This window comes from Actinomadura sp. SCN-SB, assembly GCF_043906805.1.
Taxonomy (GTDB): Bacteria; Actinomycetota; Actinomycetes; order Streptosporangiales; family Streptosporangiaceae; genus Spirillospora.
Map to the genome: position 1 here is coordinate 1 of NZ_JBIMPP010000003.1, position 56,231 is coordinate 56,231.

The 56,231-nt window shown below is 71.6% G+C and carries 50 protein-coding genes, 3 tRNA genes and 1 pseudogene (1 of these 54 running past the window's edge); 27 read left to right on the forward strand and 27 right to left on the reverse strand.

Features of this window, described 5'->3' with window-relative positions:
- The 6 genes from ACGWYJ_RS02515 to ACGWYJ_RS02540 form a co-directional block, all read right to left on the reverse strand.
- Positions 1-939: carbohydrate ABC transporter permease (locus ACGWYJ_RS02515; RefSeq protein WP_395103848.1), on the reverse strand; the 939-nt coding region annotated here is incomplete at its 3' end.
- Positions 940-941: 2 nt separating this feature from the next.
- Positions 942-2,222 (reverse strand): extracellular solute-binding protein, encoded by a 1,281-nt coding sequence (locus tag ACGWYJ_RS02520; protein ID WP_395103849.1) that lies wholly within the window; start codon positions 2,220-2,222, stop codon positions 942-944.
- Positions 2,223-2,314: 92 nt separating this feature from the next.
- On the reverse strand, positions 2,315-5,038 hold the full coding sequence (locus tag ACGWYJ_RS02525) for a family 78 glycoside hydrolase catalytic domain (RefSeq protein ID WP_395103850.1): 2,724 nt from the start codon (positions 5,036-5,038) through the stop codon (positions 2,315-2,317).
- 227 nt (positions 5,039-5,265) lie between these two features.
- Entirely contained in the window at positions 5,266-6,684 is a 1,419-nt protein-coding gene (locus ACGWYJ_RS02530; protein ID WP_395103851.1) for an FGGY family carbohydrate kinase, read from the reverse strand.
- A 14-nt stretch (positions 6,685-6,698) separates the two neighbouring features.
- The gene (locus ACGWYJ_RS02535) at positions 6,699-7,700 is read right to left on the reverse strand and encodes a 2-hydroxyacid dehydrogenase (RefSeq protein WP_395103852.1); all 1,002 of its coding nucleotides are present in this window, start codon (positions 7,698-7,700) and stop codon (positions 6,699-6,701) included.
- A 55-nt stretch (positions 7,701-7,755) separates the two neighbouring features.
- Positions 7,756-8,544, reverse strand: a complete 789-nt coding sequence (locus ACGWYJ_RS02540) for a DeoR/GlpR family DNA-binding transcription regulator (RefSeq protein WP_395103853.1) — start codon at positions 8,542-8,544, stop codon at positions 7,756-7,758.
- Positions 8,545-8,787: 243 nt separating this feature from the next.
- Between ACGWYJ_RS02540 and ACGWYJ_RS02545 the strand changes: the two genes are divergently transcribed.
- The 3 genes from ACGWYJ_RS02545 to ACGWYJ_RS02555 all read left to right on the forward strand — a co-directional run bounded on the left by ACGWYJ_RS02545 (position 8,788) and on the right by ACGWYJ_RS02555 (position 13,020).
- Entirely contained in the window at positions 8,788-10,263 is a 1,476-nt protein-coding gene (locus ACGWYJ_RS02545) for an FGGY-family carbohydrate kinase (RefSeq protein ID WP_395103854.1), read from the forward strand.
- A gap of 6 nt (positions 10,264-10,269) precedes the next feature.
- Entirely contained in the window at positions 10,270-10,884 is a 615-nt protein-coding gene (locus tag ACGWYJ_RS02550) for a histidine phosphatase family protein (protein ID WP_395103855.1), read from the forward strand.
- 132 nt (positions 10,885-11,016) lie between these two features.
- Entirely contained in the window at positions 11,017-13,020 is a 2,004-nt protein-coding gene (locus ACGWYJ_RS02555; protein WP_395103856.1) for a DNA/RNA non-specific endonuclease, read from the forward strand.
- Between the two features lies 1 nt (position 13,021).
- On the opposite strand, the gene ACGWYJ_RS02560 is transcribed toward ACGWYJ_RS02555, so the two are convergent.
- Genes ACGWYJ_RS02560 through ACGWYJ_RS02570 form a run of 3 tightly spaced genes read right to left on the reverse strand, consistent with a single transcriptional unit; the run spans position 13,022 to position 17,791 of the window.
- The gene (locus ACGWYJ_RS02560) at positions 13,022-14,527 is read right to left on the reverse strand and encodes an AMP-binding protein (RefSeq protein WP_395103857.1); all 1,506 of its coding nucleotides are present in this window, start codon (positions 14,525-14,527) and stop codon (positions 13,022-13,024) included.
- The gene (locus ACGWYJ_RS02565; protein ID WP_395103859.1) at positions 14,524-16,935 is read right to left on the reverse strand and encodes a CoA transferase; all 2,412 of its coding nucleotides are present in this window, start codon (positions 16,933-16,935) and stop codon (positions 14,524-14,526) included. The genes ACGWYJ_RS02560 and ACGWYJ_RS02565 overlap by 4 nt, the downstream gene beginning before the upstream one ends.
- Before the next feature lies 1 nt (position 16,936).
- Positions 16,937-17,791: an alpha/beta fold hydrolase gene (locus tag ACGWYJ_RS02570; RefSeq protein WP_395103860.1), complete on the reverse strand. Its 855-nt coding sequence runs from the start codon at positions 17,789-17,791 to the stop codon at positions 16,937-16,939.
- A 131-nt stretch (positions 17,792-17,922) separates the two neighbouring features.
- On the opposite strand from ACGWYJ_RS02570, the gene ACGWYJ_RS02575 reads away from it, so the two are divergent.
- Genes ACGWYJ_RS02575 through ACGWYJ_RS02585 form a run of 3 tightly spaced genes read left to right on the forward strand, consistent with a single transcriptional unit; the run spans position 17,923 to position 19,600 of the window.
- Entirely contained in the window at positions 17,923-18,702 is a 780-nt protein-coding gene (locus ACGWYJ_RS02575) for a class II aldolase/adducin family protein (RefSeq protein ID WP_395103861.1), read from the forward strand.
- The gene (locus ACGWYJ_RS02580) at positions 18,699-19,181 is read left to right on the forward strand and encodes a MaoC family dehydratase N-terminal domain-containing protein (protein ID WP_395103862.1); all 483 of its coding nucleotides are present in this window, start codon (positions 18,699-18,701) and stop codon (positions 19,179-19,181) included. Before ACGWYJ_RS02575 ends, ACGWYJ_RS02580 begins: the two co-directional genes overlap by 4 nt.
- Entirely contained in the window at positions 19,178-19,600 is a 423-nt protein-coding gene (locus ACGWYJ_RS02585) for an acyl dehydratase (RefSeq protein WP_395103863.1), read from the forward strand. Before ACGWYJ_RS02580 ends, ACGWYJ_RS02585 begins: the two co-directional genes overlap by 4 nt.
- Here ACGWYJ_RS02585 and ACGWYJ_RS02590 read toward each other — a convergent pair.
- From ACGWYJ_RS02590 to ACGWYJ_RS02610, 5 genes are all read right to left on the reverse strand, one after another.
- Positions 19,585-20,550 (reverse strand): zinc-binding alcohol dehydrogenase family protein, encoded by a 966-nt coding sequence (locus ACGWYJ_RS02590; protein WP_395103864.1) that lies wholly within the window; start codon positions 20,548-20,550, stop codon positions 19,585-19,587. The genes ACGWYJ_RS02585 and ACGWYJ_RS02590 overlap by 16 nt on opposite strands.
- Entirely contained in the window at positions 20,547-21,371 is an 825-nt protein-coding gene (locus tag ACGWYJ_RS02595) for an ABC transporter permease (RefSeq protein WP_395103865.1), read from the reverse strand. Before ACGWYJ_RS02595 ends, ACGWYJ_RS02590 begins: the two co-directional genes overlap by 4 nt.
- Complete coding sequence (locus tag ACGWYJ_RS02600) at positions 21,368-22,276, reverse strand: ABC transporter ATP-binding protein (RefSeq protein WP_395103866.1); 909 nt, start codon at positions 22,274-22,276, stop codon at positions 21,368-21,370. The genes ACGWYJ_RS02595 and ACGWYJ_RS02600 overlap by 4 nt, the downstream gene beginning before the upstream one ends.
- The gene (locus ACGWYJ_RS02605) at positions 22,273-23,262 is read right to left on the reverse strand and encodes an ABC transporter substrate-binding protein (protein ID WP_395103867.1); all 990 of its coding nucleotides are present in this window, start codon (positions 23,260-23,262) and stop codon (positions 22,273-22,275) included. The genes ACGWYJ_RS02600 and ACGWYJ_RS02605 overlap by 4 nt, the downstream gene beginning before the upstream one ends.
- Before the next feature lie 155 nt (positions 23,263-23,417).
- Positions 23,418-24,188 (reverse strand): SDR family NAD(P)-dependent oxidoreductase, encoded by a 771-nt coding sequence (locus tag ACGWYJ_RS02610; protein ID WP_395103868.1) that lies wholly within the window; start codon positions 24,186-24,188, stop codon positions 23,418-23,420.
- Positions 24,189-24,333: 145 nt separating this feature from the next.
- Here ACGWYJ_RS02610 and ACGWYJ_RS02615 point away from each other — a divergent pair, with 145 nt between their 5' ends.
- From ACGWYJ_RS02615 to ACGWYJ_RS02645, 7 genes are read left to right on the forward strand one after another with little or no spacing between them, the layout of a single operon-like run.
- Positions 24,334-25,551, forward strand: coding sequence for a Rieske 2Fe-2S domain-containing protein (locus ACGWYJ_RS02615; RefSeq protein ID WP_395103869.1), 1,218 nt, complete (start codon positions 24,334-24,336; stop codon positions 25,549-25,551).
- A gap of 6 nt (positions 25,552-25,557) precedes the next feature.
- Entirely contained in the window at positions 25,558-25,683 is a 126-nt protein-coding gene (locus tag ACGWYJ_RS02620) for a hypothetical protein (protein WP_395103870.1), read from the forward strand.
- Positions 25,680-27,035: a M20 family metallopeptidase gene (locus tag ACGWYJ_RS02625; protein ID WP_395103871.1), complete on the forward strand. Its 1,356-nt coding sequence runs from the start codon at positions 25,680-25,682 to the stop codon at positions 27,033-27,035. Before ACGWYJ_RS02620 ends, ACGWYJ_RS02625 begins: the two co-directional genes overlap by 4 nt.
- Complete coding sequence (locus ACGWYJ_RS02630; protein ID WP_285699904.1) at positions 27,032-27,973, forward strand: hypothetical protein; 942 nt, start codon at positions 27,032-27,034, stop codon at positions 27,971-27,973. Before ACGWYJ_RS02625 ends, ACGWYJ_RS02630 begins: the two co-directional genes overlap by 4 nt.
- A gap of 16 nt (positions 27,974-27,989) precedes the next feature.
- A complete protein-coding gene (locus ACGWYJ_RS02635; protein WP_395103872.1) occupies positions 27,990-28,847 on the forward strand; it encodes an alpha/beta fold hydrolase in 858 nt (285 codons plus the stop codon).
- Positions 28,844-29,623, forward strand: coding sequence for an alpha/beta fold hydrolase (locus ACGWYJ_RS02640; protein ID WP_395103873.1), 780 nt, complete (start codon positions 28,844-28,846; stop codon positions 29,621-29,623). Before ACGWYJ_RS02635 ends, ACGWYJ_RS02640 begins: the two co-directional genes overlap by 4 nt.
- Complete coding sequence (locus ACGWYJ_RS02645; RefSeq protein WP_285699908.1) at positions 29,620-30,429, forward strand: IclR family transcriptional regulator; 810 nt, start codon at positions 29,620-29,622, stop codon at positions 30,427-30,429. Before ACGWYJ_RS02640 ends, ACGWYJ_RS02645 begins: the two co-directional genes overlap by 4 nt.
- Before the next feature lie 47 nt (positions 30,430-30,476).
- On the opposite strand, the gene ACGWYJ_RS02650 is transcribed toward ACGWYJ_RS02645, so the two are convergent.
- On the reverse strand, positions 30,477-31,952 hold the full coding sequence (locus tag ACGWYJ_RS02650; protein WP_395103874.1) for an aldehyde dehydrogenase family protein: 1,476 nt from the start codon (positions 31,950-31,952) through the stop codon (positions 30,477-30,479).
- 148 nt (positions 31,953-32,100) lie between these two features.
- Between ACGWYJ_RS02650 and ACGWYJ_RS02655 the strand changes: the two genes are divergently transcribed.
- The 3 genes from ACGWYJ_RS02655 (at position 32,101) to ACGWYJ_RS02665 (ending at position 33,906) form a co-directional block, all read left to right on the forward strand.
- Positions 32,101-32,718, forward strand: coding sequence for a LysE family translocator (locus ACGWYJ_RS02655; RefSeq protein ID WP_395103875.1), 618 nt, complete (start codon positions 32,101-32,103; stop codon positions 32,716-32,718).
- Positions 32,719-32,805: 87 nt separating this feature from the next.
- Positions 32,806-32,955 carry a hypothetical protein gene (locus ACGWYJ_RS02660; RefSeq protein WP_395103876.1) on the forward strand — a complete coding sequence of 50 codons (150 nt, stop codon included), beginning with the start codon at positions 32,806-32,808 and terminating at the stop codon, positions 32,953-32,955.
- A gap of 717 nt (positions 32,956-33,672) precedes the next feature.
- On the forward strand, positions 33,673-33,906 hold the full coding sequence (locus ACGWYJ_RS02665) for a GntR family transcriptional regulator (protein ID WP_395103877.1): 234 nt from the start codon (positions 33,673-33,675) through the stop codon (positions 33,904-33,906).
- Positions 33,907-33,969: 63 nt separating this feature from the next.
- Here the strand turns inward: ACGWYJ_RS02665 and ACGWYJ_RS02670 are convergent, their stop codons facing one another.
- The 6 genes from ACGWYJ_RS02670 to ACGWYJ_RS02695 form a co-directional block, all read right to left on the reverse strand.
- On the reverse strand, positions 33,970-34,974 hold the full coding sequence (locus tag ACGWYJ_RS02670; protein ID WP_395103878.1) for a hypothetical protein: 1,005 nt from the start codon (positions 34,972-34,974) through the stop codon (positions 33,970-33,972).
- A gap of 1,424 nt (positions 34,975-36,398) precedes the next feature.
- On the reverse strand, positions 36,399-36,716 hold the full coding sequence (locus tag ACGWYJ_RS02675) for a hypothetical protein (protein WP_395103879.1): 318 nt from the start codon (positions 36,714-36,716) through the stop codon (positions 36,399-36,401).
- Positions 36,713-37,495, reverse strand: a complete 783-nt coding sequence (locus tag ACGWYJ_RS02680) for a hypothetical protein (protein ID WP_395103880.1) — start codon at positions 37,493-37,495, stop codon at positions 36,713-36,715. Before ACGWYJ_RS02680 ends, ACGWYJ_RS02675 begins: the two co-directional genes overlap by 4 nt.
- A 490-nt stretch (positions 37,496-37,985) precedes the next feature.
- Positions 37,986-39,572, reverse strand: coding sequence for a phage/plasmid primase, P4 family (locus ACGWYJ_RS02685; RefSeq protein ID WP_395103881.1), 1,587 nt, complete (start codon positions 39,570-39,572; stop codon positions 37,986-37,988).
- 979 nt (positions 39,573-40,551) lie between these two features.
- The gene (locus tag ACGWYJ_RS02690; protein WP_395103882.1) at positions 40,552-40,845 is read right to left on the reverse strand and encodes a hypothetical protein; all 294 of its coding nucleotides are present in this window, start codon (positions 40,843-40,845) and stop codon (positions 40,552-40,554) included.
- A gap of 27 nt (positions 40,846-40,872) precedes the next feature.
- Entirely contained in the window at positions 40,873-42,783 is a 1,911-nt protein-coding gene (locus ACGWYJ_RS02695; protein WP_395103883.1) for a recombinase family protein, read from the reverse strand.
- Between the two features lie 103 nt (positions 42,784-42,886).
- Here ACGWYJ_RS02695 and ACGWYJ_RS02700 point away from each other — a divergent pair.
- Both ACGWYJ_RS02700 and ACGWYJ_RS02705 read left to right on the forward strand, forming a co-directional pair.
- Positions 42,887-43,762: pseudogene (locus tag ACGWYJ_RS02700) on the forward strand (ATP-binding cassette domain-containing protein); the annotation flags it as partial.
- Positions 43,759-44,538, forward strand: a complete 780-nt coding sequence (locus ACGWYJ_RS02705) for an ABC transporter permease (RefSeq protein ID WP_395103885.1) — start codon at positions 43,759-43,761, stop codon at positions 44,536-44,538. The pseudogene ACGWYJ_RS02700 and the gene ACGWYJ_RS02705, both read left to right, overlap by 4 nt.
- A gap of 3 nt (positions 44,539-44,541) precedes the next feature.
- On the opposite strand, the gene ACGWYJ_RS02710 is transcribed toward ACGWYJ_RS02705, so the two are convergent.
- Entirely contained in the window at positions 44,542-45,519 is a 978-nt protein-coding gene (locus tag ACGWYJ_RS02710) for an LLM class F420-dependent oxidoreductase (RefSeq protein ID WP_395103886.1), read from the reverse strand.
- A gap of 109 nt (positions 45,520-45,628) precedes the next feature.
- Positions 45,629-47,668, reverse strand: coding sequence for a SpoIIE family protein phosphatase (locus tag ACGWYJ_RS02715; protein ID WP_395103887.1), 2,040 nt, complete (start codon positions 47,666-47,668; stop codon positions 45,629-45,631).
- Between the two features lie 315 nt (positions 47,669-47,983).
- Between ACGWYJ_RS02715 and ACGWYJ_RS02720 the strand changes: the two genes are divergently transcribed.
- The 4 genes from ACGWYJ_RS02720 to ACGWYJ_RS02735 all read left to right on the forward strand — a co-directional run bounded on the left by ACGWYJ_RS02720 (position 47,984) and on the right by ACGWYJ_RS02735 (position 49,389).
- A tRNA-Glu gene (locus ACGWYJ_RS02720) sits at positions 47,984-48,057 on the forward strand.
- Positions 48,058-48,063: 6 nt separating this feature from the next.
- Positions 48,064-48,134: transfer RNA gene (locus tag ACGWYJ_RS02725), tRNA-Met, on the forward strand.
- Between the two features lie 10 nt (positions 48,135-48,144).
- Positions 48,145-48,217: transfer RNA gene (locus ACGWYJ_RS02730), tRNA-Arg, on the forward strand.
- Positions 48,218-48,552: 335 nt separating this feature from the next.
- On the forward strand, positions 48,553-49,389 hold the full coding sequence (locus ACGWYJ_RS02735) for an undecaprenyl-diphosphate phosphatase (protein ID WP_395103889.1): 837 nt from the start codon (positions 48,553-48,555) through the stop codon (positions 49,387-49,389).
- 29 nt (positions 49,390-49,418) lie between these two features.
- Here the strand turns inward: ACGWYJ_RS02735 and ACGWYJ_RS02740 are convergent, their stop codons facing one another.
- Positions 49,419-50,732 carry an aspartate aminotransferase family protein gene (locus tag ACGWYJ_RS02740; protein ID WP_395103890.1) on the reverse strand — a complete coding sequence of 438 codons (1,314 nt, stop codon included), beginning with the start codon at positions 50,730-50,732 and terminating at the stop codon, positions 49,419-49,421.
- Positions 50,733-50,806: 74 nt separating this feature from the next.
- On the opposite strand from ACGWYJ_RS02740, the gene ACGWYJ_RS02745 reads away from it, so the two are divergent.
- Both ACGWYJ_RS02745 and ACGWYJ_RS02750 read left to right on the forward strand, forming a co-directional pair.
- Positions 50,807-51,763, forward strand: a complete 957-nt coding sequence (locus ACGWYJ_RS02745) for a LysR family transcriptional regulator (protein ID WP_395103892.1) — start codon at positions 50,807-50,809, stop codon at positions 51,761-51,763.
- Between the two features lie 83 nt (positions 51,764-51,846).
- The gene (locus tag ACGWYJ_RS02750) at positions 51,847-52,461 is read left to right on the forward strand and encodes a LysE family translocator (protein WP_395103893.1); all 615 of its coding nucleotides are present in this window, start codon (positions 51,847-51,849) and stop codon (positions 52,459-52,461) included.
- A 25-nt stretch (positions 52,462-52,486) separates the two neighbouring features.
- Here ACGWYJ_RS02750 and ACGWYJ_RS02755 read toward each other — a convergent pair whose 3' ends face one another.
- Entirely contained in the window at positions 52,487-52,798 is a 312-nt protein-coding gene (locus ACGWYJ_RS02755; protein WP_395103894.1) for an antibiotic biosynthesis monooxygenase, read from the reverse strand.
- Positions 52,799-52,939: 141 nt separating this feature from the next.
- On the opposite strand from ACGWYJ_RS02755, the gene ACGWYJ_RS02760 reads away from it, so the two are divergent.
- Entirely contained in the window at positions 52,940-53,908 is a 969-nt protein-coding gene (locus ACGWYJ_RS02760; protein ID WP_395103895.1) for an alpha/beta hydrolase, read from the forward strand.
- Here the strand turns inward: ACGWYJ_RS02760 and ACGWYJ_RS02765 are convergent.
- The gene (locus tag ACGWYJ_RS02765) at positions 53,897-54,493 is read right to left on the reverse strand and encodes a methyltransferase domain-containing protein (protein ID WP_395103896.1); all 597 of its coding nucleotides are present in this window, start codon (positions 54,491-54,493) and stop codon (positions 53,897-53,899) included. The genes ACGWYJ_RS02760 and ACGWYJ_RS02765 overlap by 12 nt on opposite strands.
- A 114-nt stretch (positions 54,494-54,607) precedes the next feature.
- Between ACGWYJ_RS02765 and crcB (ACGWYJ_RS02770) the strand changes: the two genes are divergently transcribed.
- Entirely contained in the window at positions 54,608-55,102 is a 495-nt protein-coding gene (gene crcB, locus ACGWYJ_RS02770) for a fluoride efflux transporter CrcB (protein ID WP_395103898.1), read from the forward strand.
- Positions 55,099-55,473: a fluoride efflux transporter CrcB gene (crcB, locus tag ACGWYJ_RS02775; protein WP_395103899.1), complete on the forward strand. Its 375-nt coding sequence runs from the start codon at positions 55,099-55,101 to the stop codon at positions 55,471-55,473. The genes crcB (ACGWYJ_RS02770) and crcB (ACGWYJ_RS02775) overlap by 4 nt, the downstream gene beginning before the upstream one ends.
- Here crcB (ACGWYJ_RS02775) and ACGWYJ_RS02780 read toward each other — a convergent pair.
- A protein-coding gene (locus ACGWYJ_RS02780) for an amidohydrolase family protein (RefSeq protein WP_395103900.1) crosses the window boundary here: on the reverse strand, positions 55,445-56,231 show its 3' portion. It continues 641 nt past the right edge of the window; 787 of the gene's 1,428 nt are visible here — the last part of the coding sequence; its start codon lies off the right edge, out of view; it ends in the stop codon at positions 55,445-55,447. The genes crcB (ACGWYJ_RS02775) and ACGWYJ_RS02780 overlap by 29 nt on opposite strands.

Sequence of the window (56,231 nt, forward strand, 5' to 3'; positions counted from 1 at the left end):
CCGTCCCCGCAGGTAATGAATCTGCACCATCGACACGGCGGCCACGAACAGGGCCAGGACGAGGGCGATCGAGATGCTGTAGCCGTAGTTGCCGAACACGAACGCCTGCTTGTAGAGCACCGTCGACAGCGTCTCGCTGGCGTGCCCGGGTCCGCCCTGGGTCGCGGCGTAGACCTGGTCGAACAGCTTGAGCCCGCCGATGGTGGACAGCATCAGGTTGATGGTGACGGCGGGCGCCAGCAGCGGCCAGGTCACATGGCGGAAGCGCTGGAGGCGCCCGGCGCCGTCGATCATCGCGGCCTCGTGCAGCTCCTCGGGGACCCCCTCGAGACCGGCCAGGAAGATCACCATGGAGTAGCCGGCGAACTGCCAGATCACCATGCCCGCGATCGACCAGATGGCCAGGTCCGGGTTCCCCAGCCAGTCCTGCCGCAGCCCGCCCAGGCCCACCGCGCCGAGGATGCCGTTGAGCCCGGCGTCGGGCGCGGGGTTGTAGATGTACTTCCACAGGAACGCGACCATGACCGGGCTGACCACCGCCGGGGCGAAGAACACCACGCGCAGCACGGTCCGCGACTTGATCCTGGCGTGCACCCCGAGCGCCAGCAGCAGCCCGATGGCGTTCTGGACGAACACGATCGCCACGGTCAGCAGCAGCGTGTTGACCAGGGAGCCGCGCGCCGCGTCGTCGCGGAACAGCCGGACGAAGTTGTCCAGCCCGACGAAGCCGCGGTCGCCGAGGCCGTTCCAGTCGGTGAAGGCGTACACGACGCCGCTGAGGCTCGGATACAGCACCACCAGGGCGTACACGGCCAGGGCGGGCGCCGCGAACCACCACGGCGGGGACAGGAAACGGGAGCCCCGCCTCCGGCGGCGGCGGGGGGCCGCCGGAGGGGCCTCCCGCTTCGCCGCCGGGGCGGGATGGAGGGTCGAGGTCACGGTTACTGCGTCTTCCGATAGATCTCGTCCATCTTGGCGAGCGCCTTGGGGATCGTGGTCCGGCCGCCGAGCAGCTCCTGCACCGCGGCGAAGTGCGCGGGCTGGACCTCGGCGTTCGGCCACGCCTGGTCCATGAACGGTACGGCCTTGTTGCCGTCGATGAACGGCAGGAACGGCTCCAGCACGGGGTCGATCTTCGAGCTCGCGTCGCGGGAGAGCGGCACGCAGGCGACCGCCTCGGCCCAGGTGTTCATGGCCTTCTGCTCGCCCAGGTACTCCAGGAACGCCTTGGCCTCCTCCAGGTTCCTGCCGCGGGCACTGGCGCCCAGGCCGACGACCACGCCCGCCGGGATCCAGACCTGCGCGGCGTCGTCGGCGCCGGGCACCGGGAACATGCTCAGGTCGTCGGGGGACGAGGCGGCCTTGCGGAAGTCGGGCAGCACCGCCGACACCTGGATCGCCATCGCGGCCTTGCCGGTGGCCACCATCGCCGTCTGCTGCTCGAAGGTGGTGCCGTTGGGGTTGTCGTTGAAGAACCCGCGCTTCTGCAGGTCCAGGTACATCTCCAGCGCCTGGACCCAGCCCGAGTCGGCGAAGCTCGCCGAGCCCGCCTTCATCTGCTGATCGAACTGCGGGTTCTTGGCGTACACGGTGGACGGCACCAGCGCGTAGGTGATCAGCTGGGTGATCCACGGCGTCTGCGCGCCCAGCGCGATCGGCGTCGTGCCCTTCTTCTTGATCTTGTCGCAGACCGCGAGGAACTCGCTCCAGGTCTTGGGCGGCTCGACCTCGGCCTCCTGGAACACCTTCTTGTTGTAGATGGCGCCGATGACGCTCGACCCGGCCGAGTAGATGAAGGTCTTGCCGTCGTTCTGGAACGCCGGCTTGAGACCCTCGGGGATCCGCTTGGTCCACGCCTGGTCGCTCAGGTCGGCCAGCAGGCCCGCCTGCGAGATCTGCACCATGCTCATCGCCGAGCCGTTGCCCGGGTACACGACGTGGACGTCGGGGGCGTTGCCGGCGCCGAGCTGGGTGCGTACCGAGGTCTGCACCTGGTCGGTGGGAGCGAAGGACGTGCTGAACTTCGCCCTGGTGTAGCCCTTGAGCACCGCCTCGACGGCCTTCTGCTGGTCGGCGACGCCGACCAGGCGCAGCGTCCCCGAGCCGCCGCCGGAACCGGACGTGCCGCCGCACGCCGCCAGCGCGCCCATGGCGGCCACGCCGCCGGTCAGGCCGAGAAAGCCGCGGCGGCTGAGGGCTGCCGTGCGCAACGACGATGTCATGAGTCCTCCTCGAAACCGCGGCCCTGCGCCGCGATGGTCTTGCGCGGCCCCGAGGGCCGCCGATCGAGCGGCCGAGGCCGCCGGTGCCGTCCCTAGGGGGCGGCGATCATGGGATCGTCCGCCGTGAAGCGGTAGTCGCCCGAGGTCACCCGGCACAGGAGCGTTCCAGGCCCGGTGCCGAGGACCTCGACGCCTTCGGCGCCGTCCACCGGAACCCCGCCTTCCCGCACCCCGCCGGGATCGCCGGTGGGCACGTGGACGACGGCGGTCGCCCCGGGCGGGACGCTCACCTCCAGCCGCAGGACGCCGTCCTCGCGCGCCCACGCGGTCGCGACGACGCCGCGCACGGAGGTGTAGGTGGCGCGCGCCCACGCGAGATCGCCGGGACGGGGGCGGATCAGCAGCTCGCGGTAGCCGGTGGAGCCCGGGGCCTGGGCCAGCCCGGCGACGCCCTGGTAGAGCCATTCGCCGATCGAGCCCAGCGCGTAGTGGTTGAAGGAGTTCATCGCCGCCGCCTGGAACCCGCGCTCGTCGGTGTAGCCGTCCCAGCGCTCCCAGATCGTGGTCGCGCCGTGCCGCAGCGGGAACAGCCACGACGGCGGGTCGGTCCTGCGCAGCAGCGCGTGCGCCAGGTCGGGCCGCCCGCAGGCGTCCAGGACGGGGGCGATCAGGCCCACGCCGAGGAACCCCGTGGTGACGCCGGGGCCCGCGGCCTCGACCAGTTCGGCCAGGCGCTCGGCGGCACGCGACGCCGCCTCGCCGCCGTTGCCGCCCGGCAGCAGCTCGAACGCCAGCGCCAGCAGGTACGCGGTCTGGGTGTCGCCGGCGATCCGGCCGCCGGGCGTGACGAAGCGCTCGGCGAAGGTCTTGCGGATGTGCCCGGCGAGCGTCCCGTACCGGTCCGCGAGGTCGTCCCTGCCCAGGACCCCGGCCGCGCGGGCGGTGAGTTCCGTGCTGCGTGCGAAGTACGCGGTGGCGACGACCTCGCGCGGCGTGGGCGTGGGCGCGAGCCAGTCGGCGAAGTGCGGGCCTACCCTGTGGCGCCACACCAGGTCGGGGTTGTGCCGGTGGACGAAGTCGACCCAGGCGCACATCGCGTCGAGATTGCGCTCCAGGAACCGCTCGTCCCCGTACACCCGGTACAGGTGCCAGGGCACCAGGACGCCGGCGTCGCCCCAGCCGGGGGCGCCCTCGTCGGCGACCCCGGCCAGCCTCGGCGCCACGTTGGGGAAGCAGCCGTCCGGCGACTGGGCGCCGCGCACCTCCCGCAGCCAGCCTTCGAAGAAGGCGGCCACGTCCGCGTTCAGGCAGGCGGTCGGCAGGAACACCTGGGCGTCGGCGAGCCAGCCGAGCCGCTCGTCGCGCTGCGGGCAGTCGGTCGGGACGCTGACGAAGTTGGACCGCTGACCCCACACGATCGCCCGGTGCAGCCGCTCGATGTCGGGGTCGGAGCAGGCGAACTCGCCCACCCACGGGGTGTCGCTGTGCAGGACGACCCCCGTGATGTCGGACGGGTCCAGCTCGCGCAGGCCGCTGACCTCGGCGTAGCGGAAGCCGTGGTAGGTGAAGCGCGGCTCGAACACGACCACGGCGTCATCGCCCCCGATGAGGACGTCCGTGGCGTCGGCGGTGCGCAGGTTGTCGGTGTAGAGGGCGCCGTCCGCGTCCAGGGCCTCGCCGTGCCGGATCACCACGCGGGCGCCCGGGGTGAGACCGCGGGCGGTGAGGCGCACCCGGCCCGCGAAGTTCTGGCCGAAGTCGACCAGGTGACGGTCGTCGCCGACGCGCGTGACGGTACGGGCGGCGAGTTCCCCGACGGCGCGCACCGGCGGCGCCACGGCGGCGGTGAGCAGGTCGTGGTCGTCGCCGGTGACCTGCGCGGGCAGCCAGCCCTCCGCGTCGCCGAACCCGGGACGGTCCCAGCCCGGGGTGTCGCGGCGCAGGTCGTGGCACTCGCCCTTGAGCAGGTCGGCGTACCGGATGGGGGAGCGGCGGGTGCGCCACGTCCCATCGGTGACGATCACCTCGCGGCGGCCGTCCGCGTGGTGGAGGTGCAGCTCGGCGAGGAGCTGCGGGAACGTTCCGTAGTGGGCGCCGGAGCGGCGCGGGTCGAAGCCGACGAAGCCGCTCCACCAGCCGTCGGCGAGGGTCGCGGCCAGGACGTTCTCGCCCGCCGCGACGAGGCCGGTCACGTCGTGGGTCCGGTAGTCGATGCGGTCGCGGTAGTCGGTCCAGCCGGGGGCCAGCTCGTCGTCGCCGACGCGGTGACCGTTCAGCCTCAGCTCGTACAGCCCGCGGGCGGTGACGTAGAGGCGGGCGCGGACGGGCGGCTCGGCCGGGACCTGGAAGGGGCGGCGCAGCCGGACGGCCGGGGACAGGCCGTGGTCGGCGAGGGCCACCTCGCCCTCCTCCGGCGCGTCCACCACGTCGAGGTCGGAGGTGTCGTGGGCGATCCAGGACGCCTGCCAGGCCGCGGGGGACATCTGCCCGGTCTCGAACCAGGAGCCCGCCTCGGCGGTGGCGCCGTCCCGGCCGGTGACGGCGACCTCCCAGCGGTAGCGCGTGCGGGCGGTGAGCGGGGCGCCCGCGTAGCGGACGGACACCGCCGCCGGGTCGCTCACCCATCCCGTGTCCCAGGACAGGGCGCCGGACTCGTCCCAGACCCGCACCCGGTGGCGGGCGGGGGCGTCGCCGCGGCGTGAGGAGGCGAGCCGCCACGACAGCAGCGGGGCCCGCTCGTCGATGCCGAGCGGCTCGGTCCGCTGCTCGCAGCGAAGGCCGAGGGGCGCCAGCGCCGCGATGGCCTCGCCGGTCATGGATCGCCTCCTGAACGAATTTTCTGTGAATTAACACTCACAAGTGTGAGGTTGAGCGTAGAGAGGGTGGTGTTGGAGTGTCAAGATGCCGGGTACATCACGTTAACTTGGGTCGTGTCCGGACCCTAGAACAGCCGCTCAAGCAGGCATGAAGCGCAGCTTTCCGTCCTGCGGGCAGGGCGGAAAGCTGAGCGATAGATGATGTGCGATTACAACACACCGACTTGTTACGAACCGCTGCGCCAGCGTTCTCGGGCGGCCTCCACCCGCGCCTTGTACACCTCGTACTCCTCTGCGTAGAACGCCGCCCGCGTCCCGTCCGGGTCCCGGACGGAGGCGGGACGGGTCCAGGCCGCGGCGTCCAGCTCGGGACTGCCCGCGAGCACCGCACCGCGCGCCCCGGCCTCGCCCGCGGCCACGCGCAAGGGCCGTCCCAGGACGCCGGCGAACAGCTCCAGCCATCCGTCGCTGCGCGTGCCTCCGCCCGCCACCGACAGCGCTCCGCTCAGCCCGGCCGCGTCCAGGCAGTGCCGTGCCGCGTACGCGATCCCCTCGCAGGTGGCGCGCACCAGATCAGCGGTGGTGGTCTCCAGGCTCACACCGGTGATCTCGGCACGCGCCGCCGGCTCGACGAACGGCGCGCGCTCACCCGAGGGCGAGAAGAAGGGCAGCACCCGCACGCCGCGCGCCCCCGGCGGCGACTCCGCCAGCAGGGCGTCCAGATCGCGATGGGACGCACCGACCCTGGCCAGCACCCATTCCAGCGCCGCCGTCCCCACCATCGCGGGCATGCCGCGCAGCCACCGGTCGGGACGCGTGGTGGCGAAGTGGAACCCGGTCGGCTCGCCGTCCAGCGCCGGCTCGTCCACCACGGCCAGGCACGCCAGCGTCGTGCCGATGATCAGCAGTCCGTCGCCCGGCTCGGTCACGCCCGCGCCCAGCGCGCAGGCGGGCACGTCGAACGGCCCCGCGGTGATCGGCGTACCGGGCGGCAGCGGCCCATCGCCGAGCGGCTCGCCGCGCGGCAGCGGCTCGGCGATCGGCGCGAGCAGGCCCGCCCTGTGCGACAGGCCGCAGGCGTCCAGGGACGCGGCGTCGTACGCACGCGCGCGGGGATCGAGGAACGGCACCGAGGCGTCGCTGGCATCGGTCGCGCGCACCCCGGTGAAGCGCTGGAACACCACGTCCTTGCAGTAGGCGGCCGTGGCGGCGGCGTCGAGCGCGCCGGGCTCGTGCCGGTCGAGCCAGGCCAGGATCGGCGCCGGGCAGCCGGGGAACAGGGCGTTGCCGGTGCGCGCGAAGACCTCCGCCGCCACGCCGCCCGCCGTCCACTCGTTGACGATCGCGGCGGACCGGCCGTCCATCCAGGAGATCGCGGGACGGACCGGTCTCGCCCGCCCGTCCACCAGCCACACGCCGTCGCCCTGGCCGGTCAGCCCGACGGCGGCGGGACGCCCGCCCAGGCGCGGGCGCAGCGCGCCGAGCACGTCCGCGGCGGCGGCCACGACCTCCTCGGTGTCCTGCTCGACCCGGGAGTCGCTGCGCAGCGTGCGCGCGGGACGCGACTCGACGGCGAGGGCACGGCCGTCCTCGTCGAACGCCGCGGCCTTCACCACCGACGTGCCCACGTCGATCCCGACGTACATCAGCGAGCCTCCGGTCAGATCGGATTGAGGCAGTGCGCCAGCGGCTCGCCCCGGTGCAGCCGTCCGACCTCGGCGGCGACGATGCGGGCGGCCTTCTCGGCGACGGCGCGGCTCGCGCCGCCCAGATGCGGGGTCAGCACGACGCCGGGCATACCGAACAGGCGCGAGCCCGCGGGCGGCGGCTCCACGGCGAAGGTGTCCAGGCCCGCGCCGAGCAGGTGACCGGACTCCAGCGCGTCGCACAGCGCGTCCTCGTCCAGCAGCGGGCCCCTGGCACAGTTGATCACGACGGAGCCGGGTGGCATCAGGGCCAGCTCGCGCGCCCCGATCATGCCGCGGTTCTCCGGTGTGAGCCGGGCGTGCAGGGACAGCACGCGGGACCGGCGCAGCAGCTCGTCCAGGCTGGAGACGCCCCCCGGCAGGTACGGGTCGTAGATCTGGACGTCGGCGCCGAAGCCCTCCAGGATCCGGGCGACCCGGCCGCCGACCGCGCCGCCGCCGACCAGCCCGACCGGCGTGCCCTCCAGCTCCAGTCCGGTGGCCTCGTAGGTGTAGTACCGGCCGCCCCACTCGCCCCGTCCCGCCAGCGCGGCGTGGGTCTCGGGGATGCGGCGCAGGACGGCCAGCAGCAGGCCCACGGTGTACTCGGCGGTCGCGGTCGCGTTGCGTCCCGGCGCGTAGCAGACCCGGACGCCGCGTTCGGTGGCCGCCTCCACGTCGACGTTGACGGGTCCGCCGCGGGCGACGGCCACCAGGCGCAGGCCGGGCGCGTTGTCCAGGACCTTCGCGGTGACGGGGGCCATCTGGGTCACGCACGCCTCGGCGCCGGCCAGCGCCTCGATCATGGTGTCCTCGTCGCCGGACGCCTCGTCCACCTCGCCCACCGGGCCGAACGGGACGATCGGCCAGGGCAGTTCGAGGCGGCGGACGTCGGCGGCCTCGCCCAGCTCGGCGGCCAGCGCGTCGGCCAGCAGCTCCGGGAGGACGAAGCGGTCTCCCGCGGCCAGCACTCTCATCGGGTCTCTCTCATAGGATCGTGGGTGGGAGCTCGGTCTCCCGCGCTTCCGTTCCTCAGGTGACGGCCACGTCGTAGGTGACCTTGTGCTCGTCCAGCTCGCGCAGGGCCTCGGGCTTCGCGCCGTCGTCGACGATGACGCGCTCGAACACCGACAGCGGCGCCACCCGGTGCAGCGCGACGCGGCCGAGCTTGGAGTGGTCGACGAGCAGCACGTTGCGCGCCGCGGCCTCCAGCATCGCCCGCTTGACCGACACGATGTGCTGCTCCTGGTGGTAGGCGTATCCGCCGGACACGGCCGAGGTCGACACGAAGCACAGGTCGACGTTCAGCGCGGTCACGGCGTCCACGCACGAGACCCCGAGGAAGGAGTCGTGCAGCGGGTCGTACTCCCCGCCCAGCGCCATCAGCCGGATGCCGCGCTCGCGCGCCAGCAGGTTGGTGGTCTCCAGGAAGTTGGTGACCACGGTCAGCGGCGTCACGTCGCTCAGCCTGCGGGCCAGCGCCAGCGTGGTCGTGGAGTCGTCGAGCATCACCGCCATGCCGGGCTCGACCAGCGCGGCGGCCTTGGCCGCGATCGCGTCCTTGGCCGCCTGCATCGTCTTCATCCGGTAGGCGACGTTGCTCTCGAACACCCCTGACGGCTGCGCGGTGACCCCGCCCCGGTATTTGCGGACGATGCCCTGCCGTTCGAGCTCGTCCAGGTCGCGGTGGATCGTCATGAGGCTGACGCCGAACCGCTCGGCCAGGTCCCCGGCGGTGACCGAGCCGACCGACAGCACGTGGTCGGCGATGGCGCGGCGCCGCGCGTCCGGTCCGCGCCGACCGTTGTTGTCCTTGGTCATGCTGGGATCCTCTCGTGGCCGGGCACCGGCGGGCGGGCGTTCGGCCGCACGAAATGTCGGTACGGGGGAGCGTGATGTTAACAATCCTCGTACCGGCGTGACCGAGCTTGTAACATCCGGACCTCCCACGTCAAGCCCCTGCGACCTCGTGGGGGAGCGCCGGAGAGGGCGGCGGGCGGGTTGGTATGGTGCTTCAATACTGTAAGTTCACATTCTCAAGCGATAAAACAAGGGGGCCATATCGTGCGCGAGGGCTCGTCCGAACCCGTGTGGGTCGGCGTGGACGTCGGGACCCAGGGGGTGCGGGCCCTCGCCGTCACCGCCGGCGGCCGGGTGTCGGGCCGCGGGTCGGCGCCGCTGACCGGACGGCGCGACGGCGTGCGGCACGAGCAGCGGCCCTCCGACTGGTGGGCGGCCGTCACGGCGGCCACCCGCGAGGCGCTGCGCGGCCTCTCCCACGGCGCGGTGCGCGGCCTCGCCGTGTGCAGCACCTCGGGCACCGTCCTGCTGACCGACAAGGACGGGCGCCCGCTCACCGACGGCATCATGTACGACGACATGCGCGCGCCGGGCGAGGCGCGCGAAGCGCAGGAGGCCGGGGCCGAGCTGTGGGAACGGCTCGGGCACCGCATCCAGCCGTCGTGGGCGCTGGCCAAGGTGCTGTGGCTGGCCCGCACCCGTCCCGGCGACCTGGCCCACGCCCGCCTCGCGCACCAGTCCGACTTCGTCGTCGGGCGGTTGGTGGGACGCCCGGCCGCCACCGACTCCAGCCACGCGCTGAAGACCGGCTATGACGTCCTGGCCGAACGGTGGCCGCGCGACCTGCACGAACGGCTCGGCCTTCCGGCCACGCTGTTCCCCGAGGTGGTGCGTTCCGGAACGGTCCTCGGCGAGGTCGCGGAGGAGGCCGCCGAGGAGACGGGGCTCCCGGCGGGCACCGCGGTGGTCGCGGGCATGACCGACGGGTGCGCCGCGCAGCTCGGCTCGGGCGCGCTGCGGCTCGGCCGGTGGAACTCGGTGCTCGGCACCACGCTCGTCCTCAAGGGCGTGACCGACCATCCCGTCCGCGACCCCGCCGGGGTGATGTACAGCCACCGCGCGCCGGACGACGCCTGGCTGCCCGGCGGCGCGTCCAGCGTGGGCGCGGGCGTCCTCGCGGGCGTCGCCGACCTGGAACGCCTGGACGCGCTGGCCGCCGCGCACGAGCCGTCCAGCGTGGTCGCCTACCCGCTGGTGTCGACCGGCGAGCGCTTCCCGTTCCTCGCCCCCCAGGCCGAGGGCTTCCTGCTCGGCACGCCCCGGGACGAGGGCGACCGGCACGCCGCGCTGCTCCAGGGCGTCGCGTTCGTCGAGCGGCTGGCGCTGGCCTACGTCCAGCAGCTCGGCGCCGCCGTCGAGGGGCCGGTGACCTTCACCGGGGGCGCGACCCGCAGCGCCTACTGGAACCAGCTCCGCGCGGACGTCCTCGGCCGTCCCGCGCGGATCCCCGAGCACGCCGACGCGGCGCTGGGCATGGCCGTCCTCGCCGCGTACGGCACCACGCACGGCCGCTCGACGGCGGAGGTGGCCGAGTCGATGGTGCGCGTCCGGACCGTGGTGGAGCCGCGTCCCGGCATGACCGAGCGGTTCACGGCCCCGTTCCACCGGCTCGTGGACGAACTGGAACAGCGCGGATGGCTGCCCGCCGAAGCGGCCGTCCACGCACGAGAGCGCGGGTGACCGAACATGGGCAGCGCCCCCCAGAGCAGCACGCTCTTCCTGGTCCGGCACGGCCAGACCGAATGGCACGCGGAGAACCGGTACGCGGGCGTCAGCGACGTCGCGCTCACCAGAACCGGACGGGACCAGGCCGAGCGGCTCGGCCGATGGGCGCGGGGCGCGGGCGTGGACGCGGTGTGGGCCTCGCCGCTGAGCCGGTCGAGGGCCACGGCCGCCCCGGCGGCGTCCGTTCTCGGCCTGCCGATCGCGATCGACGGCGACCTGGCGGAGGTGGACTTCGGCGCGGCCGAGGGCCACACGCTCGCCGAGCTGCCACGGGCCGAGGTGGACGCGTTCCTGGCCGACCCCGTCGCGAACGCCTTCCCCGGCTCCGAAGATCCCCGTAAGGCCGTCGAGCGCGGAACGGCCGCCCTGCGGCGCATCGCGTTCCGGCATCACGGCGAACGGGTGCTGGTCGTCGCCCACAACACGCTGCTGCGGCTGACCCTGTGCGGGCTGCTGGGCATCGACCCGTCCCGCTACCGGACGGTCTTCCCCCGGATCCACAACTGCGCCGTCACCGAGGTGCGGATCACCGGCACCGACACGGCGCTGCTGAGCTACAACGTCCCCATCCCCTAGCGACTTCTTTTAGGGAGTCCTTGGCCGGTACTCGCCACGAGTGCGCTGGAGAAATCTCTGGCATGCGAGGAAAATCCGGTATGAGGGGATCGCGGCTTCGGGCCCGGCCCATCTCCGGACGGGGGCGTACGGATGGACTTCCACGACCGCGAGCGCGCACGCCGGCACGAGGCGGCACGGCGGGTGGCCGAGCGGGAACCGGTACGGCGCGAGAACGAGACCGTGCTCCGCTCCGAGGGCGTCGCCGCCGCCGACAGCTCCGAGCGGATCGCCAAGCGGATCCACCGGCTGAACCGCTTCTACGGGGACGGCGGCCTGCTGGAGCCGGAGGCGGCCGGGCCCGCCGCCCGGCTCGAAAAGATCATCAACACCGTGGACTATGTGGGCGTGCGCTACCTGGACGCCGGGGTGGCCGCCGCCCGCGCCGTCGGCCGGGTGAACATCCGCGACGACCGCGGACGGACGCTGGGGTTCGGCACCGGCTCGATGGTGTCCCCCGCGCTGCTGCTGACCAACCACCATGTGCTGCCGGACGCCGCCACCGCGGCCACCAGCGTCATCGAGTTCGATTACCAGGACGGCGTCGACGGGCGGCCGCTGGCCCCGGTCGTCCATCCGCTCGACCCGGACCGGTTCTTCCTGGCCGACGAGGAACTGGACTTCGCCCTGGTCGCGGTAAGCGCGTCCGCCGCCGAACTGGCGCCGTTCGGGTTCAACCGGATGATCGAAGCCGAGGGAAAGGCCATCCTCGGCGAGTTCGTCACGATCGTCCAGCACCCGCGTGGCGACAAGAAGCAGGTGGCGCTGCGCGAGAACCGGATCGTCGACATCCCCGAGCTCTTCCTGCACTATTCGGCCGACACCGAGCCCGGCTCGTCGGGTTCGCCGGTGTTCAACGACCAGTGGGAGATCGTGGCGCTGCACCACGCGAGCGTCCCGGCGCCGGGCAGGGTCGAGTTCGGCGGCGTCCTCAACGAGGGGATCCGCATCAGCCGGATCTGCCGTAAGGTGCGCGAGGCCGGCCTGGCGGGCCCGCGGCGCGCGCTCGTTGAGCAGCTCTTCGCGCCCGGACGCGCCGAGGGGCGGGCCGCGTCCCTCCCGGCCGGTCCCGTGACCGGCGTGCCGTCGCCCTCCGCCGGTACGGCCCCGGCACCGGCGAGCCCGCAGAGTTCCACGCTCCTGTCCACGCCGGCTCCGCCCGCGCCGGTGGACGGGACGGTCACCATCTCGGTGCCGCTGGAGATCACCGTCCGGTTCGCGGACGGCCGGACGCTTGCGGCGGCCACGACGGCCGCGGGGGCGGGCGAGGCGGTCACGATCGACCCCGACTACACCACGCGCGGCGGCTACGACCCCGCGTTCCTGGCCCGCCCGCTGCCACTGCCCGTCCTGCCGCCCGAACTGGCCAGGGTCGCCTCCGTCGAGCTGCGCTACCACCACTTCAGCGTGATCATGCACCGCCAGCGCCGGCTCGCGCTGTTCACCGCGTGCAACATCGACGGCAAGCGGGCGCGGCGGCCGCGGCGGGAGAGCGACCGGTGGATCCTCGATCCCCGGCTGCCCGCGACCGAGCAGACCGGCGAGGACGTCTACCGCGACAACGACCTGGACCGCGGGCACCTGGTGCGCCGCCTGGACCCCGCGTGGGGCGACAGCGACGCCCAGGTCAAGGCGGCCAACGACGACACCTTCCACTTCACCAACTGCACGCCGCAGCACCACGAGTTCAACGCGGGAAGCACGCTGTGGGCGGGCCTGGAGGACTACGTCCTCAACAACGCCGACAACCACGACCTCGCGGTCAGCGTGCTGACCGGTCCCGTGCTGGCCCCCGACGACGACGTCTACCGTGGCGTACAGCTGCCCCGCCAGTTCTGGAAGGTCGTGGCCATGGCCAAGCAGGACGGGCTGTCGGTCACCGGCTACCTGCTCAGCCAGTCGTCCCTGATCGCCGACCTGCCGACCGAGGAGTCCTTCTCCTACGGGGCCTACCGGACGTACCAGGTGCCGGTGCGGCGCATCGCCGAGCTGACGGGCCTGGGCCTGGACACGCACATCCAGGCCGATCCGCTGGAACGGCTGGAGACCACGCCCCTGCCGCGCGAGGTCACCGGCGCCGACGACCTCGTGCTCTGACTCACGCCCGTTCCCGCCGGCCATCCCAGGTGGCCGGGGTGACGCCGCGCTCGCGGAGGGCGGCCTTGCGGACCTTGCCGGTCTCGGTGAGCGGCAGCGAGGCCATGATCTCGACGTACCGCGGCACCGCGAAGGGCGGCAGCTCGCCCGCGCAGTGCCGGACGAGGTCGGCCGGGTCCAGCGCGCGGCCGGGCCGGACGGTCACGGCCACCATGACCTCGTCCTCGGCCAGCTCCGAAGGGACGGGGAACGCGGCGGCCTCGGCGACGGACGGGTGCGTGCGCGCGGCCGACTCGACCTCGTACGAGGAGATGTTCTCGCCGCGCCGCCGGATGACGTCCTTGATCCGGTCGACGAAGCGGTACCGGCCATCGGGCTCGCGGACCACGCGGTCGCCGGTCCGCTGCCACGAGTCCGGCGGCTCGGGAGGGTCGCCCACGTACCCGGTGGAGAACGCGTACGGCTGATGGCTGCGCACGACGAGTTCGCCCGGCGTCCCGTCGGACACGGGGCGCAGCCGCTCGTCGACGACCCGCGCGGAGAAGCCGGGACGGAGAACGCCCATGAACCCCGGACGGCAGCCGTCTGCGCCGCTCCCGATCACAAGGTTGGTCTCCGTCGAGCCGAAGCCGTCGATGAGCGTGACGCCGAAACGCTCGCGGAAGGGCTCCCACAGGTGCGCGGGAGTGGCCGGCGCTAGCGCCCGCCAGGCACGGTGCCCGCGGTCCTGCGGTCCGGCCGGTTGCGCCATCAGCATCGGCACCATCGCGCCGAGCAGGTAGAGCACGGTGGCGCCGGCCTCGGCGACGCGCGTCCAGTGACGGGACGCGGAGAACTTCGGGCCGAGCGTGTAGGCGGCCCCGGACACCATCGCCTGCGCGATCGCGTTCAGCGCGTTGGTGTGGAACAGCGGCAGGGGCGTGTAGAGGACGTCGTCGCTGGTGAGCGCCAGCGAGTCCGCGACGTTCAGGCCCCACCATCCGAACTGCGCATGCGGGCAGCGCACTCCCCGTGACGGTCCGGTGGTGCCCGAGGTGAACAGGATCGCGGCCGTCTCCTCGGGACGTACCGGAGCCGGGGGAAGGGGCGGTGCCTCGCCGGGCGCCGGCTCGTCCCGCCCGATGAGCCAGAGCACCCCGCCGTACCCGGCCTGGGTGATGCGCTCGGCGTACTCCGGTTCGGTGGCCAGGTACGCCGCGTCGGCGACGTCCAGCGCGTGCCGGAGGCCCTGGCCGCGCAGGCCGGTGTTGAGCGGGACCAGCACCGCGCCCAGCCAGGCGCAGCCGAGCACGAGGTCCAGCAACTCCGGCCGGTTCGCCGACATGGCGGCGAGCCGGTCGCCGCGCCGCACCCCGCGGGCGGCCAGCGCCCCCGCCACGCGCGCCGCGACCTCGGCCGCCTCGCGGTAGGTGCGCCGCACGTCCCCCGCGCGCAGGAAAGGGCGCCCGCCGAAACGGCCGGCCGCGTCGATGAGGAGGCCCGGGATGGTCGTCGGGCCGTCGGTCAACGCAGGACCCCGGCGTCGCGGAGCCTCCGGATCCGGTCCGGGGACAGCCCGGCGACCTCGCGCAGTACCGCGTCGGTGTCGGCCCCCAGCAGCGGCGCGGTGGCGCGGATCCCGCCCGCGTTACGGCTCAGCCGGATCGGCGTGCCCTCGTGCAGGAACGCGCCCGCCACCGGATGCTCCGCGCGCACGTAGAAGCCGCGGGCGCGCAGCTGCGGATCCTGTTCGACCAGGTCCCGGCCGTTCTGCACGGCGCCCGCCGGAATCCCGCGCGCCTGGAGCGACTCGGCGGCGGCGTCGGCGGGCAGGGTCCGCGCCCACGCGGCCAGCGCCTCCTCGATCCCGTCCGCCGCGGCGGGATGGCCGATCACCGAGCACAGCGCCCGGCGCTCCTCCTCCGACCGGACGCTCACGGCCAGCCACCGGTCCGGCCCCAGGCACCGGTACACGCCGTGCGGGCTCCAGGACGGGTGGGAGTTGCCGCGCGGCTCGGGCGGGACGGGCGCGATCACGCTGGTGCCCATGTGCGCGGTCATGGCTTCAAGCTGGGACAGGTCGATGTGCTGGCCGCGTCCCGTCCGGTCCCGGTGCTCCAGCGCGGCGACGGTGGCGAGGGCGGCCTGCAACCCGGCCACGATGTCGCCGTGCCCGTAGATCACGCCGACCACGTCGTCGGCCGACCACCCGGTCAGCCCGGTCAGCCCGGAACTCGCCGAGACGGTGTCGGCGTAGGAGACCCACCCGCTGCGCGGCCCGGTGTGGCCCATGCCCGACATGCTCACGTAGATGATGTCGTGCCTGAGCTCGCGCAGCGCCTCGTACCCGAGCCCCATCTTCCTCATCACCGTGGCGCTGAAGTTCTCCACGACCACGTCGCTGGCGGCGATGAGCTCGCGCAGCACCGCCAGGCCCTCCTCCGAGCGCAACGTGAGCGCGACACTGCGCTTGTTGCGGTTGACCTCGTTGAAGTAGCCGTTCGCGTTCGGGTCGGTTCCCGGAACGGAGCGCCGGCGGAGTGTAGGGGGCCGACCCGAACTGTCAGTTCGGGGGGTGTGGGGGGTCGTCCCCCCACCATGAAGCGAGTCGGTGTGTCGGGGGGTGTGGGGGGTCGTCCCCCCACCATGAAGCGAGTCGGTGTGCGGCCCCCGGGACAGGTGCATGAACGGCGCGAACCGCGTGGGGTCGGGACGCGTCTCCGACTCCACCTTGATCACTTCGGCGCCGTGGTCGGCCAGGACCTTGGTGCAGTACGGCCCGGCCAGCACCCAGGTCAGGTCGAGCACCCGGACCCCGGTCAGGACGGGCGCGTCCGAACCCGCGCCGTTCGTGGCAGGGCGGCCGGGCTCGCGGGGCTCGTCGAGCAGCGCCTGGTCGGCGCCCCGCTCGGCCACGGTGAGGGACGTGACGCGCCGCCCCTCCGGGAAGGCGAACGGGAAGCCCAGATCGGTGCGTTCCCCGTGCGGTGTCCGTGCTCGCAGGAAGAAGCCGCGGGCGCTGAGCTGGGGGTTGGCGGTCAGCTCGTCGGGGCGCTCGACCGCCGCCCACGGCAGCTTCCTGGCCTGCGCCGCCTCGGCGAAGGCGGCCTTGGGCCACTTGCCGACGAAGTCCTGGACGACCTCGAACACGTGCCGCTGGTGCCGCTTGCGTTCCACCGGGTCCTGCCAGCGCGGCTCGTCCAGGTCGGCCTGCGCGTTCTCCTCGCGCATCCAGGCCAGCAGCGCGTCCCACATGCGGGGGCTGCCGCCGAGCCCGCCGCCCAGGTAGCCGTCCGAGGCGCGGAACAGGGCGTGCGGCACCAGCGGGTGCTCCCGTCCCGGGCGCGGCGGCACGCGGTCCTCGTGCAGGTACGCCAGCGTGCCCGCCTCCAGGCTCGCGGCCACGCACTCCTGAGCGGAGACGTCGATGAGCTGGCCGCCGCCGCTCCGCCGCGCCCGCAGGCCCAGCAGGACGGCGATCGCGGCGTTCACGCCCGCGAGCTGCTCGGCCTGGTTCTCCGGGAGCGAGAGCGGCGGCCCGTCGGGATCGCCGACCTGCGCCAGCATGCCCCCGAGCGCCGCCACCACCAGGTCGGTGCCCTGCCAGGAGCCGCGCGGGCCGTCGCACCCGAACGGCGTCACCCGGACATGGACCACGTGATCGGGCGCCCGGGCGCCGTCGGGGGTGCCGTCGAGCAGCACGTCGGCGGTCTCCAGCAGCCGCCGCAGCCCGGCCTCGTCGCCCTCCTCCAGGACGACCGACCGCTTGCCCCCGTGCCAGTGCGCGAAGGACCAGCCGTCCAGCTCCTCCCGCGTGGGGTCGCCGTCCGGCGGCTCGACCAGCACCACCTCGTGCCCGAGCCCCACCAGCAGCCTGCCCGCGAAACGCGTGAACGGGCTGGACAGCTCGACGACCCGTACGGCCGGCTCCGCCATCTCAGTGCTCCTGGTTCAGGAAGCCGGTGACGACGCTGTAGTAGTCGTAGGGGCGTTCCTCCTGGAGATGGTGGGAGGCCCGGTCCATGACGTGCAGGTTGCCCTTCGGCATCATGCGGGCCAGCATCAGCGGGTAGTCGGGGGTGAGGAACGCGTCGTACATGCCCCACATGAACAGGGTCGGCGCCTGGATCGTCCCGAGCACGTCCCCCAGCTCCTGCCATTCGCCGCGCGGGTCGTCGGACGCCGCGGCCAGGGCCATCTCGCCGGGATCGATGCTCTGCTCGTAGCGCATCGTCACGGTCTCGTCGGGGATGGCGCTCTCGTCGTACCACTCCAGCCGGGCCATCAGCTCGCGCATCTTCTCCCAGGACGGCCCCGTGCCGCCGAAGTACACGTCCCGGGCCTTGCGGCCGCGGTGACCGCGCTCGGGGAGCGGCGCCAGCGGGCCGTGCCACACCGGCTGGCTGCCCGTGACGACCAGCGAGCGCACCCGATCGGGGTAGAGGGCGGCCAGGTTGAGCGCGATCGTCCCGCCCCAGGAGTTGCACACGAAGTCGGCGCGGTCCAGGCCCAGCGTGTCCATCAGCGCGACCGTCTTGGCGGCGTGGAAGTCCCACATCGGGCCCTTGATCACGCACTTCTCGGACTTGCCGTACTGCAGGATGTCCACCAGGAAGACCCGGCGGTCGGCGGCGAACAGCGGGGCCACCTGCCCGAAGTCGGACCAGCCGGTGCAGCCGGGCCCGCCCCCGTGCAGGAAGATCGTGGGGCTGCCCTGCCCCAGCTCGATGTAGTGGTAGGTGACACCGTCCGCCTTCGCGTAGGCGCCCTCCGGCGCCGGCCGAATCCGCATGAGGTCCATGATCCCGAATCGTGGTCGCGGGGCCGGACGCGGTCGAGCGGGACGGTCCGCTGAGCGGGCCGCCGCCGTGGCCTGCCCGAACACGCGGGCCTACTCTGCCGGGTGAGAGAGGGAGGCAGCTCATGACGGTCGTAGACGAGGATCTGGCGAACATTCCGGCACCCCCCGTCTTCGCGACGACGGCGGAGGAACGCGAGCACCGCAAGCGGCGGGTCGCCGCGGGGTACCGGGTGCTGGCCCGCTTCGGCCTGGACGAGGGGATCGCCGGGCACATCACCTGCCGTGACCCCGAGCTCACCGACCATTTCTGGACGGCGCCGTTCGGCCGCTACTTCGGCCGCGTCCTGCCGCGGGATCTGATCCTGGTGAACGACGAGGGCAAGGTCGTGGAGGGCGAGGGACGGCTCAACCGGGCCGCGTTCGCCATCCACTCCGAGGTGCACAAGGCCCGGCCCGACGTCGTCGGGGCGGTGCACGCGCACGGCCTGCACGGCAAGACGTTCTCGTCCCTGCACACCACGCTGGCGCCGCTTACCCAGGACGCCTGCGCCTTCTACGGGTCGCACTCCTTCCACGAGGACTACTCGGGCGTGGTGTTCGACCCCGAGGAGGGGCAGCGCATCGCGGCCTCGCTCGGCGACGGCAAGGCGGTCATCCTCGCCAACCACGGCCACCTCACGGTGGGCCGGACGGTGGACTCGGCGATCTGGTGGTTCGTCACGATGGAGCGGTCCTTCCAGTCCGAGCTGATGGCCCGCGCCGCCGGCGACCCGGTGCCGCTGGACGAGGAGACCGCGCGGCTGACCGCCGAGCAGGTGGGCGGGGAGGACGTCGGCTGGTTCGCCTTCCAGCCCATCTGGGAGCGGATCGTCTCCGAGCAGCCGGACCTCCTCGCAGAGTGACCGGCGCGCTTCTGGAACCGGCGGAGAAACGGGCCCGGGCCGAAATCGGCCGCGTGGAGCGCCGGTCGCTCGGCACGGTGAGCGCCGACGCCGCGGCCGAGTTCGCGCGGGCGGCGGGCGAGACCTCCCCGCGACTGGTCGACCCGGCCCATCCCGCCTTCACCGTCCACCCGATGTACCTGGTCAGCCTGCTGCGCGGGGCGCCGGGCGCCGCCCCGGAGGAGTACCGCCCGGACGGCATGTACCGGGACGAGGTCCCCGGCACCGACGGGCTCGACGTGCGGCTGATGGCGGGCGGGCAGGACGTGCGCTTCCTCGGGGAGGCGCGTCCCGGTGAACGCATCGAGGTGCGCCGCGTCCTGGAATCCGTCGAACGCAAGGGGAAGGGCGCGGGCTTCCTGCTGCTCACGGTCGTCAAGACCTACGCCTCGGAGCGCGGCCCGCTGGCCGAGGTCACGGAAAGGTTCATCGTCCGATGAGAACAGAGGTCCCGCCGGTGGAGTACGTCCCGGACGAGATCACCCTGCTCCGGTTCGGGGCGGTGACCCGCAACGCCCATCGCATCCACTACGACACCGCGTTCGCCCGCTCGGAGGGGCTGGACGGCCCGGTGGTGATGGCGCAGTTGCACGGCTGCCTGTTCCATCGGGCCGCCGCGGCCTACGCGGGCGAGACCGGAGAGGTGCTCTCGGTCGGCTGGCAGAACCGGGCGCCCGCCTATGCCGGTGACCGCCTCGTCGTCTCGGGCGTGGTCGAGTCCGTCGACGAGGAGACCGGCCACATCACCCTGGCCCTGGAGGAACACCGCTTCCCGGACGGCGAAGGCCCCGGCACGCTGTGCTGCCGGGGCCACGCCGTGGTCGCCGTTCGTTCCTCGGACGCTCAGTCCTCGAAGTAGAGCGCCACCTTGCCGATCGCCTCCCCGGTGCGGAGCCGTTCGGCGGCCTCCGCGAGCCGTTCGGCCGGGTACCGCTCGATCGGCAGCGTCAGCTCGCCCGCCGACAGCTCCGTCAGCAGCCGGGCGGCGTCCTCCGCGACCTCCCCGCCACGCCTGATCAGGTTGACCGGCAGGAGCGACACGTCGGCGAGCAGGAAGTCCGCGAGGTCGGCGCGGAAATCGCGGCCGGCCGTGTAGCCGACCAGCGCGACCCGGCCGCCGGCCCGCACCTGCCCGAGCATGGCGGTCAGCACCGGCCCGCCCACCGTGTCGATCACGGCGTCGAAGGGGCCCGAGGACGACCCGGCCAACTCGGAGGCCAGGATCGCCTTGGCCTGGGCCGGGACGTGCGCCAGCTTGGACGCGCGGCCGACGACGCCGACGACCTCCGCCCCGGCGCGCGCCGCGAGCTGCACGGCCAGCGTTCCGACCGCGCCCGCCGCGCCCGTCACCGCGACCCGTTCCCCGGGCCGTACCGCGGCGACCGAGTGGACCGCGAGCAGCGCCGTCCCGGCCGGGGAGAAGAAGCAGCACGCCAGGGCCGGGTCGATCCCCTCGGGGACGGGCACGACCGCCGAATCGCCCACCACGGCGTGCTCGGCCCAGCCTCCGTCCCGCTTCAGCCCGGCGCCGCCGCCGCGGAACCGCACCGGCAGTCCCTCGGGATGGACGTCGGACTCCACCACGACACCGGCCGCCTCCGTGCCGGGCACCGAGGGCAGGTCCGGCAGGATGCCGAACCGGCCCTCCACCACGTTCAGGTCGAGATGCCCGACCTGCGCGGCCCGCACCCGGATCAGGGTGTGGCCCGGCGGCCGGTCCGGCACGGGCCGCTCCACCAGGCGCGGCAGCTCACCGAACCTCTCCAGGACCAGCGCCCTGCTCGTCCGTTCACCGGCGGGTTCGCTCACACCTTCACCTCGTAACGCTTCAGGACGCGGGCCGCCACGATCCGCAGCACCCGGTCGAAGACGAACCCCAGAATTCCCAGCACGATGATGCCGACGAACACCCAGTCGATACGGCCGTAGTTCCGGGAGGTCCAGATCAGCGCGCCCAGCCCCACCTGCGCGGCGACGATCTCCGCCGACACGATGGTCAGGAAGCTGTTGCCCATCGCCAGCCGGGCGCCGGTGACGATGTGCGGCACCGTCGAGGGCAGCACCACGTTCCGCATGATCTGCCAGCGGTTCGCGCCGAGGCTGGCCGCCGCGCGCAGCTTGGACTCGTTCACCGACAGCACGCCCGCGATGGTGTTGAGGGTGACGATGAAGACGGCGGTGTAGAAGATCAGCACCACCTTGGACGACTCGCCGATCCCCAGCCACACCACGGCCAGCGTGACGAACGCGACCGGGGGGATGAAGCGGAAGAACTCGATGTAGGGGTCCAGCAGCCGCCGGATGATGGGGACCTGCCCCATCAGCAGGCCCACCGGCACCCCGACCGCCAGGCCCAGGCCCCAGCCGATCAGGATTCGGCGGCTGGAGGCGATCACCGAGTTGCCCAGCGTGCCGTCGGCCGCCAGCTCGCGCGCCGCCGACAGGGTCTGGCCGGGCGAGGCCACCAGCGCCGAGCCGTACCGCATGGCCAGCAGCTGCCACACCGCGATGCCCGCGGCGATCGACACCACGAACATGCCGAGCGAGCGCAGCCGTCCCGCCACCGCGCCCGGCCGCCGCGGTTCCTCGACGGACGGGGTGGCCGCGGCGTCCGCCGAGACGACGGTCATCGTTCCTCCCCTGGCTCGTCCGCCGGAGCCTCCGGCGGATCGTCCACGCCCTGCTCGCGCAGGGCCTTGCGCACCTCTTCGCCGATGTCGCGGCGCAGCGCCGCGCGCAGCTCGATCGCCTCGGGCGCCGTGTCGTCGCGGGGACGCGGCAGGTCCACCGGGTACACGCTCTTGATCGTGGCGCCGGGTCCCGCGGTCATCACCGCGACCCGGTCGCCCAGCACGATCGCCTCGTCGATGTCGTGGGTGACGAACACGACGGTGCAGCCGGACGCCCGCCAGATCCGCGCCATCTCCTCCTGCATGACCTGCCGGGTCTGGGCGTCCAGCGCGCCGAACGGCTCGTCCATCAGGACGACGCTCGGCTCGTTGGCCAGGACCCGCGCGATCTGCACGCGCTGCCGCATGCCGCCCGACAGCTGGCCGGGGAACCGGTCGGCGCAGTGCCGCAGCCCGACCAGGCCCAGGTACTCCTCCGCGATCTGGTTCTGCTCGGCCCGCGACCGGCCCCGCATCCGCGGGCCGAACGCCACGTTCTGGCGCACGGTCAACCAGTCGAACAGGGCCTCGCTGCTCTGGAACACCATGCCACGGCCGGGGTCGGGGCCGGTGACGGCCTCGCCGCCCACGGTGAGGCGGCCCCGCCGCACCGGGACGAATCCGGCCAGCGCCGACAGCAGCGTGGACTTGCCGCAGCCGCTCGGGCCGAGCAGGCACAGGAACTCCCCGGCCTCGATGTCCAGCGAGATGTCCTGGACGGCGAGGAAGGACCCGAAGCCGATGGCCACGCCGGAGACGGACACCGCCGCCCCGTGACCGGCCCGGCCCCCGTCCCCCGCCGGGGCCCCGCTCGCGGGGGCCTCATCCGGCGGAGGGCGGCGACCGGTGTCGATGGCCTTGGTCATCCCGTTCCTTTCGCGTTCGCGGCCACCCATCCCTGGAGCACGGCCGCGTTGAGGTTGGGAGTGGCTTTGACCTTGCCGGTGCTGACGTACCAGGCGGCGGTGCTCTCGTAGCCCTTCATATCGGCGGGCGTGATGTCGCGCACCTTGAAGTCGATCTCACGGATCGCCGTCATGGTCTGCTCGGGCGGCACCTTGGCGGCCTTCTGCGTCGCCTCGGCCGCCGCGTCCGGGTCGGACTCCACCAGCGCGGTCGCCTCCTGCAGGACCTGGGCGACCTTGGCGGCCGTGCCCTCGTTGGCGCTCAGCCACTTCTGGCCGGTGATGAGCCAGTGCTGGTACTTCAGCCCGTAGGCGCCGGTGGACTCCAGGACCTTGCCGCCCAGCTTGACGCCGTTGGCGGGCCACGGCTCCCACAGCGTGTAGGCGTCCACCTCGCCCTTCTGCAGCAGGGCGGGGATCTCCGGCGGGTCGGCGGTGACGAACGTGACCGACTTCACGTCGATCTTCTTGGACTCCAGGTACTTGGTCATGGCCAGCTCGGACAGGCCGGGGACGATCGCGACCTTCTTGATCTCGGACGGGGAGCCCGTCTTCGGACTGGCGACGACCTTCAGGTACTGCCCGGACTCCTGGTAGATCAGCAGTGCCCGCAGCGACGGGTTCTGCTGGAGCTGGGCGATGGTGGTGGTGTCGGAGCTGCCGGCCATCTGGACCTGGCCGCCGGCGATCGCGTCGACGGCCTCGCCGCCCCGGCCGAACTGGACCACCTCGACGTTCAGGCCGTGCTTACGCCACAGCCCCTTGGAGTCGGCGACGAAGAACGGCGCGTACGCCGCGTCGATGCCGACGGCGATACGGATCCTAGGACCGGTGGCGGCGGGGCCGCCGGAGTCGGTGGTGGCGCCGCCACACGCCGAGAGCGTGAACAGCGCGACTATGAGCGAGAGCGCGCCCGCGAGGCGCCATCTCGTGGCCCGTGCGTCCATGAGACCTCATAAGTTGGTGATGAGCTGCCGGATTGGGGGAGAGTAGGCCCGCGTTCGTTACAGGCGCATGGCCGGGGGTCCGCTGAGCGGGACGTGCGGCCTCTGATCAGTGGTCGGTGGGCCGCGATCACTGGGCTGTGATCAGTGGGCCGTGATCAGTGGGCCAGGTAGCCGCCGTCGACCGTGAGGACGGTCCCGGTGAGGAAGCCGGACGCCGGTGAGGCGAGCAGCAGCAGCGCCCCGGCCAGCTCGCGCGGCTCGCCCCAGCGGGCCAGCGGCACCTCGCGTTCCACGAACGCCCTGGCCACGGGGTCGTCACGGGAGCCGACGTTCATCTCGGTCAGGATCGGGCCCGGCATCAGGCAGTTGGCGGTCACGCCGGTGCCCGCCAGTTCCAGCGCCAGCGCCTTGGTCAGCTGGACGACCGCGCCCTTGGACGCGGCGTAGGCGGCGCGCGCCGGGGCCCCGACCGACCCGAGGACCGAGCCCAGCGTGACGATCCGTCCCGATCCGGCCTCCGTCATGACGCGGGCGGCGGCGCGGCAGGCGTACCAGGTGCCGTACACGTTGGTGGCGAAGCAGGCGTGCAGGTCCCCGGTCGGCAGCTCGGCCACCGTGCCGCGGGCCAGCCTGCCGGCGCTGGTCACCAGGACGTCCAGACGGCCCCACCGCCGCACGACCTCGGCGACGGCCGCGTCCACCTGGGACTCCTCGGTGACGTCGCAGCCCAGGCCGAGCGCGGTGCCGCCGCGTTCCGCCAGCCGCGCGGCGGCCTCGCGGGCCCGCCCGGCGTCGCGCGACAGGACCGCGACCTTCGCGCCCGCGGCCAGGAGCGTGCGGGCCGCCTCGGCGCCGATGCCGGACGTGCCGCCGGTGACCAGGGCGGTCCGGCCGGTCAGGGAGAACGCGTCGATGATCTCGTCCATGCGCGGACCCTGACACGCCCCCGCCGGTCCGCGTGCCGGTCGCGGTCTGCTGAGCGGGACGAGTCCATAGGCGAACGGGCCGGTCGGGACGGATGCTCGGGGCGCACGGCTCGAAACAGGGTTCGGTGAGCAGGAGGACTTGCAGATGACGGGTGGGGAATCCCTCGATCCCAAGGCCGCGCCCCGGGCGCGACGCCCGGTCGGGGCACCGGGGCGCCAGGACTGGTCGTCGTGGCCCCACTACGAGGCGGCGGCCGAGGGCTTCCGCGGCTACTGGTATCCGGTGACCTGGTCGAGCCACATCACCGGGAACCCCCGTTCGTACACGATCTGCGGCGACAAGATCGTGCTCGTCCGGGACGCGGGGAAGGCGTACGCGCTGCACGACCGCTGCCCGCACCGGGGGGTGCCGCTGTCGGAGGGCGACCAGCAGTTCCCCGGCACGATCAGCTGCCCCTACCACGGCTGGACGTTCGACCTGGCCAGCGGGCGGCTGGCCGCGGTGATCACCGATGGCCCCGACTCGCGGATCTGCGGGAAGGTCGGCGTGCGGACCTATCCCGTCGAGGAGCGCCTCGGCATGGTGTGGGTGTACATCCCGGTCGCCGGCGAGGAGCCGCACCCGATCGACGAGCAGCTTCCCGAGGAGCTGGTCGCCAACCCGTTCGTGATGGGCGGGCGGATCGACCCCCGGCGCGGCAACTGGCGGTTCGCCTGCGAGAACGGCTTCGACGAAGGTCACGCCAAGTACCTGCACAGAACGTCGCTGTGGCGGCTGTTCAAGCCGATGCCCACCTGGAACGTGACACGGATCGTCCCCCAGGGCCGCTGGATCTACCGGGTGCAGGACGAGGTGCACTGGGAGGCCGACTTCCCGGGCGTGGGGCGCTGGACCAACAAGCGCTGGTGGAAGATGTCGCCGCCCAAGGAGACCTTCAACATCGGCAACACCGGCAAGCCGAAGCGCGTGGACCCGACGATCGAGGCGCAGAAGTTCCCCGGCTTCGCGTCCCTGTCGATGCCGGGCGTGCTCCGCATCGCCTACCCCAACTTCATCCACTACGAGTTCTACGTCCCGGTGGACTCGGACAACCACCGCTATGTCGGGGTGATGGTCAACTTCACCGAGGGCTGGCACACCCTCCGCTTCTACGCCAAGTACCTGGGGGCCATCCGCTGGCTGTTCCACGGCCAGTTCTCCGCCCAGGACGCCTGGATGGTCGACGTCACCGACGCCCCGCCCGAGAAGCTCTACCGCCCCGACGTCTCGCTGACCGCCTGGCGCGCGCTGAGCCAGGAGGAGTACGCCAAGAAGCTCGCCGACTGCGGCGTCGCCCCCGCTCCCAAGCCGAAGAAGAGGTAGGAAGAGGTGAGGATCGTGAAGCGCATCCTGCCCGCGATGATCGCCGGTGCCGTGCTGGCCGTGGCGATCCCGGCGGTGTGGCGCTGGATCGCCCGGACCAGCCGCACGCAGGTCCACAGGATCGGTCAATGACCGACGGGCTGGCCGGGCTGGACGACCGCAGGCGCGGCTGGGTCGAGTCGGCGTGGCGGCACGTCACCCCCGGCCGGCTGCGCGAGCTGGTCCGCGGCCTGGTGGACGTGCCGAGCCCGACGGGCGACGAGGGACCGCTGGCCGGGCACATCGCCGCCACCCTGGACGCCGCGGGCTGCCCGGCCCGCGTGCAGCCGCTGGACGACCGGCAGGCCAACGCCTGGGCGCGGCTGGACGGCGACGGCACCGGCCCCGACCTGATGCTGTACGCGCCGATCGACACCCTGACCGTGGGGGAGGAGGACGAGGACGTCCCCTGGATCGGGCCCGAGCTGCGGCCCGACATGCGTCCCCGCGCGGTGGTGGACGGCGATCTGGTGGTGGGCCTGGGCGCGTCCAATCCCAAGGGGCACGCCGCGTGCGTGATGATGGCGGCCGAGGCGATCGCGCGGGCCGGGATCCCGCTGACCGGCGACCTGATCGCCGCGTTCGGCGCCGGCGGCATGCCCACCAACGCCCGCCCGTCCGGGACACGGCGCAACACCGGGCAGGGCGCGGGCTGCTCGTTCCTGCTGGAGCAGGGGGTGTGGGCCGACTACGCCGTGATCGCCAAGCCGGGCTGGACGGTCTCCTGGGACGAGGTCGGGCTCGTCTGGTTCGAGGTCACCGTGCGCGGCACCCACACCTACGTGGGATCGCGGCACCGGCTGCCGTACGGCAACGCCATCGCGCGGGCCGGGCTGGTCGCGCAGCGCCTGGAGGAGTGGTTCGCCGAGTACGCCGAGCGGCACACCGAGGGGACGGTGGCGCCGCAGGGCGTCGTGGCGTCGATCCGCGGCGGCTGGCCGCGGATGGCGGCGGTGACCCCCGCCGCCTGCGTGCTGCGGGTGGACCTGCGGATCGGCCCGGGGACGTCGCCGATGGCGGCCAAGCGGGAGTTCATGGCCGCGCTCGACGCGATCCGCGCCGGCACCCCCGGCCTGGACGTGGACGCCGAGATGATCCTGGCCATCCCCGGCACCGCGTCGGATCCGGACGGCTGGGTGTGCCGCAGCGCCGTCGCCGCCTGGGAGGCGTTCGAGGGACGCCCGCACGAGGTGATCCGCGGCAACAGCGGCGCCACCGACGCCAACATCCTGCGGAACCGGGGCGTGCCCACGGTGCGGATCGGCATGCCGAAGATCACCGAGGCGCCGCGCGAGATCGACTTCCCGTTCGGCATGAACGCCGTGGACGTCCGCGAGATGGAGCGGCTCACCCGCCTCCTGGTCCGCACGGCCATCGACACCGTCACCCGTACGCGGGACGAGGTGGCCGCCCATGCCGCCTCGGCCGAAGGAGCCCTCGTATGACCGAGATCGTGCTGGGCGTGGGGGCCTCCCACTCCACGCTGATGAACACCCACTGGGAGGAGACCGTCCACAAGGACCGGGCGGAGCGGTTCAGGGACGCGCTGTACGCGGCGCGCGACGAGATCGCCAAGGCCCGGCCCGACACGGTGATCGTGGTGGGCTCCAACCACTTCCGGGGGTTCTGGCTGGACCTGATCCCGAGCTTCACCATCGGGGTCGGGGAGTGCCTGGCCAGCGGGGAGTCCGGGACGCCCAAGGGCCCGCAACCGGTGGACGTGCCGCTGGCACAGCACATCGCGGACGCGCTGGTGGAGGGCGGCCGGTTCGACGTGGCCTTCTCCGCCCGGCTCCAGATCGACCACGGCCAGTCGCACGCGATCCAGTACCTGCTGGACGGGCTGGACGTGGAGATCGTCCCGCTGGTGGTGAACGTGTTCGCGCACCCGCTGCCGACCCTCGAACGCTGCGAGCGCCTCGGCCGCGCCATCCGCGAGGCGGTGCTGGCGTTCCCCGGCGGGCGCAGGGTCGCGGTGATCGGGTCCGGCGGGCTCTCGCACCGCCTGCCCTGGCCGGACTGGCGCGACCCGCACGGCGACGACGAGGAGTTCATGGTCGGCGCCTGGCTCAACGGCCGCGACAACTGGCAGGACTACGACGCCCGGCGGCGGCAGATCATCCGTGCCGCCGAGGCCGCGATCAACCCCGAGTTCGACGAGGAGTTCCTGGGCCTGCTGGAGCGCGGCGAGGCCGCCGGGCTCACCGCGCACACCACCCAGAGCCTGGAGGAGATCGCCGGCAACGGCGCCCAGGAGCTGCGCACCTGGCTGCTCATGGCGGCCCTGCTCGACCACGTCCCCGGACGGCGGCTGTCGTACGAGGTCATCCCCGAGTGGCTGACCGGTATGGCCGTGGCCGTCCTCGACCCCGCCACCAGTTGAACCCGAAAGGCGACGCATGAGCATCTGGACCGAACTGGTCGACGTCGACTACCGCCACGCCTACGTGGACGCGGGCGGAGTGCGCACCCGCGCGCTCCAGGCCGGGCCGGAGGACGGCGAGCATGTGATCTTCCTGCACGGCACGACCGGGCACTTGGAGGCGTTCGTCCGCAACATCCCCTCACACGCCGAGCGCTACCGGTGCCACGCCATCGACATGCTGGGCCACGGCTACACCGGCAAGCCCGACCGTCCCGGCGAGATCCCCGCCTATGTCGAGCACCTGTGGGCCTACATGGACGCCGTCGGCGCCGAGCGGGCGCATCTGGTGGGCGAGTCGCTGGGCGGCTGGGTCGCGTCGTGGGCGGCCAGTGAGCGGCCCGACCGCGTCATCTCGCTGCAACTGCTCTGCATGGGCGGCACGAAGATCAACCCGCAGGTGATGGAGCGGCTGAAGACCACCACCCGGGCCGCGGTCGAGCAGGAGGACCCGTCCTTCACCAAGGAGCGGCTGCGGCTGCTGTGGGCGACCTGGGACGAGCAGCTCGGGGACGAGATCGCCGACGTCCGGTTCGACATCTACCACCGTCCCGACTTCACGGCGAACCTGCACAACCTGCTGGCCCTGCAGGAGGTGGAGGCGCGCGAGCGCAACCTGCTCCGCCCGGACCGGATGGCGACGATCAAGGCGCCGACGCTGGTGGTCTGGGGCAACAAGAACCCGCTGGGCGGCGTCCCCGAGGCGGAGGCGATCGCGGCGGCGATCCCGGGGGCGAGGCTGGAGGTGTTCAACGACTGCGGCCACTGGCCCCAGCATGAGAGGCCCGAGCTGTACAACCCCCTGAGCCTCGCCTTCCTGGCCGAAGCCTCATGATCCGCTTCGGGTACGCCGACACCTCGCGGGGCCAGGTCCACTACGCCGAGTGCGGCGACGGCCCGCCGGTCGTGCTGCTCCACCAGACGCCCCGGTCCTGGGACGAGTACCGCGAGGTGCTGCCGCTGCTGGGCCGTACCCACCGGGCGATCGCGATGGACACCATCGGCTTCGGCGCCTCCGCGCCGCTGGCCGACCACTCGATCGAGACCTACGCGGCCACCGTCGTGGAGTTCCTCGACGCGCTGGGCCTGGCGGAGACCGCCCTGGTCGGCCACCACACCGGCGGTGTGGTGGCCGTCGAGGTGGCGGCCCGCGCCCCGGAGCGGATCTCCGCCCTGGTGCTCTCGTCCACGCCGTACGTGGACGCCGACGCGCGCAAGGCCCGTGAGAACCGGCCGGCCATCGACGCGGTCGAGCCCGACCCCGAGGGGAGGCACCTGACCGAGCTGTGGGGCCGGAGACAGCCGTACTACCCGCCCGGACGGCCCGATCTGCTCACCCGATTCGTTCGTGACGCGCTGGTCCTCGGCGACGACGTGGAGAAGGGGCACGAGGCCGTCGCGCGGTACCGGATGGAGGACAGGATCGGCCTCGTCCGCTGCCGGACGCTGTGTCTGGGCGCCTCCGCGGACCCTTTCGTGTTCCCTGACCTGCGGGTATTGTCATCGCAACTTAACAGGGCGACCGTAGCGGTGATCGAGGGCGGCATGGTTCCTTTGATGGAACAGCGTTCCCCAGAGGTCTGCGATGTGATCGTGAGGTTCCTGTCTTGACCGTCGTTTCGATCGACCACGCCCGTACGACCCGGGCCTCGGCGCCGCGGCGGGGCCTGGGTCCCGACCCGATGAACTCCGTTCTCGGCAAGGCCCAGTTGATCATCGAGGCGTTCACCGCCGAGGACGCCAGCCTGTCGCTGGCCGATCTGGTCCGGCGCACCGGCGTCGCCAAGGCGACCGTGCACCGGCTCGCGCAGGAGCTGGTGGAGTGGGGACTGCTCGAACGGGACGGCTGCGACTACCGGCTCGGCCTGCGGCTGTTCGAGATCGGGCAGCGGGTGCACCGGCAGCGGATCCTGCGCGAGGTCGCCCAGCCGTACATGGAGGACCTGCTGCTGGCCACCCAGGAGACCATCCACTTCGCCATCCATGACGGCCTGGAGGTCCTGTACCTGGAGAAGATCCTGGCGCATCGGGGGCTGAGCGAGCAGTCCCGCGTGGCGGGGCGGCTTCCGCTGTACTGCACCGCCACCGGCAAGGTGATCCTGGCCTTCGGGCCCGCCTCCCTGTTCGCCGATGTCGTGCGCAACGGCCTGAAGCCGCTCACCCGGCACACCATCACCTCGCCCGCCCGGCTGCGCGCCCAGCTCGACCGCGTGCGCGTGGAGCGGATGGCGATCGAGGCGGAGGAGACCAGGCTCGGGTACATGAGCACGGCCGTTCCGGTGTTCGGCCGCGGATCGACCCTGGTCGGCGCGTTGTCGATCACCGGGCCGACGTACCGGATGGACCCGGCCAAGCTGTCGGGCGCGCTCCGCACGGCGGGCATGGGCATCACCCGCTCGCTCCGCCAGGTCCTGTGAGCGTCCAGGCGCTGTGAGCGTCCCGGACGGGGCGCCGGGCCCGCGGGCTACTCGGTGAGGGCGCCGCCGCCCCACAGCGGAGGGCGGCGCGAGCCGAGATCCACACTGATGATCTTGGCGGTGCTGTAGCGGGCCAGCATCCGCTCGCCGAACTCGTGCCCGGGGGCGGGTCCCGCGGCGGTGTCGGACGGGAACCCGGCCGGACGGTCGAACCACCGGTTGATCCAGACGATCCCGGCGTCCAGTTCGCGGGCGATGCGGTGCCCCCGGGCGAGGTCGGCCGTCCACACTCCGGCGGCGCGCCCGGAGGCCGCCGCGTTGACCCGCTCCACGGCCGCCCACTCGTCCTCGAAGGACTCGATCACGGCGACGGGGCCGGGCGGCGGCGGCCCGGCGACCTCGCCGCCGTCCGGGCGGGCCAGCAGGGTCGGCGCGTGGAAGAACCCGCCGGCCAGAGCGGGCGGCAGCCCGGACGGCTCACCGCCCGCCACCAGCCGGGCCCCCGCGTCCAGCGCCCGCCGGATGGCGCCGCGCACCTCCTCCCGGCGTTCCGCCGAGATCATCGGTCCCATCTCGGTGGACAGCTCAAGGGGGTCGCCCAGCACGACGGCCCCGGCCGTCGCCGCCAGCCGCCCGGCGAACTCCTCGCGCACCGACTCGTGCACGATCATCCGGGACGGCGTCCCGCCCGCCTCGCCGCCCGCCGTGCACATCCCCGTCAGCGCGTCGATGACGGCCGCGTCCAGGTCGGCGTCCTCGAACACCACCATCGCGCCGCCGGTCCGGCCGGCCCGCGACGTGCGGGGACGCCCGATCCGCAGCGTGCCGGGGTGCGCGTCCAGGCACGCCCCGACGCGCTCGTCCACGCCGGTCACCACGTTGAGGACGCCGGACGGCAGCAGGTCCTCGACGGCGCGGGCGAACTCCAGCACGGTCGCCGACGCCCGTCCCGCGGGATGCACCACCATCGTGTTCCCCGCGGCGAGCGCGGGCGCGATCTGCTCGGCGAGCGCCACCAGTGGCGCGTTCCACGGCACCCGGACGGTGAGCACGCCGAGCGGCGACCGCACCGTGTACGCCATGCCGTGCGGGTCCTCGATCGGCACCTGCTCGCCCTTGACGCCCCTGGCCAGCCCGGAGAACAGGCGCAGCGCCGCGACGCAGGCCGGGACGTCCGAGAAGTAGGACTCCCGGACCGGCAGGCCCCCCTCGGTCGCCAGCAGCACCGCCCACCGGTCCGGGTCGGCCTCGATCCGGTCGGCCATCCGCCACAGCGCCTCCTGGCGCGTCGCCAGGCTCGACCGGCGCCAGCCGGTGAACGCCTTGCGCGCCGCCGCGACCGCGTCCTCGACCTGTTCCGGCCCCGCCTCGGGAAGCTCGGCCCAGGCCGTTCCCACGGTCGGGTCCACGGCCTCGAACGCCGCGCGTGCGTTCACCCACTCGCCCGCGACGAACAGCCGGTACGGCCCGTCCGGGCGGTACGTCCGGCGGGCCTCCCCGGCCGCGTCCCAGGACTCAGGCACCCGGCACCGCCGGCGGGGTGTCGAGGAGCGGTCTCACGTTCACGGTGCGAACTCTCCCAGCCCGGCCCGCCGCGCTTAAGCGGGGCGTCCTGCTCACCGGAACGATCCAGGTCTTCGCCGCGCATCCCTTTCCGTGCAGAATCGCCCCATGTGGACGCAGATGGTGGCCGCCGCGGGCGTGCTCGCCTTGCTGACCGTTCTCCCGGGGCCCGACATGGCGGTCGTGACGCAGCGCGCGATCGCCCGGGGGAGGTCCGACGCGCTGCGGGCGATGGCGGGCATCGTGTCCGGCCTGCTGGTGTGGGGGCTGTGCGCCATCGCCGGGCTCGCCGCCGTCCTGGCGGCCTCGGCGGAGGCGTACCTCGTCGTCAAGCTCCTTGGAGCGGGCTATCTGGTCTTCCTGGGCGCGCGGGCACTGTGGGACAACCGCCGCGGTTCCGTACCGCCTGAGGAGTCCCGGGCGGGCGGCGCGGGCGGCGCCTACTGGACGGGGCTGGTCACCAACGCGCTCAACCCCAAGATCGCGGTGTTCTACGTCGGCCTGCTGCCGGCCCTGGTTCCCGACGGCCTGCCCGTCGCGCCGGGCATGGCGCTGCTGGTCCTGCTGCACGCGGCGCTGTCGGTGGCCTGGCTGGGCGGGTACGCCGGCCTGCTGGCCAGGGCACGGTCGCTGGTCGAGCGGCCCGGGGTCCGCCGCGCGCTGGGACGGGCGACCGGCGTGGCGCTGATCGGATTCGGCGTGCGCGTGGCGGCCGACTCGGGCTGATCCGGCGCGGGTTGGTCCGGTACGGGCGCGTCCCGGGCGGCGGACATCCTGGTCATCTCTGGTCATCACGGCTGGAATGATGGCCGCATGATCTCAATCGAGGGCCTCGCCAAGCACTTCGGCCCGGTCCGCGCCGTGGACGGGCTGAGCTTCACGGCCCGTCCCGGAATGGTCACGGGCTTCCTCGGCCCCAACGGCACTGGTCTTAACCGGCACACCCAAGAGCCTCCAAGGTAGCACCGATCACGCGGACGGGACACGAGAAGGCCCCGCTCCCGTGCTCAGCACACAGAAGCGGGGCCTTGGCCGCCCCACATCGCGGGGGCCGACGGTGGATGGCGGTGTGGGACGGCCGTCTAGGGGAGCGTCACCATGTGGCGCGGTGCCTACCGACGTAGCCACGACGGCGGTGGGACGCGATGAGCATCGTTCCTGACCCGGTCACCAGTGCCACACCGACGATGAGCAGGGCCATCGCGAGCGCCGTCATGCCGCGCCCCCGTCCGCCGTGCCGGATACGTCCGCACCCGCAAGGAACGCCACCCGCCGCCGCGCTCCGTCCCTGTCGCGTGTCTTCAGCGGGAACTCGCACCAAACGCGGTCCTGACGGCGGGCCTCCCGCGCGCACGCGTGCGCGTCGGGTCCGAACACGATCGATTCTAGTCCTGCTCGGACCTCGCGGGATGAGAGCGGCACCGTGAGCCGTGCTGTCCAGTAGTCACCCGTCCGCGCCGGTGTGGTCCATCTGCGCGACACCTGCGCCGTAGGCTTGTCTGCCATGGTCGTTCGCCTCCCTGTAGGCGGTCGTCCTAGCCCCGCCCTGCCGGTCCCACGGTCGGGCGGGGCGCTTGTCATGTGCTGTCCAGCGTCCCAAACTTGCCCAGCGCAGTCCAGCGGTGTACACCGATGCCCCGCGATGTCCAGCTATCGCCCCTGGTCAGTAGCGTTGTACACGTGCTCGACCTTGACGGCCCAACACCACTGTTCCAGCAGATAGCCGCGATCCTGCGTGGACGCATCGCGGACGGGACGTACGCGCCCGGTAAGCGCATGCCGTCAGCGCGTGCCATCGCGGACGAGTTCGGCGTCACGCGCGGGACGGCCGTTGCCGCCCTGGACGTGCTCAAGGCCGAGGGACTGATCTACGGCGTTCGCGGACGGGGCACGTTTCCCCGCGACCCGGATTGAGCAGCGCTGCACAAGTGCGAGGGCACAAGAAAACGCCCCCGAGCCGAAGCCCGGGGGCGTCTCTCATTCGATGTCGTAGACCACTATGTAGTCCGGATCGCTCATCCACTCGCGCGGGTCCGCGAACACCACGCGGTCGAATGGGCGGTAGCCACGCGAAGCCCAGTGCTCCAGTGGGTCGCGGTCGCGCTTGCTGGAATTGCACGAGGTGCACACCGGCAGCACGTTGAACCCCGCGTCCGCCGTTCGCGGATCCCACCACCTCGCCAGCGGATAAAAGTGCTCGACCGCGTCGGCGGGAGCCCCGCAGAGGTAGCACGGCGCGGAGTAAAGCGGTTCCGCGTCGTAGGGGATGTGCGGGACAAGGGCCTTTAGTGCGCGACGACGCCGGGCATAGGCGCGTGCCTTCTCGGGATTGTTCCGCGCCCAGTCGGACGCGCTCCGGGAAGCACATTCGCGGCATTGATCGCGGAGACCGTCCGATCGCGTGGTGTTGCGGGAGAACTTGGCGCGCGGGAGGTCTCGGTTGCACCCCGGACAGTGCTTAGGCGTCGGATCTGCATACGGGTCTCGCACGGCGTTTGCGGCGACGTTCTTGGCGCGGCGGCGGGCGCGTTGCTCGCGTAGCTTCTCGCGGTGCTCCTCGCGGTAGCGGGCGTTTCGCTCGCGCTCCTTCCGGTGGTACTCCTGGTCGCTCTTGTGCTCCGCGCGCCAGCGGGCGGTCCGCGCGGCGTTACATGCCTTACACCGGCTGCGGAGCCCGTCACGCTTGCTCGCGTCCTTCGGGAATTGCGCCGAATTCTTCACCTCACCGCACCCCGTGCATTTACGCTCCGGCAGGTTCGCGATCGCGGCGGCATCCTGGGTCACGTTCTTAGCTGCGTTTTTCGCGCGGTAGCGGGCGTTCTGCGCAACGGCACACGCCTTACACCGGCTGTCCAGCCCGTCACGACTGCGTGCGTTCTTCGGGAATTGCGCCGGACCTTTGACCTCACCGCAGACGCGGCAAGCCCGCTCCGGCAAGTTGTCAAGGGCGATCGCGGTAGTGACAGCTAGTTCGAGTGACATTGTTAACTCCTGATGTGGATCGTAAACCCCGGCGTCATCGGGGCGTGTGTAAATGTCAACGCGTTGACACAGCGGCACCGCGCGAATGTCAACTCGACGACACCATGTTGTCACCCCTGTGTCGTCACGGAAAGCGCTGTGTGAACGGCACGGCGGCGAGATGTAATCGACGCAGCTCAGGCGCGTTAACCGCTGTAACTCGGATTCGGGACCACGTTCCGGCCGGTGTCATCAATGGCCCACCTGTGCGGCGATTTGCCGCCCCAGTCCGGGTGTAGCTCTACGTCATTGTTAACACACCACTGTTCTACCCGCTTCTCCAGTTTACGGAGAAAGTCGAGGTCCGGTGAGCCAATGATTTCCGCTTCCAGGCACTTGACACCTATCTGCGGATCAAGCCACGCGGGCAGCTGTGGTCGTCCGTCATCACGAGTCTTGCGTCTCATCGTGCCCACCGCGCCCTCGCGGCTACCCGCCCAGCCTCGGATCGGGTCATCTTGCGGCGTTCGCCGATCGGCACCACGGGCGTACCTTCTTCGTCGTCTGGGATACGCAGAGCGCGGAGGTGCGAGGCTAGCGCGGATCGGTAAAAGCGTAGTTCGGCCAAGAGGGGGTTAATCACAGGCTGGCCTTGTGACCCACGAACTGTAAGCTCTTGACCTTCCAGCGCGGCCTCCATCGCGCTAATGTGATCGACGGTCCGGCACGCGGCGGACAGGATCTCCAACTCGTCGGGGCGTAGATCAAACTCCTCGGTGACACGATTCCAGAGTCGCACCCCGCGCGGTCCGAGCTTTTCTAGTGCCGGTTCCGGGCGCTTATCTTCACTCACGGTAGTTACCTTTCGTCCGGGCGATCGACGCCACAATTACGGGCACACGACGCGCTGATCAGTGCTTTTGTCCAAAATTCAGGCCGAATACGACGCAACCGACCACAGCTGCTAACCCTACCGTTGCCGTTCCCTAGGCATTGAGGGCCGACCCCCTCCCCCGAAGGGGCCTCCGCTACGCTCCGTGACGAAGATCAGTTGTTCGATTCGTTCGCGTCGAAGCTTCAGCACCATCGCGGACGCCTCCCGCCCACCGGGCAGGCGGAGGAGCGGGTCCACGCGTCCGCCATTCGCGCTCTAACGCGTTCGAACGCGCAGACCCAACTCCTCCTACACCCTCGGCCTGACAGCCGTTCAGCGGGGCGCTGAGCGCCGTACAGGGGCCATTAGCGCTTGCCGGACCCCGCGTAGTTCGCGTACAGCCGCCGCCTATCGGCCCGCAGATCGGCTCGACGGATTGACCGCCACGCCAGCAACGCCGATACGCGAGAGAGAAAACGTTCGCGCTCTCGCGGCGACAACTGCTCTGCCGTGGCTTTGACGTTCGCGGCAATCTCGTCGGCATCCATGGGGCATGCCCGTCGAGCCGCAGTCACTTCGGCCAGCCCGGGATCGGGGTGTGCTTCTGCGCGGCCTGCTCCTCGGCCTCCCTGGCCTCCCGGGCCTCCATTTCAGCGAAGAATTCAGCGACAGTCTGACGGCCCGGGAGCGGGATGCGCTCAGGCTTGGGCGGTGGCTTCGGCCGCTTCTCTTCCATCGCGGCGGCGAACTCGGCGGCTTCTTGTGCATCACGCTCGGCCTTCTGCTCGCTGAGCAGCTGCACCACCAGCTTCTTCGCCTCTTCATGTGAAGTGCCAGTCCGGCGGAGGTGGTCGTAGAAATCGCCCGCGTCGATGTGCGCGTAACTCATGAGGTCACCGCCGGGAGTTCAGATTCAGCCGGGAACCCATCGACGTAATCGACGCGCTTGCCGTCCCGCTTCCAGGCGCGTTCCAGATCCCGCGCGACCGAACGCGGCACCCTGTGGATCCGATCACCATTCACCTGAAGCCGCCGGACCGCAGGGATCGGGCGTTCAGTCGTGGGCGCGCCGTAATGCTGCTCGATCAGCCGTCGCAGTTCCTTTACGGCAGCCTCCGGGCTAGGGGCCCCGTTGACTGACACAGGCAAGCCGACGCCTTCAGGTCCGGTCGAGGGCACACCGCGAGCGATCGAATGGACGGCGGACAAGCGACTCCACGCACGGCCGAGGTCATTCTTGGCCTCGTCCAGCTCACGAGCGATGGCCAGGTACTTTTCCGCAGCAGCTTCCAGGTTCTCGTGCACCGCAGGAACGTCGTTCGAGGCGCGTTCGTAGGCGAGTTCCCACGCCTCGGCGTCGGCCTTGAGGAGGCGCTGAGTGAGCACGTCGCGGTGCGCGATCGCGCGGGGCCGCTCCTCGCGGGCGCGCGTGATCAGATTCGGCCGACCCGGGTCGGGCGCGCCGTCCTTCTCGATGTCGGCCTTCGTCGCCTCCATCTCCTTCTCCGTGGCGACCTTCTCCCAATTAGGGGAGAGCAGCGCTTCATTCAGGCGTTCGAAGCGACGCAGTTCTTCTCTGGCCATGTCGCGCTTTTCAATGGCCCTGCGCACCTCGGGATCACCCAGGAGGTCGCGGCGGGGGGCGCGGAGGTCGGTATCAACGGACATGATTGTTCCCTTCAGTAGGTGGCTTGGAGCAGGGCGTAGACCGCCACACTCACGATAAAGAGCACGGCCATAATGGTGCTCATGTGTTACGGCTTACCTCCTTCTTCTTCCTCCTCGGCGACCGCCGACGATAAGGGGTGCCATCGGCGAACCAGAGTCCGGTATGGCCGTGTATCGCGTAGGTCGGCAGCTTCGACTGGGCCTCCCTGCACGGCCATTGCGGTCGCGTGCGCGGCATATCATGCGGCGTCGCGTCGGCACGCGCGCCGTGGGCGTAAATGAACAATGAGGACTCCTTCATATGCAGCGCTGAAGAACGTGGGGTTCGCGGGCGTTCGCGGGGTAGATCAGCAGCAGTCGCCGGGCTGACCCGGGGTGACCCGGGGTAGTTTGGTCTTCTCTATAGGGGACTCCCCTATAGGAGGTACCATTCAACCCCGGGTCACCCCGGGTCAGCTACGTAGCGCCACCCGCTGATTACGGCCGATAGTCAGTCGTCGTCTTCTGGCGTCCTGAATCGAATGCCGGTCACGACTTTCCCGCGCTCCGGCGGTGTGCGCGGACTCCCGTCCGGATAGCTGACACACCAGCTTCTGAGCCGGATGGTGTTCTCGGGGCGTTCGGCCGTCCCGTCCGCGAACCACGGATGAGCCAGCGCGCGGGACCAGAACGTCTGGTCCGTCCACGCTTTCCGGCCCTTGTCAGATGCCCATTGCTTGAACTCGGTGAAGACCTCCGACCGCAACACCGCGAAATCCGGATCGGGTATGAACATCTCGTTCAGGAACCGGATCGCTTGGTTCGCCGAGTACCACCACTCGTCCGTCGCGGCCACAACCTCCGGCGACAGTGGCGGTAGCACACCGCCGTTCTCGTACACGAGAACCACACCCGAAACCGCCCACGCCAGCGCCGCCTCGTGCACGGCTTTGTCCGCGCGCACACGCGTACGCAAGCCGGGGTCGCCTCGGCGCTCATGAGGGCGTTCGGGCGACGGCTCCTCGACGTAGGTGTACGGGAAGTCGAACTTCCCGAATCGACGCCGTGACCCGTGGTCCACCGCGTCCACCTTCACCGCGTAATTGGTGGTGATGAACAACGAATGGGTTGGCTTCCAGGTGACCGGATTCTCGGAAATGTACCGCGCGGTGATGGTGCCGGTACCGACGATCCGCTTGAGCGTCTGGACGTTCAGGTAGTCGCCCTCGGGAAGCTCCTCCAGGACCGCCAGCCTCGCACCTTTGAGCGGCATCAACTCGGTCGGGTGGTCATTGGCGGATTGCAACAGCATCTTCGGCGACACGGGCACCGCGAAATCGCCCATCGCGGCCATCATGCCGTCCATGAGGACGGTCTTCCCATTGGCACCGCCCCCGTAGAGGACGGGTGTCACGTCGTCGGAAGGTGGGTGGCCGGTCAGCGCCCATCCGAAGCGGAACCGGAGGTCTTCTCGGTACGCCGAGGGAATCGACTCCAGTGCCGCTGTCCAGTCGGGGTGATTGGCGTACGGGTCGTAGTCCGTTTCGCTGACCTTGGTGAAGAGGTATTTCGGATCGTGCGGCAACAGGTCGCCGGTCCGGAGGTCAACTACGCCGTTCCCCGCGTTGAACAGGTCGTGGCGGGTGTCGAGGTCTTCCGCGCGGACGTAGACCATTTCCCGCGCGGCGACCATGAGCGCCTGCCGGATTTTCCGGACGTTGAACAGCCCGGCGATCCAGCTCATCGCCTCCTTGTGCTTTTCCTGTGCGTTCTTCAACGCGTCCTCGTCACCGGCCGCGCGCTCGACCGCGCGTGCAAGCCTCTCGTTCTCCTCGGCGGTTACCTTCGCCGCGATATCCGTTACGGCTTCGCGCACCGCGCCGTACACGGGCGCATCGGATTCAAGCCGGGCAAACCTGCGGCCATCCCACTCGTACCAGCTGTTCACACCTACGGCGATGAACCGGCCGCGCAGGTATTCGGCCCCGATCTTCGCGGCGACATCCGTCTCGCGCCGTGAGTCCGTGTCGTACGCGGGCAGGTCCGGAGTTTCGTCTTCGTCCTCGGCGATCAGCGCGTCAATGTCCTCGGTCCTCATGCGGCACCGTCCCGCATCCGGCGGATTGTGACGCGGTCGTTGATGACGGACGCCGCGAATGCGACGAACGATCCGTGAGCAGGCCCGAGAGGGACCCTCGGCAGCCATTCGGTGAACAGCTCGACCAGTTCTTCGTAGCCGATCCACCCGCGCTCATAAGCGTGTTGTGCGTCGGAGCACACGCAGATCGCGGGGTGTGCTTCTGGTAGTGGACCAAAGATGAGGTCCCGGCTCCGTGGCCGGTATCCAGGGGGATATCCCATGGCGCTTCTCCTCTGGGACGCAAGGGACGTGGAGCCCCGTGACGCCGTCCCCATACGCCACGGGGCTAAGTGCCTTCTCCCGTCGTGAGCGGGATGGCGGCTATACCGCGAAGGCTGGGAACACAAAAAAGAAGCCCCGCCCGGTTCGCTCCCCCAGCAGCTCGCACCTGCTGGGAAGCACCCCGGACGGGGCTGATGTGCCGCTGTGAGGCCAGCGGCGGCCGGTCATGTGGAGCACGGTGCGAGCGTGCTGGCCTGTTACATAAGTTAGAACCCCCACGCATGTAGGTGTTCGCACGAACTTGGTAGCGGGCGGGAGTACCGCCGCGCCGCCGGTGACGATGTGACGGTTTAAACGGACTTCCGGTATTTACATAGAGATCTTTGTGTGAAAACAGAAATTTTGTCTGAACCACCACATCGCCACTCTTCGCAGGTCAGCGGCGTCCGCACCGGCCGTCCGCGTGCCGCATCGGCCGTTCCCGCGTCAGGTGGGCTTGACGGGCACGGCCGTCCGCGTGGCTTAGGGGGCCGCTCAGGGTCTCTGCGGGGGCGCGAGCGGGGTAGCGCGTGGGAGGTTCGCCGCGTGGCGCGCGGACCGCACCTCGCGGGGAGCGCCCGTGAGGCTGTAGGGGCCTCTGTGGGCACGACAAAGGCCCCCGAACCTCTCGGGTCCGGGGGCCGCTCGTTCGTCGCGCTCAGGGGCGCTCAGCGCATCACGCGGCCTCGACGGCGACGACATACCCGGTATCGACGGCCGTCCAGGCACCGGTCAGGCTCCATCCCGCAGCCTCCAGTAGGTCGGCCGCCTCGCACATCGCGGCCTCGCGGTCGCCGTCCCTGGCGTCGATGGTGGTTACGGCCTTGAACCGCAGGTCGGTAGTAGACGCCCAAGCGTCAGAGTCGTCGGCCTCGCCGCGCAGTTCATCGACCAGGACCACGACATCGGCACACTCCTGCTCCAGGCAGGAGGGATCCGTTGTCAGCCAGGCAGTGCAGTGTTCGGTCATGTCGATCCTTCCTAGTCAGGGGACGCGTTATGCAGCGTCCAGTACTTCTGCCAGCTCTTCCGCCGTCAGGTCGTCCCGCGCAATGTCCGCCATCACCGCGTCAAGGTCAGGGCCGTCGTCCGGGCCGGACACCATGACGGCCCACTCGGGGCCGCGCATGGCGATTGTGACGCGGCTCTCGTCGAAATAGCGCGTTCCGCGCTTCGTGGACGGCCGGACCGCGACCGTGACGCCGTACTCCATGAGCATCGCCCGTCGTGCGGGAATATCGCTGCGCTGCCAGCGGCCCGCGAACGTTTCACCGGTCGGCACCCATTCGGCCGTACCGGCGCGCATCTCTTGTGCCTCCAGCCGGTCGAGCTTGGCTTCCAGCGCCTCCAGCTGGTCCGCGAGCAGCCGCCCCCGGCGAGAACCGGCCGGTACGGACGACATTTGCTCCGCGACGTTGTGGAACGCGGTGCGGGTCGCCGCGATTTCCCCGGCGACGCTCGCGACTTCCGGACCGCGCTCCAGCAGTTCCAGGTCCCCAAGAGCGGTGAGAACTTCGGAGATGACGTACGGCTCTAGGTGGTGGCGTTGGATGGTGACGCCGCACTTGTTCTTGCATCGGTAGGATGCGGTACCACGATCGCGGCGCGCGTTGTGATGCATTGGTTGTGAGCAAACGTCGCAGATCACCACGCCCGACAAGAGCGTGTCCGTCTGCCGGACGGATTGACCCCTGTACCGCCCCTTGATCGCGGCGGTCACGGCGTGCAATTCCGCATCGGACAGAACGGCTGTTTCCGAGACCATGACCGGTTCGCCGTCACGGTCTAGCACAGGCCGTAGCTCGGACTGTGGAAGCTTGATGCGCTTCCCGTCCGCATCCACCTTGTCCTCCGCTGGCCGTGGGTCATGCATAAGGCGGCCGGTCAGGGTCGGATTCGTCAAGGTGTCTTCGAGCGCCGTTTGGGTCCATCTCGACCCCTTGGGCTCACGGCCTTTATCGATGCGCGCTTGGTCGGCAGGCGACGGGATCCCGGCATCGTTCAGCTCTGCAACGATCGTCCCGACGCGGGTGCCATTTGCGATGCGGGTAGCCATCTCCCGGACGCGCGGCGCGGTCTCCGGGTGCGGTTCCAGTGCTTTGCCTGTCCCGTCCGGATGCGGGCAAATGCGCATTCCGTACGGCGCGTTCCCGCCGGGCCAACGTCCCGTGGTGCGTAGCGTCTCCTTCGCGGTAAGGACACGCGCCCGAATCTGCTCCCGCTCCCACTCCGCGACCACCGCGAGGATGGGCGCAACAAGCGCCATAGTGTCCGGCGTGACCTGCCCATCCTGTGTCCACAGCGATACGCGGTGCGACTTCGCCAGCTTGAACAGCCCCAGCGACTCGTGGGCGTTGCGGCCCAGCCGGTCCAGCTTCCACGCCACCACGTGGTCGATCTGGCGACCCTCAATCATCGCAATGAGTTTTGCGCCGTCTTCTCGTTCCGCGAACGGCAGTGCGCCAGACACGTCCGCGTCCGACAGAACAGCGACGACTTCCCACCCCTTGTACGTGGCGAACGCGCGACAAAGCCGCTCCTGTGAGTCGAGAGAAGTGGAATCGTCATCCAGCCGGGAAAGCCGCAGGTAGATCACCACGCGCTCGCACGCGGACCGCGCGGCCTTAACCGCTTCTCCCGCGCTGAGCTTCATCGTGACCGCTTCGTGGGTCGGCTCGGAAGGGACCGCACGGCGGACGGGCTTGGCGGACGGTCCGGCGTCCGTCTTGCCCGCACACCGCTTGCATGTCGGCGCGGTTGCGTGCGTGGAGGTCATGCCCGCCGCGTCACGTCCACACAGCGTCCGTGGGCTCAGATCCCGCACGTCCGCCGTGGTCGCGTGCACCTTGCCGCCACGGTGCGGGGCTACGAAGCGGACGGTTTCGCCGGTTGTGGTGGTGGTCGCCATGGCGTATCTCCCCAGGTCTGGTGGGTTCCTGGAGGGGTTAGAACCCCCAGCAGCCCACGTGTTCAAACTTGGGGTGTGTCGGTTGTGACCGGCGGGCGCGGGGAAGACGACCACGCTGCGCATGCTGCTCGGCCTGGTGAAGCCGACCGCCGGACGCGCGCTGATCAACGGCCGCCCCTACGCCATGCTGGAACGTCCCGCCGTCGAGGTCGGCGCCGCGCTGGAGGCGACCGGGTTCCATCCCGGCCGCAGCGCCCGCGACCATCTGCGCATCTCCTGCGCGGCCTCCGGGATCCCCGAGTCCCGGGTGCCCGAGGTGCTGGAGCTGACCGGGCTGACCGGCGACGCCGACCGCAGGGTGGCCGGGTACTCGCTCGGCATGCGGCAGCGGCTGTCCCTGGCCAACGCCGTCCTCGGTGAGCCGAAGGTGCTCATCCTGGACGAGCCCGCCAACGGCCTCGACCCGGCGGGCGTGCACTGGCTGCGCTCTCTGCTCCGCGGGCTCGCCGAGGCCGGCTGCACCATCCTGGTCTCCAGCCATGTGCTGCCGGAGGTCGAGCAGACCGCCGACCATGTCGTGATCGTCGCCCGCGGCCGGCTGGTGCGGGACGCGCCGCTGGCCGAGCTGATCGGCACCGGCGGCGAGCTGCGGGTCCGCACGCGGCGGGCCGCGGAGCTGGCCGTCGCGCTGGAGAACGCCGGAGGCCAGGTCAGGCGCGAGGACGACCGGCTGTTGGTGACCGGGCTCGAACCCGAGGAGGTCGGCAAGGCCGCCCTGCACGTGGAGGCCGTGCTGACCGAACTCGTCCAGGAGCGGTCGGGACTGGAGAAGATCTTCCTTGAGCTGACCATGGCGGAGCTGAGCGCGCACGCCGGCGCCCCGGGCGCCCCCGGCGTGCCGGACGGGACGCCGCGGCCCGACGAGACCGACCGGCCCGAGGAGGCCGCCGCCGTCCCCGGACAGGAGGACCGGACATGATCAGGTTGATCGGCGCCGAGCTGCTGAAGATCCGCTCGACCCGGATGTGGCTGGGCATGCTGGCGCTCAGCCTGGGCTTCAGCCTGATGAGCCTGGCCGTGTACGTCGCGTTCGCCGGGATGGAGGTGAACGGGCAGCAGGGCATCGGCCCCGTCACCGATCCCGACACCGTGCGCGCCCTCTACGCCAGCTCCAGCGCGGGTGTCCTGTTCATGATGATCCTCGGCATCATGGGGATCACCGGGGAGTACCGCCACCAGACCATCACCGGGACGTTCCTGCTCACGCCCAGGCGCGGGCGGCTGCTGGTGGCCAAGCTGATCTCCTACTTCCTGTTCGGCGCGGCCTTCGGGCTGGCGACGGTGCTGGTCACCGCCGTGGTGGCCGTCATCGCGCTGGCGATCAGGGGCGGCTCCGCCAACCCGCTGGACCACGACGTCCCGCTGATCCTGGGCGGCGCGGTGCTGGCCATGGCGCTGTACTCGCTGGTGGGCCTGGGGCTGGGCGCGCTCATCCGCAACCAGATCGCGGCGATCATCGTGGCGGTCGGCTGGGTGCAGCTGGTGGAGGGCATCATCACCGTCGCGCTGCCGGAGGTCGGGCAGTGGCTGCCGGCCGGGGCGGTGCGCGCGGTCACGCTCACCTCGTCCGCGTTCGGCGGCTCCGGCACGCTCGACACCCTGCCCGCGTGGGGCGGTGCGCTGCTGCTCCTCGCCTACGGCCTGGCGTTCGCGGCGATCGCGATGGTCACGACCGTCCGCCGCGACATCACCTGAGCGTCAGGGAGCGAGTCCCGCCGTCCGTGCCACGGCCGTCAGCGTGCGCTCCCCGCCGGGATCGCCGCTGGTGGCCGGGACGAGCACGGCCTCGTCCAGCCCGGCGTCGGCGTAGGCGGCCAGCCGGTCGCCGACCGTGCCGGCCGCGCCGACCAGCCCGATGTGGCCTGTGGCCGCCGCCTTCAGCGCGGCGATCACCTCCGTGCGGTCCGCGCCGCCCTGGGCCAGCCGCACGGCCTCATCGAGCCCGGCGGCGGCCAGCATCTCCCCGTACCCGGCGACGGTGAGGTAGCCCGCCAGGCTGTGGGCGACCTGGTCCAGCGCGCCGGCGTCCGGGTCGATCGCGGCGGGGAGCCAGGCGGCGAGCCGGGGCCGCGGCCGTCCCGCCTTCCGCGCCGCCGCGTCCAGCCTCGCCCGGTACTCGCCGGCGGCCTGGGGCGTGACCAGGTCCAGCACCATGCGGTCGGAGTGCTCGGCGGCGACCGCGATGGCGCGCTCGCCGAAGGCCGCCACCGTGATCGGCCCGCCGGGCGGCTCCAGCGGCAGCCGGTACCCGTGCGCGGCCACCCGCTCGCCCGTGAGGCCGGGCTCGGACCCGCTGAACAGGGAACGCAGCGCCCGCGCGGTCTCGGCCATCGTGGACACCGCGTGGCGGCGCGACCGCCCGTGCATGCGCTCGACGACCCGGACGCTCGACGTCCCCAGCGCGACGCCCACCGGGCGCCGGACGAGGGCCGCCGTGGACGCCGCCGCCCGCGCGATCGTCGCCGGGTCGCGGACCGAGACGGGGATCGGGCCGACCGTCACCGGGATCCGCTCCGTGGCCAGCCCGGCGGCGGTGGCCAGCGCGAACCCGTCCCAGACGAACCCCTCACCGACCCACAGCTCGTGGTAACCGAGCCGGTCGGCGACGGCGGCGGTGCGCAGCTCCTCGTCCGGCGGGACGTTGGGCCGCGAGGCCACGACGACACTGATCTCCAAGGGAACCCCCAACCCGCCGCCGGCCTCCGGCGGCGGTCATTCGAAGAACGCGATGGTGTGCACCATACGTAAGCGCTGAGGCGGCGGCCGGGCCGTGACCGCCCGCGCTTCAGAGGGTGCGGACGAGGAGGACCGTCACGTCGTCCGTGGTGCCGTCGTGCACCATCGTGTCGATCAGGGTGCTGCACAGGCTGTCCAAGGGGCCCGACGCCTGGGCCAAGGCCGCGCCCAGGCGTTCCATGCCGGTGCCGGGATCGGAGTCGCGGCCCCCGATCAGGCCGTCGGTGTAGAGGGCCAGCAACGTTCCGCCGCTGACGTCGTGGTGGATGGACTCGTGCGAGCCCAGCCCCATCCCGATGGGGGGTCCGGCGGGGAGTTCCGGGAAGACGACCCGGCCGGACGGGTCGACGATCGCGGGCGGGGGATGCCCCGCCGAGGCCATGGTGCAGCGCCGCAGGAACGGGTCGTAGATCGCGTACAGGACGGTGCCCTCCATGATGCCCTCGGGCGAGCCGGCGGCGCCGTTCTCCTTCGCCTCGCGGGCGTACACGTCGTCCAGGCGGGTCAGCAGCTCGTGCGGCGGCAGGTCCAGGTCGGTGAGGGTGCGGATGGCGGTGCGCAGGCGTCCCATGCTCGCGGCGGCGGTGAGGCCCTGGCCGGTGACCTCGCCGACGACCAGCGCGATCCTGGAGCGGGTCAGGGAGATGACGTCGAACCAGTCGCCCGAGGCGGTGCGCCGCGAACCGGACGGCCGGTACAGCGAGGAGACCTCCAGGGCGTCGCCCCCGGAGACGCGGCTCGGCAGGAGATGGCGTTGCAGCAGGAGCGCAGCGTTGCGCTCGCGGGTGTAGCGGCGCGCGTTGTCCAGGCTCAGCGCGGCGGTCGCGGCGAGCTCCTCCGCGAGCAGGAGGTCGTCCCTGCTGAACGGCGCCTGGGTCTCGGTGCGGACCAGCACGGTCACGCCCAGGATCTCGCCGCGGGCCTTGAGCGGGACGACGATCAGCGAGTGCATGCCGGTCTCGCGGATGAGCCTGGCGCGGTCCGGGTCCCTGTCCAGCCAGGTGCCGGGCGAGGTGTTCATCTCGGGCTCGAAGTGCGGGCGGCCCGAGTGCAGGGCGGCGGTGAAGGGCGACGACGGCGGGACGTAGACGGGTTCCCCTCGCCTCCAGAGGGCCTCGGGGATCCCTTCGTGGATGGAGGCCATGCCCGCCCGGTAGAACGCGGGGATCCGCATCCCCGAGGGCGGCAGCCGGTCCAGGGGTTCGACCTCCGGCAGGATCGACTCGGCGAGGTCGACCGTGACGTAGTCCGCCAGGACCGGCACCGCCAGGTCCGCCAGCTCCTGCGCGGTCCGCCTGACGTCGAGCGTCGTCCCGACCTTGACGCTGGCCTCGCGGAGCAGCGCCAGGCGGTGGCGCGCCTTGCTGTGCGTGATGTCGATGGCCAGCAGGCACACGCCCAGGGGGCGCCTGTCCACACCTTCGACGCGGAACAGGGAGACCGACAGGGAGCGTCCCCCGTCCCCGCCGTCTCCGGAGCCGGGCCAGAACGATTCGCAGTCGATCACGGGGGTTCCGCGTTCGAGCACCTCCTCGGCCAGCTGCACGATGGCCGGCGTGTCGCGGCCCGGCTCGACCTCCCTCAGCCCGCGGCCGATCGCGAAGCCCGGGAGGATGTCCCGGACGCGCCGCGCGCCGTCGTTCATCCAGGCGCAGCGCAGGTCGCGGTCCCAGACGGCCACGATGATCGGGGCGAGGGACAGCAGGGGCCTCAGCACCGACATGGACGTGACGCCCGCCTCCGCGGGGGTCGTGGACACGATCCAGGACGCCGTCCCGTCCACGGTGGCGAGCCGGGAGATCTCGACGCGCGCCAGCATCCGCCCGCCGTCCCGGCGGCGGAGCTCGAAGAGGCCGGTCCGGTACTCCGCGTCGCCGGTGCCTCCGCTCCAGTCCCAGATCCGCCCCCTGAGCTCGTCGGGCATGAGCAGCTCGGCGCCGGGACGCCCGAGGATCTCCTCGGGCGCGTAACCGAGGAGTTCTTCGGCGCCCTGCGTCCACCCGATCACATACCCCTCGGCGTCGATAACGGTGAGCGCCGGAATTGGCCGCTGTGTCGTCTCGCCCACCGCGTCCTGAACTGAGGCCATATCCCCATACAACCATGCGGTGAGAGGCGCCTTTCAGGGCGCCGCCGCCGAGTCGCGCGCAATACCACCGGAATGCAAAATTCGGGAATCGCCGGGTCATGCCGGCCCCGTGCGGCGCCCCACCCCGCGGGCCGGTTCGCGGACTTCCCGGACGTCACCGGCCCGTCGGCCGCTCCTCCGCGGTGCGTACGGCGGCGCCCCGGCCGGACCTCCCCGCCCTGGACCGGGCGGACCGCCTTCGCGCTCCGGCTCCCGGGAAAATGCGTTGCCCGAAGGGGCGATGTGCCCTTCAATGGACACAGAACGAAAAATCAGGGCGCAGTGGACGAACGGTAGAGTCACCTGCCTTTCAAGCAGGGCGTATGCGGGTTCGAATCCCGTCTGCGCTGCTCGATGCGCGGTGTTGTAACGGGAACATGCCGGTCTCATAAGCCGGACGATCGGGGCTCGAATCCCCGCCGCGCCACGAGTGCCGGACCCTCTTAGCTCAGGGGACAGAGCGCCCGGTTCCGGACCGGGAGGCCGCAGGTTCGACTCCTGCAGGGGGTGCCGAGGTAACGATCCGGTACGGCGGATGCGCGGCCCCCACCCGCCGGGGCCCCTGCCACCGCCTCGCGGCCGCCCGGGAGGGACGGCCGACGGCCATCGCCGGGGACATCCCGCCCACGTGGCCGATCCAGGTCCCCGCCGGGCCGAACCGAAGTAGGGTGTGGCCGGTCCCATTGGATGGATATGCGCCCTCTGAGGATGGCCAGTAGTGTTTCTGCGGCGCCGAAGAGGTTCCTCGGTCCGGGGCGTTGACCGCGCAGAACTTCGCCGGACGCGGTTTCCGCCTGCCCTGGGCGGGCGTCATGCACACATCGACGAGCGAACACGAGGGTCACTTGAACATCCTGGAAGCGGTTTTCCTCGGCGCCGTGGAGGGGCTGACCGAGTTTCTCCCCATCTCCAGCACCGGGCACCTGACGATCCTGGAGAGCGTGCTCGGCTATTCGCCTGACGATCCGGACATCACCGCGTTCACCGCCATCATCCAGGTCGGTGCCGTTCTGGCGACCCTCATCTACTTCCGCAACGACTTCCGGCGGCTGATCACCGGCTGGTTCCGCGGCCTGGCCCGCCGCGAGTACCGGGACGATCTCGACTACCGCCAGGGATGGGCGGTGATCATCGGCGCGGTGCCGATCGGCGTCGTCGGGCTGCTGTTCAAGGACCAGATCGAGACGACGCTGCGCAGCCTGTGGTTCGTCGGGTCCGCGCTGATCCTGTGGAGCGGCGCGATGTACTTCGCCGACAGGACCGCCACCCAGGCGCGCGACGAGAAGTCCGTGAACTGGAAGGACACCCTGATCATCGGGACCGTGCAGTGCCTGGCGCTGGTGCCCGGCGTGTCCCGTTCGGGCGCGACCATGTCCGCCGGCCTGGTGCGCGGGCTCGACCGGGTCACGGTCACCAAGCTGTCGTTCTTCCTGTCGGTTCCCGCGCTGGCCGCCGCGGGCGCCCTCCAGGTCGTGGACGAGTACGACGCCATCTCCCGCGGTGTCGGCTGGCCCGCCACGCTCACGGCCACGCTGGTGAGCTTCATCGTGGCCTACGTGGCGGTCGCCTGGCTGCTGAAGTTCATCGCCAAGCACACCTACAGCGTGTTCATCGTCTACCGCCTGATCCTGGGCGCCGCCGTGCTCTCCCTGGTCGCCACCGGGGTCCTCGCCGCCAGCTGAACGGCCGTGGCGCGGGCCCTCCGAGGGCGTCAGTCCTCAAGGGACGAGGCCGCGACCTTGGTGAGCGAGGCGTCCAGGATGTCGACGGCCTGGTCGATCTCGTCGTCGGTGACGGTGAGGGGCGGGGCGATGCGCAGGCACGAGGTCAGCTCGTCGGCCTGGCCGCGGACCAGGTTGATCGACAGGCCGCAGCGCTGGCACTCGTCGGTCAGGGCGGTGCCCAGCGCCCCGGCGGGCCGCCTGGTGGTGCGGTCGTGGACGAGTTCCACGCCCCACATCAGGCCCATGCCCCGGACATCGCCGATCTGCTCGTGGCGGTCCTGGAGGTCGGTCAGCCGCTCGTGCAGGTACCGGCCGCGCTCGCGGGCCCTGGCCGACAGGTCCTCGCGTTCGACGACGTCCAGGACGGCCAGCGCGGCGGCGGCGGGAAGCGGATCGGACACGTGCGAGGTCACGTACATGAACCCGCGGTCGTGCGCGGCCTGCTCGATCGCGCCGGTGGTGGCGACGGCGCTGATGGGCAGCCCGCCGCCGAGCGTCTTGGACACGGTGAGGAAGTCGGGCACGACACCGTAGGCGTCCATGCCGAACATCGTGCCCAGCCGCCCGAAGCCGGTCTGCGCCTCGTCCAGGACCAGCATCATGCCGCGCTCGTGGCACAGCTCCAGCAGCCGGGTGAAGTAGCCGGGCGGCGGCACGATCACGCCGCCCGCCGACAGCACCGGCTCGGCGATCACCGCGGCGGGCGCGCCGACGGACTGCTGGTCGAACAGGTCGAACCCGGCCTCAAGGCAGGTCCGGTCGCAGGTGCCGGCGCAGTGCCGGATCGGGCAGCGGTAGGCGTACGGGGCGGGCAGCGCGAACACGCCGGGCGGTGTCGGCCCGTGGCCGCGGCGTCCGGCGGCGAAGGTCACCATCTGGCTACCCGCCGTCATGCCGTGCCAGCTCCGGGTGAGCGCGCCCACCTCGAACCCGCCGGTGGCGAGCTTGGCCATGCGCAGCGCGGCCTCGTTCGCCTCCCCTCCCGTGCTCAGCGCCATGAACCGGTCGAACGGGAGGAGGCGGTCGAGGCGCTGCGCGAGCGCGAGCACGGGCTCGGACAGCATCCAGGAGTTGAGGTGGACGACCCGGTCCAGGGCCGCGCGGACCGCCGCGCCGATCGCCGGGTGGTTGTGCCCGATCGTGGCGCAGATCTGCCCGGCGGTGAAGTCGAGGACGGTGGTCCCCTCGACGGTCTCCAGCCGGCTTCCCGAAGCCCGCGCGATGACGTCCGGGACGAAGTCGCCGCCGTACCGGATCAAGAGCTGCCTGCGTGCGTCCACGGTGAACCTCCGAGTCGTCACGCTCATCGTCCGCCCGGTGAAAGCGCCCGGTCCATCGCTGTTTCCGGGCGATGATCCGTGCGATTCTTCGAACGATGCTGGATCTGGGACGGCTCCGCCTGCTGCGCGAACTGCACCACCGGGGAACGGTGGCCGCGGTCGCCGACGCGCTCTCCTACAGCCCGTCCACCGTGTCCAGGCAGCTCGGCGAGCTGCAGCGGGAGGCCGGTGTGGTGCTGTTCGAGCGCTCGGGACGGCGGCTGCGGCTGACCGGCGCGGCGCACGCCCTCGTCCGGCACGCCGAGATCCTGCTCGCGCAGATGGAGCGCGCGGAGGCGGAGATGGTCGCGGTGACCGGGGAGGTCGCCGGGACCGTCCGCGTCTCCGCGTTCCAGACCGCCCTGATCAACATCGTGTCGCCCGCGCTGGCCCTGCTCGCCGACCGGCATCCGGCGCTGCGCACGGAGGTCGAGTGGGCGGAGCCGGAACGGGCGGTGGAGGCGCTCGTCACCCGCGCGACCGACCTCGCCCTGTGCGACGAGTACGACCTGCGCGGCGTCGGCGTCGGCGGCGGCGTAGAAGGCGACCGCGCGCGGGCCGGAGGGCCGCCGCGGGGCCTGTCCTTCGAGGAACTGCACGACGAGCGCGTCCGGCTGGTGCTCCCGGCCGGGCATCCGCTGGCGGACCGGCCCGCCGTCGCGGTGGCGGACCTGGCCGGGGAGCCATGGGCCGCGGGCCCGAGCGGGACGGGGCACGAGCGCATGGTCACCCAGGTGTGCGGGCTGCTCGGCGGGTACGCGCCCGACATCCGGCATCGCTCCACCGACCTGCTGGTGCTGCTGGCGCTGGTCGCGGCCGGGCAGGCGGTCACGCTGCTGCCCGACCTGGCCGACGCCGGACGGGATCCGCGGGTCGCCGTACGGGACGTCGAGGACGGCCTGCTCCGCCGCCGCGTCCTGACCGTGATCCGCGCGGACGGCCTCGGCTGGACGTCCCTCACCGCCGTCCGCGACGCGCTCCGCGAAGTGGGCGAGGCCCGCCGCCGCGGCTGACCCCCGGGGCCGCGCATTGGACCAGTCGATCGCATGCCGATTGGACCTGTCCACCGGGCCATGGGCTCGGCAGGATCGGCGGGGTGGACGCAGCATTCTTGATCACTTCGCTCATCGTGGTGGTGACCCCCGGCACCGGCGTGATCTACACGCTCTCGGCGGGGCTCACCCAGGGGCGCCGCGCCGGCGTGGTCGCGGCGACCGGCTGCACGCTCGGCATCGTCCCGCACATGGCGGCGACGATCAGCGGCGTCGCGGCGCTGATGCACGCCAGCGCGACGGCGTTCCAGGTGCTGAAGTACCTCGGTGTCGCGTACCTGCTCTACATGGCGTGGGCCACGCTCAAGGACAAGGACCCGATCGTCGTGGAGGGGGAGGCCGCGCCCCGCACGGCGGCGACCCGGATGGTGGTCAGGGGCATTCTGATCAACATCCTCAACCCCAAGCTGACGATGTTCTTCTTCGCCTTCCTGCCGCAGTTCGTCGACCCCGGCGAGGAGGGCTCGCTGCTGCGGATGCTGGAGCTGAGCGCCGTCTTCATGCTGCTCACGTTCGTCGTCTTCGCGGCCTACGGCGCCGTGGCCGCCGCCCTGCGCACGCACGTCATCTCACGTCCGCGGGTGCTCACCTGGATGCGCAGGTTCTTCGCGGGTTCCTTTGTGGCGCTGGGCGCCAAACTGGCCTCCGCCACCCGATAGGCCCGATGGGCACGGCCTCCGGTGCCTAACGCACCGGTGCGGTCACCGGCCAGTCGTCCGTCAGCACGGTCCAACCGCTCGACATGGGACGCCCGTCCGCCGTGTAGACCTGCTCGTAGGCCGAGGCGATCTCGTGCAGCGCTGCACTTTGGACGAACGCGGCACACGCCGCCTCCGACTCCCAGACGGACAGCGTCATGCGCTCGTCGGATCCGTCCCGCGCGAGGAGATGGACGTGCAGCAGCCCGGGTTGGGCGCGCCAGACGTCGAGCACCCGCTCCTCCCATAGGCGCAGGGCCTCCGGGTCCCTGCCCATCCGGCACTTCCAACGGGCCATGCGTATGAACGTCACGGTGGAGAACCCGCCTCCCTGACTCCGGCCGGTGCGACCGGGAGGTGCTTCCCGTATTCCGCGTCCCCACACCCGCCCCTTGCAACCAAACACTTACTTGGTATGGTCGCGGGCGGGAGGGTGAGCATGCCGATCACACCGACCGTGGAGGAACGCGCGGGATGCGGGCCCGTGGCCCGGCTGGCGGCCCGGCTGCTGCGCCGGTCGCTGAGGCCGCTGATCGCCTTGCTTCCGTGGACCCCGTTCACGCTCCGCCTCGCCCCGCTGATCGAACTGGGCGCCGTCCTGCTGGTCCCGCCGCGCGGCACCACGGTCGGCACGGTGAACGGCCTCGGCTGCGCCGCCGAATGGGTCCGCGGCCCCGGCGTCACCGGCGGCTCGGGCAAGGCGATCCTGTACTTCCACGGCGGCGGGTTCGTCGCCTGCGGCCTGCGCACCCACCGCCGGATGATCGCCCGGATCTCGCAGGCGGCGGGCATGCCGGTCCTGTCGGTCGCCTACCGCATGCCGCCGCGCGTCGCCATCGGCACCACCATCGGCGACTGCGCCGACGCGTACCGGTGGCTGCTGGACGAGGGCCACAAGCCCGGCGACATCGTCGTGGCCGGCGACTCGGCCGGCGGCTACCTCGCCTTCATGGCGCCCCTGCACGCGATCCGCGACGGCCTGCCCCGTCCCGCCGGAATCGCCGCCCTGTCGCCCCTCACCGACCTGGACACCGCGCCCAAGATCGCGCACGCGAACGCCGCGCTCGACCCGTACATCCCGGCCCGGCGCATCCGGGACATGGTCCGTATCTGCTTCCCGGACGCCGACCTGGCCGACCCGTGGCTGTGCCCCGTGCACGCCGACCTGACCGGCCTCCCGCCGACCCTGATCCAGGCCGGCTCGATCGAGGTGCTCCGCGCCGACGCCGAGCTGATGGCCGAACGCCTGGGAGCCGCGGACGTCCCCTGCACCCTCCAGCTCTGGGAAGGCCAGGTCCACGTCTTCCAGATCTTCGCCGACATCACCCGCGAGGGCTTGACCGCCATCGCCGAGATCGGAGCCTTCGCCCGTACCGTGACCGCCGACCCGTCGAGGTCAGCCGCGTAGCCGCAGCCGGTACCACTGGGGCGAGGTCCTGTTCATGGGCCGGCCCAGCCCCGCGGTCTCCGCGGCCTGGACGTCGATCAGCTCCCACTCCGGGAACGCGGCCTCGACCTCCGCTTCGGACACCCCGCCGATCAGGGAACGCAGCCAGGTGGGGCCGAAGGCGAGCATCAGCAACGTCGAGCCGGGATCGGCCAGCGCGGTGACCCCCTGCCCCTCGGCTCGTCGCCGCTCGGCGCCGAGTCCCTGGAAACAGCCGATGTCGAGGAAGAAGCCGAACGTCCCCAGTCCCGCCGACGGCAGGTCGGTCACGTCGCCCACGACATACGTGACCCCCTCCGGTCCCCGTTGCCTGGCGGCTTCGATCGCGGCGGGCACGTAGTCGATGCCCACCGCGTCCCAGCCCCTGCGCGCGAGCTCGGGCGTGAACTGGCCACGCCCGCAGCCGAGGTCGAGCGCCCGGCCGAGCGGATGGGAACGCTCGTTCTCCTCCCTGTCCAGCAAGGCGGCGATGCTGCCCCCGGCCGCCTTTCCATAACGCTCCCACGGCGTGACACCGAACCGATACATGCGGGCATAGTTCGTCATCACTCAGAGCGTCTCACACGCCGACCCGGCTCGACCGTGGGCCACCGGCTATCCTGATCATCTGCGCAGGTCCGCGGGCGCACCGGGGCGCCGCGCGAGTGGGAGCCCGCATCGATGACCATTCCCGACCGGCATGCCGGCGAGCCCATCGATCCCGATGTGGACCTGTCGGTGCCCGCCCAGCGGCGCGAGACGGCCCGCGAGCAGGCACCGGTGATCGCCGTGGTCGCGGCCGGAGGCGCTCTGGGCGCCACCGCCCGCTACGGCGCCGGGCTGCTGTGGCCCACCGCCGCGGACGCCTTCCCATGGACGACGCTGGCCGTCAACGCGGTCGGCTGTGCGCTGATCGGCGTGCTCATGGTGCTGGTCAGCGAGGTGTGGACCGCGCACAGGCTGGTCCGCCCGTTCCTGGGCACCGGTGTGCTGGGCGGCTTCACCACCTTCTCCACCTATGCCGCCGACATCGCCCGCCTCGTCCGGGACGGCCATGCGGGCACCGGGCTCGCCTACCTGGCCGCCACCGTCCTGGCCGCACTGGGCGCGGTGTGGTGCACGGCGGCCCTGACCCGCCGCCTGATCGCCGGGACGAGACGCGAGGACCCGCGGTGAACTGGCTCCTGGTGATCGCCGGTGCCCTCGTCGGGGCACCGCTGCGCTACCTGACCGACAGGGCGGTGCAGGCCCGCCACGGCACCGTCTTCCCCTGGGGCACCTTCACGGTCAACGTCACCGGCTGCCTGATCCTGGGGACGCTGACCGGCGCGGCCCTCCACGGCGCCGCCCCGCACTCGGTGCAACTGCTGCTCGGCACCGGGCTGTGCGGCGCCCTGACCACCTACTCCACGTTCTCGTACGAGACGCTGCGGCTCACCGAGACCGGGGCGCGCTTCTTCGCCGCCGCGAACGTCCTGGCCAGTATCGTCGCCGGGCTGGGCGCGGTGTTCCTGGGGATCAGCCTGTCCGAGGTGGTGTGGGGCTGACGGGGCGGCCTTCGATCAGCACCGTTCGCACGAGCGAAACGCTGGGGCGCCGGAGGGCCTCGGCAAGTGGTGTGTGCAGCAACACCAGGTCGGCGGGGGCGCCGATTGCGACCTTCCTGATGCGACCTCCCGGGTCTTCGGGCGGGGTGAGGTAGGCGTGCAGGGCGGTGAGCGCGGTGACGCGTTCGGCGGGTCCGGCGGTGGTCCCCGAGCGAGCGCGGCGGTGGACGGCCGCGGACATCACCTGCCAGGGGTCCAGCGGTCCGTACGGGGCGTCGCTGGAAAGACCGACCGGCACCCCGGCCGCGCGCAGCGACCCGTACCGGTAGAGGTCGCGGTGGTCTTCGGCGGGGATGTCGCGCAGATAGTCGTCGCCCCGGTCGGCGATGAAGCCGGGCTGGGTGACCACGCGCAGGCCGCGCCGGGCGATGTCCCCGATCGTCTCGGACGGGACGAGGGCGGCGTGCTCGACGCGGTCGCCCTTGAAGGCCGGTCCCGCCTGGTCGAGCGCGGCCAGCAGGAGCAGCAGCGCCTCACGGGTGACGCAGTGCGCGGCGATGGGACGGCCCTTGCCGTGTGCGGCGCGGATGCGGTCGCTGAGATCGTCGAGTCCGGGCAGGGAGGAGTCGGCGATCACGATCTTGTACGGGCCGGTGCTGACGCGGGGCCCGGTGGCGGTGGCGCCGAGCGGCACGCCCAGCAGGTGGAGACGCTGGGGGAGCGCCCCGCCCGCCACGGCACGGTCGAACGCGTCCAAC

Excerpts from the sequence above, each read along its gene's own strand:
- ACGWYJ_RS02520 (WP_395103849.1), bottom strand. The coding sequence starts at position 2,222 with ATGACATCGTCGTTGCGCACGGCAGCCCTCAGCCGCCGCGGCTTTCTC.
- ACGWYJ_RS02525 (WP_395103850.1), bottom strand. The coding sequence starts at position 5,038 with ATGACCGGCGAGGCCATCGCGGCGCTGGCGCCCCTCGGCCTTCGCTGC.
- ACGWYJ_RS02530 (WP_395103851.1), bottom strand. The coding sequence starts at position 6,684 with ATGTACGTCGGGATCGACGTGGGCACGTCGGTGGTGAAGGCCGCGGCG.
- ACGWYJ_RS02535 (WP_395103852.1), bottom strand. The coding sequence starts at position 7,700 with ATGAGAGTGCTGGCCGCGGGAGACCGCTTCGTCCTCCCGGAGCTGCTG.
- ACGWYJ_RS02540 (WP_395103853.1), bottom strand. The coding sequence starts at position 8,544 with ATGACCAAGGACAACAACGGTCGGCGCGGACCGGACGCGCGGCGCCGC.
- ACGWYJ_RS02550 (WP_395103855.1), top strand. The coding sequence starts at position 10,270 with ATGGGCAGCGCCCCCCAGAGCAGCACGCTCTTCCTGGTCCGGCACGGC.
- ACGWYJ_RS02555 (WP_395103856.1), top strand. The coding sequence starts at position 11,017 with ATGGACTTCCACGACCGCGAGCGCGCACGCCGGCACGAGGCGGCACGG.
- ACGWYJ_RS02565 (WP_395103859.1), bottom strand. The coding sequence starts at position 16,935 with ATGGCGGAGCCGGCCGTACGGGTCGTCGAGCTGTCCAGCCCGTTCACG.
- ACGWYJ_RS02570 (WP_395103860.1), bottom strand. The coding sequence starts at position 17,791 with ATGCGGATTCGGCCGGCGCCGGAGGGCGCCTACGCGAAGGCGGACGGT.
- ACGWYJ_RS02575 (WP_395103861.1), top strand. The coding sequence starts at position 17,923 with ATGACGGTCGTAGACGAGGATCTGGCGAACATTCCGGCACCCCCCGTC.
- ACGWYJ_RS02585 (WP_395103863.1), top strand. The coding sequence starts at position 19,178 with ATGAGAACAGAGGTCCCGCCGGTGGAGTACGTCCCGGACGAGATCACC.
- ACGWYJ_RS02595 (WP_395103865.1), bottom strand. The coding sequence starts at position 21,371 with ATGACCGTCGTCTCGGCGGACGCCGCGGCCACCCCGTCCGTCGAGGAA.
- ACGWYJ_RS02600 (WP_395103866.1), bottom strand. The coding sequence starts at position 22,276 with ATGACCAAGGCCATCGACACCGGTCGCCGCCCTCCGCCGGATGAGGCC.
- ACGWYJ_RS02605 (WP_395103867.1), bottom strand. The coding sequence starts at position 23,262 with ATGGACGCACGGGCCACGAGATGGCGCCTCGCGGGCGCGCTCTCGCTC.
- ACGWYJ_RS02610 (WP_395103868.1), bottom strand. The coding sequence starts at position 24,188 with ATGGACGAGATCATCGACGCGTTCTCCCTGACCGGCCGGACCGCCCTG.
- ACGWYJ_RS02615 (WP_395103869.1), top strand. The coding sequence starts at position 24,334 with ATGACGGGTGGGGAATCCCTCGATCCCAAGGCCGCGCCCCGGGCGCGA.
- ACGWYJ_RS02625 (WP_395103871.1), top strand. The coding sequence starts at position 25,680 with ATGACCGACGGGCTGGCCGGGCTGGACGACCGCAGGCGCGGCTGGGTC.
- ACGWYJ_RS02630 (WP_285699904.1), top strand. The coding sequence starts at position 27,032 with ATGACCGAGATCGTGCTGGGCGTGGGGGCCTCCCACTCCACGCTGATG.
- ACGWYJ_RS02635 (WP_395103872.1), top strand. The coding sequence starts at position 27,990 with ATGAGCATCTGGACCGAACTGGTCGACGTCGACTACCGCCACGCCTAC.
- ACGWYJ_RS02640 (WP_395103873.1), top strand. The coding sequence starts at position 28,844 with ATGATCCGCTTCGGGTACGCCGACACCTCGCGGGGCCAGGTCCACTAC.
- ACGWYJ_RS02655 (WP_395103875.1), top strand. The coding sequence starts at position 32,101 with ATGTGGACGCAGATGGTGGCCGCCGCGGGCGTGCTCGCCTTGCTGACC.
- ACGWYJ_RS02660 (WP_395103876.1), top strand. The coding sequence starts at position 32,806 with ATGATCTCAATCGAGGGCCTCGCCAAGCACTTCGGCCCGGTCCGCGCC.
- ACGWYJ_RS02670 (WP_395103878.1), bottom strand. The coding sequence starts at position 34,974 with ATGTCACTCGAACTAGCTGTCACTACCGCGATCGCCCTTGACAACTTG.
- ACGWYJ_RS02675 (WP_395103879.1), bottom strand. The coding sequence starts at position 36,716 with ATGAGTTACGCGCACATCGACGCGGGCGATTTCTACGACCACCTCCGC.
- ACGWYJ_RS02680 (WP_395103880.1), bottom strand. The coding sequence starts at position 37,495 with ATGTCCGTTGATACCGACCTCCGCGCCCCCCGCCGCGACCTCCTGGGT.
- ACGWYJ_RS02685 (WP_395103881.1), bottom strand. The coding sequence starts at position 39,572 with ATGAGGACCGAGGACATTGACGCGCTGATCGCCGAGGACGAAGACGAA.
- ACGWYJ_RS02690 (WP_395103882.1), bottom strand. The coding sequence starts at position 40,845 with ATGACCGAACACTGCACTGCCTGGCTGACAACGGATCCCTCCTGCCTG.
- ACGWYJ_RS02695 (WP_395103883.1), bottom strand. The coding sequence starts at position 42,783 with ATGGCGACCACCACCACAACCGGCGAAACCGTCCGCTTCGTAGCCCCG.
- ACGWYJ_RS02705 (WP_395103885.1), top strand. The coding sequence starts at position 43,759 with ATGATCAGGTTGATCGGCGCCGAGCTGCTGAAGATCCGCTCGACCCGG.
- ACGWYJ_RS02715 (WP_395103887.1), bottom strand. The coding sequence starts at position 47,668 with ATGGCCTCAGTTCAGGACGCGGTGGGCGAGACGACACAGCGGCCAATT.
- ACGWYJ_RS02745 (WP_395103892.1), top strand. The coding sequence starts at position 50,807 with ATGCTGGATCTGGGACGGCTCCGCCTGCTGCGCGAACTGCACCACCGG.
- ACGWYJ_RS02755 (WP_395103894.1), bottom strand. The coding sequence starts at position 52,798 with ATGGCCCGTTGGAAGTGCCGGATGGGCAGGGACCCGGAGGCCCTGCGC.
- ACGWYJ_RS02760 (WP_395103895.1), top strand. The coding sequence starts at position 52,940 with ATGCCGATCACACCGACCGTGGAGGAACGCGCGGGATGCGGGCCCGTG.
- ACGWYJ_RS02765 (WP_395103896.1), bottom strand. The coding sequence starts at position 54,493 with ATGACGAACTATGCCCGCATGTATCGGTTCGGTGTCACGCCGTGGGAG.
- crcB (WP_395103898.1), top strand. The coding sequence starts at position 54,608 with ATGACCATTCCCGACCGGCATGCCGGCGAGCCCATCGATCCCGATGTG.